The organism is Microbacterium wangyouchuni (assembly GCF_054072595.1).
This window is the reverse complement of sequence record NZ_JBSVRM010000002.1, coordinates 1-56480: the sequence shown is the minus strand read 5'-3', so window position 1 is coordinate 56480 and position 56480 is coordinate 1. Positions and strand designations below refer to the sequence as shown.

General features: G+C 63.6%; 55 protein-coding genes and 1 pseudogene (1 of these 56 running past the window's edge). 36 read left to right on the top strand and 20 right to left on the bottom strand.

The window, feature by feature from the left end; genetic code table 11:
• From ACW5CM_RS03000 to ACW5CM_RS02975, 6 genes are all read left to right on the top strand, one after another.
• Positions 1-854, top strand: partial view of a MurR/RpiR family transcriptional regulator gene (locus tag ACW5CM_RS03000; RefSeq protein WP_438253286.1) — the 3' portion only. 4 nt of this gene lie to the left of the window's left edge; only the last 854 of its 858 coding nucleotides appear in the window; its start codon lies beyond the left edge, outside the window; it ends in the stop codon at positions 852-854.
• A 122-nt stretch (positions 855-976) separates the two neighbouring features.
• Positions 977-1969, top strand: coding sequence for a GNAT family N-acetyltransferase (locus ACW5CM_RS02995; protein WP_438253285.1), 993 nt, complete (start codon positions 977-979; stop codon positions 1967-1969).
• On the top strand, positions 1962-2654 hold the full coding sequence (locus ACW5CM_RS02990) for a PIG-L deacetylase family protein (RefSeq protein WP_438253284.1): 693 nt from the start codon (positions 1962-1964) through the stop codon (positions 2652-2654). Before ACW5CM_RS02995 ends, ACW5CM_RS02990 begins: the two co-directional genes overlap by 8 nt.
• A gap of 45 nt (positions 2655-2699) precedes the next feature.
• Complete coding sequence (locus ACW5CM_RS02985) at positions 2700-4016, top strand: ABC transporter substrate-binding protein (protein ID WP_438253283.1); 1317 nt, start codon at positions 2700-2702, stop codon at positions 4014-4016.
• Positions 4017-4079: 63 nt separating this feature from the next.
• A complete protein-coding gene (locus tag ACW5CM_RS02980; protein WP_438253282.1) occupies positions 4080-5015 on the top strand; it encodes a carbohydrate ABC transporter permease in 936 nt (311 codons plus the stop codon).
• The gene (locus ACW5CM_RS02975; RefSeq protein WP_438253281.1) at positions 5012-5863 is read left to right on the top strand and encodes a carbohydrate ABC transporter permease; all 852 of its coding nucleotides are present in this window, start codon (positions 5012-5014) and stop codon (positions 5861-5863) included. Before ACW5CM_RS02980 ends, ACW5CM_RS02975 begins: the two co-directional genes overlap by 4 nt.
• Before the next feature lie 52 nt (positions 5864-5915).
• Here the strand turns inward: ACW5CM_RS02975 and ACW5CM_RS02970 are convergent, their stop codons facing one another.
• Complete coding sequence (locus tag ACW5CM_RS02970) at positions 5916-6419, bottom strand: phosphoribosyltransferase (protein WP_457124150.1); 504 nt, start codon at positions 6417-6419, stop codon at positions 5916-5918.
• Between the two features lie 152 nt (positions 6420-6571).
• Between ACW5CM_RS02970 and ACW5CM_RS02965 the strand changes: the two genes are divergently transcribed.
• On the top strand, positions 6572-8278 hold the full coding sequence (locus ACW5CM_RS02965; RefSeq protein ID WP_457124149.1) for a thiamine pyrophosphate-binding protein: 1707 nt from the start codon (positions 6572-6574) through the stop codon (positions 8276-8278).
• Positions 8279-8304: 26 nt separating this feature from the next.
• On the opposite strand, the gene ACW5CM_RS02960 is transcribed toward ACW5CM_RS02965, so the two are convergent.
• From ACW5CM_RS02960 to ACW5CM_RS02940, 5 genes are all read right to left on the bottom strand, one after another.
• Positions 8305-8679, bottom strand: coding sequence for a VOC family protein (locus ACW5CM_RS02960; protein ID WP_438253691.1), 375 nt, complete (start codon positions 8677-8679; stop codon positions 8305-8307).
• A gap of 82 nt (positions 8680-8761) precedes the next feature.
• Complete coding sequence (locus ACW5CM_RS02955; RefSeq protein WP_438253690.1) at positions 8762-9367, bottom strand: response regulator; 606 nt, start codon at positions 9365-9367, stop codon at positions 8762-8764.
• An 11-nt stretch (positions 9368-9378) separates the two neighbouring features.
• A complete protein-coding gene (locus ACW5CM_RS02950; RefSeq protein ID WP_457124148.1) occupies positions 9379-10560 on the bottom strand; it encodes a sensor histidine kinase in 1182 nt (393 codons plus the stop codon).
• 10 nt (positions 10561-10570) lie between these two features.
• The gene (locus tag ACW5CM_RS02945; protein ID WP_457124147.1) at positions 10571-11332 is read right to left on the bottom strand and encodes an ABC transporter permease; all 762 of its coding nucleotides are present in this window, start codon (positions 11330-11332) and stop codon (positions 10571-10573) included.
• 2 nt (positions 11333-11334) lie between these two features.
• On the bottom strand, positions 11335-12291 hold the full coding sequence (locus tag ACW5CM_RS02940) for an ABC transporter ATP-binding protein (protein ID WP_457124146.1): 957 nt from the start codon (positions 12289-12291) through the stop codon (positions 11335-11337).
• A 355-nt stretch (positions 12292-12646) separates the two neighbouring features.
• Here ACW5CM_RS02940 and ACW5CM_RS02935 point away from each other — a divergent pair, with 355 nt between their 5' ends.
• Positions 12647-13033 (top strand): META domain-containing protein, encoded by a 387-nt coding sequence (locus ACW5CM_RS02935; RefSeq protein ID WP_457124145.1) that lies wholly within the window; start codon positions 12647-12649, stop codon positions 13031-13033.
• Between the two features lie 42 nt (positions 13034-13075).
• On the opposite strand, the gene ACW5CM_RS02930 is transcribed toward ACW5CM_RS02935, so the two are convergent.
• Positions 13076-13846: a class E sortase gene (locus ACW5CM_RS02930; protein ID WP_457124144.1), complete on the bottom strand. Its 771-nt coding sequence runs from the start codon at positions 13844-13846 to the stop codon at positions 13076-13078.
• Between the two features lie 330 nt (positions 13847-14176).
• Positions 14177-14365, bottom strand: coding sequence for a hypothetical protein (locus ACW5CM_RS02925; protein WP_438253266.1), 189 nt, complete (start codon positions 14363-14365; stop codon positions 14177-14179).
• Positions 14366-14993: 628 nt separating this feature from the next.
• Between ACW5CM_RS02925 and ACW5CM_RS02920 the strand changes: the two genes are divergently transcribed.
• Complete coding sequence (locus ACW5CM_RS02920) at positions 14994-15725, top strand: hypothetical protein (RefSeq protein WP_457124143.1); 732 nt, start codon at positions 14994-14996, stop codon at positions 15723-15725.
• A gap of 1066 nt (positions 15726-16791) precedes the next feature.
• Here ACW5CM_RS02920 and ACW5CM_RS02915 read toward each other — a convergent pair.
• Positions 16792-17172, bottom strand: a complete 381-nt coding sequence (locus ACW5CM_RS02915) for a hypothetical protein (RefSeq protein WP_457124142.1) — start codon at positions 17170-17172, stop codon at positions 16792-16794.
• Between the two features lie 338 nt (positions 17173-17510).
• Between ACW5CM_RS02915 and ACW5CM_RS02910 the strand changes: the two genes are divergently transcribed.
• On the top strand, positions 17511-17756 hold the full coding sequence (locus ACW5CM_RS02910; RefSeq protein ID WP_438253271.1) for a hypothetical protein: 246 nt from the start codon (positions 17511-17513) through the stop codon (positions 17754-17756).
• Positions 17757-17910: 154 nt separating this feature from the next.
• On the opposite strand, the gene ACW5CM_RS02905 is transcribed toward ACW5CM_RS02910, so the two are convergent.
• Both ACW5CM_RS02905 and ACW5CM_RS02900 read right to left on the bottom strand, forming a co-directional pair.
• Entirely contained in the window at positions 17911-18657 is a 747-nt protein-coding gene (locus tag ACW5CM_RS02905; protein ID WP_457124141.1) for a hypothetical protein, read from the bottom strand.
• A gap of 88 nt (positions 18658-18745) precedes the next feature.
• Positions 18746-19207 (bottom strand): NUDIX domain-containing protein, encoded by a 462-nt coding sequence (locus ACW5CM_RS02900; RefSeq protein ID WP_457124140.1) that lies wholly within the window; start codon positions 19205-19207, stop codon positions 18746-18748.
• A gap of 449 nt (positions 19208-19656) precedes the next feature.
• Between ACW5CM_RS02900 and ACW5CM_RS02895 the strand changes: the two genes are divergently transcribed.
• The 3 genes from ACW5CM_RS02895 (at position 19657) to ACW5CM_RS02885 (ending at position 21787) form a co-directional block, all read left to right on the top strand.
• Entirely contained in the window at positions 19657-20043 is a 387-nt protein-coding gene (locus ACW5CM_RS02895; protein ID WP_457124139.1) for a PadR family transcriptional regulator, read from the top strand.
• Positions 20040-20759: a hypothetical protein gene (locus ACW5CM_RS02890; RefSeq protein ID WP_457124138.1), complete on the top strand. Its 720-nt coding sequence runs from the start codon at positions 20040-20042 to the stop codon at positions 20757-20759. The genes ACW5CM_RS02895 and ACW5CM_RS02890 overlap by 4 nt, the downstream gene beginning before the upstream one ends.
• Positions 20760-21241: 482 nt before the next feature.
• Positions 21242-21787 carry a hypothetical protein gene (locus ACW5CM_RS02885; RefSeq protein ID WP_439256082.1) on the top strand — a complete coding sequence of 182 codons (546 nt, stop codon included), beginning with the start codon at positions 21242-21244 and terminating at the stop codon, positions 21785-21787.
• A 210-nt stretch (positions 21788-21997) separates the two neighbouring features.
• Here ACW5CM_RS02885 and ACW5CM_RS02880 read toward each other — a convergent pair whose 3' ends face one another.
• The 3 genes from ACW5CM_RS02880 to ACW5CM_RS02870 all read right to left on the bottom strand — a co-directional run bounded on the left by ACW5CM_RS02880 (position 21998) and on the right by ACW5CM_RS02870 (position 25715).
• On the bottom strand, positions 21998-23068 hold the full coding sequence (locus tag ACW5CM_RS02880) for an alkene reductase (RefSeq protein WP_438253689.1): 1071 nt from the start codon (positions 23066-23068) through the stop codon (positions 21998-22000).
• Between the two features lie 1114 nt (positions 23069-24182).
• The gene (locus ACW5CM_RS02875) at positions 24183-24689 is read right to left on the bottom strand and encodes a GNAT family N-acetyltransferase (protein ID WP_457124137.1); all 507 of its coding nucleotides are present in this window, start codon (positions 24687-24689) and stop codon (positions 24183-24185) included.
• Positions 24690-24944: 255 nt separating this feature from the next.
• Positions 24945-25715 carry a helix-turn-helix domain-containing protein gene (locus ACW5CM_RS02870; protein ID WP_438253246.1) on the bottom strand — a complete coding sequence of 257 codons (771 nt, stop codon included), beginning with the start codon at positions 25713-25715 and terminating at the stop codon, positions 24945-24947.
• 89 nt (positions 25716-25804) lie between these two features.
• Between ACW5CM_RS02870 and ACW5CM_RS02865 the strand changes: the two genes are divergently transcribed.
• The 5 genes from ACW5CM_RS02865 (at position 25805) to ACW5CM_RS02845 (ending at position 29498) form a co-directional block, all read left to right on the top strand.
• Complete coding sequence (locus tag ACW5CM_RS02865) at positions 25805-26311, top strand: VOC family protein (RefSeq protein ID WP_438253245.1); 507 nt, start codon at positions 25805-25807, stop codon at positions 26309-26311.
• 52 nt (positions 26312-26363) lie between these two features.
• On the top strand, positions 26364-27326 hold the full coding sequence (locus ACW5CM_RS02860) for an ABC transporter ATP-binding protein (protein WP_457124136.1): 963 nt from the start codon (positions 26364-26366) through the stop codon (positions 27324-27326).
• Positions 27323-28204 (top strand): DUF2705 family protein, encoded by an 882-nt coding sequence (locus ACW5CM_RS02855; protein WP_438253243.1) that lies wholly within the window; start codon positions 27323-27325, stop codon positions 28202-28204. Before ACW5CM_RS02860 ends, ACW5CM_RS02855 begins: the two co-directional genes overlap by 4 nt.
• Before the next feature lie 257 nt (positions 28205-28461).
• A complete protein-coding gene (locus ACW5CM_RS02850; protein ID WP_457124135.1) occupies positions 28462-29073 on the top strand; it encodes a LysE family translocator in 612 nt (203 codons plus the stop codon).
• Positions 29074-29288: 215 nt separating this feature from the next.
• The gene (locus tag ACW5CM_RS02845) at positions 29289-29498 is read left to right on the top strand and encodes a hypothetical protein (RefSeq protein ID WP_438253241.1); all 210 of its coding nucleotides are present in this window, start codon (positions 29289-29291) and stop codon (positions 29496-29498) included.
• A gap of 155 nt (positions 29499-29653) precedes the next feature.
• Here ACW5CM_RS02845 and ACW5CM_RS02840 read toward each other — a convergent pair whose 3' ends face one another.
• Entirely contained in the window at positions 29654-30526 is an 873-nt protein-coding gene (locus tag ACW5CM_RS02840) for a DMT family transporter (protein WP_457124134.1), read from the bottom strand.
• A gap of 72 nt (positions 30527-30598) precedes the next feature.
• Between ACW5CM_RS02840 and ACW5CM_RS02835 the strand changes: the two genes are divergently transcribed.
• From ACW5CM_RS02835 to ACW5CM_RS02825, 3 genes are all read left to right on the top strand, one after another.
• On the top strand, positions 30599-31078 hold the full coding sequence (locus tag ACW5CM_RS02835; RefSeq protein WP_457124133.1) for a MarR family winged helix-turn-helix transcriptional regulator: 480 nt from the start codon (positions 30599-30601) through the stop codon (positions 31076-31078).
• Between the two features lie 71 nt (positions 31079-31149).
• Complete coding sequence (locus tag ACW5CM_RS02830) at positions 31150-31644, top strand: VOC family protein (protein WP_457124132.1); 495 nt, start codon at positions 31150-31152, stop codon at positions 31642-31644.
• A 12-nt stretch (positions 31645-31656) separates the two neighbouring features.
• A complete protein-coding gene (locus ACW5CM_RS02825; RefSeq protein ID WP_438253237.1) occupies positions 31657-32406 on the top strand; it encodes a MerR family transcriptional regulator in 750 nt (249 codons plus the stop codon).
• Positions 32407-32457: 51 nt separating this feature from the next.
• Here ACW5CM_RS02825 and ACW5CM_RS02820 read toward each other — a convergent pair whose 3' ends face one another.
• Positions 32458-34323, bottom strand: a complete 1866-nt coding sequence (locus ACW5CM_RS02820; RefSeq protein WP_457124131.1) for an FAD-dependent monooxygenase — start codon at positions 34321-34323, stop codon at positions 32458-32460.
• Between the two features lie 129 nt (positions 34324-34452).
• Between ACW5CM_RS02820 and ACW5CM_RS02815 the strand changes: the two genes are divergently transcribed.
• From ACW5CM_RS02815 to ACW5CM_RS02780, 8 genes are all read left to right on the top strand, one after another.
• Positions 34453-35904, top strand: coding sequence for a fumarylacetoacetate hydrolase family protein (locus ACW5CM_RS02815; RefSeq protein WP_457124130.1), 1452 nt, complete (start codon positions 34453-34455; stop codon positions 35902-35904).
• The gene (locus ACW5CM_RS02810; RefSeq protein WP_457124129.1) at positions 35901-36578 is read left to right on the top strand and encodes a GntR family transcriptional regulator; all 678 of its coding nucleotides are present in this window, start codon (positions 35901-35903) and stop codon (positions 36576-36578) included. The genes ACW5CM_RS02815 and ACW5CM_RS02810 overlap by 4 nt, the downstream gene beginning before the upstream one ends.
• Positions 36579-36591: 13 nt before the next feature.
• Entirely contained in the window at positions 36592-38088 is a 1497-nt protein-coding gene (hpaE, locus tag ACW5CM_RS02805) for a 5-carboxymethyl-2-hydroxymuconate semialdehyde dehydrogenase (RefSeq protein WP_457124128.1), read from the top strand.
• 120 nt (positions 38089-38208) lie between these two features.
• Entirely contained in the window at positions 38209-39375 is a 1167-nt protein-coding gene (gene hpaD / locus ACW5CM_RS02800; protein ID WP_457124127.1) for a 3,4-dihydroxyphenylacetate 2,3-dioxygenase, read from the top strand.
• Positions 39376-39391: 16 nt separating this feature from the next.
• Positions 39392-40177 carry a 2-keto-4-pentenoate hydratase gene (locus ACW5CM_RS02795; RefSeq protein WP_457124126.1) on the top strand — a complete coding sequence of 262 codons (786 nt, stop codon included), beginning with the start codon at positions 39392-39394 and terminating at the stop codon, positions 40175-40177.
• The gene (locus tag ACW5CM_RS02790) at positions 40162-40971 is read left to right on the top strand and encodes an HpcH/HpaI aldolase family protein (RefSeq protein WP_457124125.1); all 810 of its coding nucleotides are present in this window, start codon (positions 40162-40164) and stop codon (positions 40969-40971) included. Before ACW5CM_RS02795 ends, ACW5CM_RS02790 begins: the two co-directional genes overlap by 16 nt.
• Positions 40972-41127: 156 nt before the next feature.
• Positions 41128-42210 carry a M24 family metallopeptidase gene (locus tag ACW5CM_RS02785; RefSeq protein WP_457124124.1) on the top strand — a complete coding sequence of 361 codons (1083 nt, stop codon included), beginning with the start codon at positions 41128-41130 and terminating at the stop codon, positions 42208-42210.
• A complete protein-coding gene (locus ACW5CM_RS02780) occupies positions 42207-43109 on the top strand; it encodes a glycoside hydrolase family 43 protein (RefSeq protein ID WP_457124123.1) in 903 nt (300 codons plus the stop codon). The genes ACW5CM_RS02785 and ACW5CM_RS02780 overlap by 4 nt, the downstream gene beginning before the upstream one ends.
• On the opposite strand, the gene ACW5CM_RS02775 is transcribed toward ACW5CM_RS02780, so the two are convergent.
• The 4 genes and pseudogenes from ACW5CM_RS02775 to ACW5CM_RS02760 form a co-directional block, all read right to left on the bottom strand.
• Positions 43090-44727, bottom strand: coding sequence for an MGH1-like glycoside hydrolase domain-containing protein (locus tag ACW5CM_RS02775; protein WP_457124122.1), 1638 nt, complete (start codon positions 44725-44727; stop codon positions 43090-43092). The genes ACW5CM_RS02780 and ACW5CM_RS02775 overlap by 20 nt on opposite strands.
• 67 nt (positions 44728-44794) lie before the next feature.
• Positions 44795-46114 (bottom strand): ABC transporter substrate-binding protein, encoded by a 1320-nt coding sequence (locus tag ACW5CM_RS02770; RefSeq protein ID WP_457124121.1) that lies wholly within the window; start codon positions 46112-46114, stop codon positions 44795-44797.
• 174 nt (positions 46115-46288) lie between these two features.
• A pseudogene (locus ACW5CM_RS02765) lies at positions 46289-47338 on the bottom strand (ABC transporter substrate-binding protein); the annotation flags it as partial.
• Between the two features lie 148 nt (positions 47339-47486).
• Positions 47487-48488 carry a LacI family DNA-binding transcriptional regulator gene (locus ACW5CM_RS02760; RefSeq protein ID WP_457124120.1) on the bottom strand — a complete coding sequence of 334 codons (1002 nt, stop codon included), beginning with the start codon at positions 48486-48488 and terminating at the stop codon, positions 47487-47489.
• 165 nt (positions 48489-48653) lie between these two features.
• Here ACW5CM_RS02760 and ACW5CM_RS02755 point away from each other — a divergent pair, with 165 nt between their 5' ends.
• Genes ACW5CM_RS02755 through ACW5CM_RS02725 form a run of 7 tightly spaced genes read left to right on the top strand, consistent with a single transcriptional unit; the run spans position 48654 to position 56287 of the window.
• Positions 48654-49595, top strand: a complete 942-nt coding sequence (locus ACW5CM_RS02755; RefSeq protein ID WP_438253223.1) for a carbohydrate ABC transporter permease — start codon at positions 48654-48656, stop codon at positions 49593-49595.
• Complete coding sequence (locus ACW5CM_RS02750; RefSeq protein WP_438253222.1) at positions 49585-50496, top strand: carbohydrate ABC transporter permease; 912 nt, start codon at positions 49585-49587, stop codon at positions 50494-50496. Before ACW5CM_RS02755 ends, ACW5CM_RS02750 begins: the two co-directional genes overlap by 11 nt.
• 16 nt (positions 50497-50512) lie before the next feature.
• Positions 50513-51862 carry a Gfo/Idh/MocA family protein gene (locus tag ACW5CM_RS02745; RefSeq protein ID WP_457124119.1) on the top strand — a complete coding sequence of 450 codons (1350 nt, stop codon included), beginning with the start codon at positions 50513-50515 and terminating at the stop codon, positions 51860-51862.
• An 8-nt stretch (positions 51863-51870) separates the two neighbouring features.
• Positions 51871-52845: an NAD-dependent epimerase/dehydratase family protein gene (locus tag ACW5CM_RS02740; RefSeq protein WP_457124352.1), complete on the top strand. Its 975-nt coding sequence runs from the start codon at positions 51871-51873 to the stop codon at positions 52843-52845.
• On the top strand, positions 52838-53749 hold the full coding sequence (locus ACW5CM_RS02735) for a 5-dehydro-4-deoxyglucarate dehydratase (protein ID WP_457124118.1): 912 nt from the start codon (positions 52838-52840) through the stop codon (positions 53747-53749). Before ACW5CM_RS02740 ends, ACW5CM_RS02735 begins: the two co-directional genes overlap by 8 nt.
• Positions 53746-54819, top strand: coding sequence for a mandelate racemase/muconate lactonizing enzyme family protein (locus ACW5CM_RS02730; protein ID WP_457124117.1), 1074 nt, complete (start codon positions 53746-53748; stop codon positions 54817-54819). The genes ACW5CM_RS02735 and ACW5CM_RS02730 overlap by 4 nt, the downstream gene beginning before the upstream one ends.
• 13 nt (positions 54820-54832) lie before the next feature.
• Entirely contained in the window at positions 54833-56287 is a 1455-nt protein-coding gene (locus ACW5CM_RS02725; protein ID WP_457124351.1) for an aldehyde dehydrogenase (NADP(+)), read from the top strand.
• Positions 56288-56480: the final 193 nt, after the last annotated feature.

Below are 56480 nucleotides of genomic sequence, written 5' to 3'. Positions count from 1 at the left end.
GCATTCAGTCCACGATCGAAGCCGCCGCTTCGACGCTGCCGCCATCCCTGGCCCGCATTGCGACAGTCGTGAGGGAGAACCCATCCATCGTCATTGACATGACGATCAATGAGCTCGCCCAGGAATGCAGCACCTCGGTGGCCTCCGTCGTACGTTTCTGTCGCGCGATCGGCTTCAGCGGCTACGCCACCCTGCGCATGGCCCTGGCCACGGAACTCGGCAAGGAAGCCGCCCAGTTCCCCACTCGCGGCGCCTCGGGCTCGGAGATCTCTGACGATGACTCCCTGCGCGAAGCCGTTTCCAAACTGGCAGCCCTCGAACTTCTCGCCATCGAGGAGACCATCGGGCAGCTGGACTTCGACGTTCTGGAGGCAGCGATCGATGACATCGATCGCGCGGAACGCATCCTCCTGTACGGTATCGGCGCCAGCCAATTCGTCGCTGAAGATCTCACCCACAAGCTCCTTCGTGTCGGCCGAAACGCCCACGTACTCACCGACCCGCACGAGGCGGTCGCTGCAACCGTCCTCAATGCGGGTCGCACCGTCGCCATCGGATTTTCCCACTCTGGGGAGACCAACGAGACTGTACGGTTTCTCCGCACCGCAAGCGACAACGGCGCCTCCACCGTCGCGGTCACCTCGGCAAAAGGCTCTCGCCTTGCCCTCGCCTCCGACCACGCGCTGTTTACGGAAGTGCGAGAGTCCTCGTTTCGCGCCGGAGCCATGGTGAGCCGCATCGCCCAGCTCGCACTGATCGACTCTCTCTTCGTGGGCGTCGCCAAACGCCGCTTCGCTGACACCGTCGACGCCCTGCAACGCACTCGTGAGGCCACCCGCGCCCTGCGTGACTGAAATCACATCTTCGGACGCGTCGGACAGATCGTCATGTTTCCGTGATGTAAATCATCTTCACGTCTCTCGACATTTATGAACATTCTCGCCATACTGGGGTGATCCACAACGGCGAGAGGACGATGACGTTGATGCAGATCCCCGGCACTATCACGGTGCGAAGCTTCCGATCAGGTGATGGCACCGAGCTCGCCGAAGCCTGGACGAGAGCGGCTCCACAGGATGGGATCACCGCTCGCCGACTGCGTGATCTGATCCTCCTGGATCGCAACTTCGATGCCGATGGCCTGTTCATCGCCGAGGATCAGGGAACGATCGTTGGCGCCGCCTATGCCGTGCGCCGTCGAATCGCCCATGACGGCGACGACCTCGAACCGACCATCGGATGGATCCCGTTCTTCTTCGTCGTACCCGGACACCGCAGCCAGGGCCTGGGCCGCGCGTTGATCACCCAGGCGTTCGATTGGTTGCGCGCTCAGGGGATCCGCGAAGTCATCTTTTCGGCCTACACGCCGAACTACGTACTTCCCGGTCTTGATGCCCAGCGTTACCCCGCGGCGTCGGCCCTGCTCGCCTCGATGGGCTTCACCCGATTCGAGCATCCGAGCGCGATGGACCGCTCACTGATCGGCTACGAGATGCCCGTCGAGGTGCGTGAGCGCGTCGACGCTCTGCGCGACGACGGCTGGTACCTGGGCACTCCCAGCGACGATGACCTCGTACCTCTCATCCGTATCGCCGGAGAATCATTCAACTCCGATTGGGCGCGCGCGATCCGCGAAGGAATCGTCGGCGGCATGCCGACCGAGCGCATCATCATCGCCAAGGACCCCACAGGCACAGTGCTCGGTTGGGGTATGCACGGCACCTACGAGTCAGTCATCGAACGGTTCGGCCCGTTCGGTGTGCTCCCGGAAAGCCGCGGCACCGGGCTCGGCAAGGTATTGCTGCATCTCACCCTCGAGCGGATGACCGCACTCGGCGCGCACAGTGCCTGGTTCCTCTGGGCTGACGAGGGCTCGACAGCCTCTGCGCTCTACGCGAAGACCGGCTTCACGGCCACCCGTTCATTCGACATCCTGCGTGCTGAGATCGGAGAAACCAAGAATGTCTAAGACCGTCATCGCCGTCGGCGGCCACATCGGCGATATGGAACTGACCGCTGGGCCGACACTCGCGAAGGTCGTGCTCGAGGGCGGCCGCGCCATCATCATCGACTGCACCTACGGCGAGCGCGGGCATCCGACGCTCCTGCCGAGCGTGTACCGCGAGCAGAAGCTACACGAAGCGAAGTTTTTCGCGGAGACCATCGGTGCCGAGCTGATCACCCTCGACTACTCTGACGGCTTCTTGCCGGATGATGAGGCGGTGGCTGAGCAGATCGCGGCGGTGATCCGCGAGGCGAAGCCCGACATCCTCATCACCCATTGGTTGCACTCGATGCATCGGGACCACGAGCGGGCTGCGCGGGCCACCGAGCGCGCAGCGTTCCTGGCTTCCATACCGATCGAGGAGATCGATGCGGAGCGTCACTCGGTGCCCACCATCCTCTACGCCGAGAACTGGGAAGACATGGAGGGTTTCGCAGCAGACACCTTCTTCGACATCCCCGAAGAGGCGTACGAACGATGGCGCACCGGTATCCAGGAGCACGCTTTCGCCCGAGGAGAAACCTACGGCTTCCGCTTCATCGACTATTACTCGGCCCTCATGCAGGTCAAGGGATGCCTCGTCGGCGCGCAGCGCGCCGCAGCGTTCAAGAGTGCGGGCACGGAGAAGTTCGCGCTCGCCGGCCCCTGACCCACCCTGATTCACATTCACAACATCCCAAAGCAAAGGAAAGCCATGAAGAAGACAGTCCTCACGGCGACAGGCCTCGGCATCGTCGCCGCTCTGACCCTGTCCGGCTGCGCCGGCACTCCCGATTCCGGGGCCTCCGGCGACGGCACGCAGGAGATCACGTTCCTCACCCACTGGGGTCCGGATCAGGTCGCCATGCTCGAAGCCGCAGGTGACGCGTTCACCGCAGACAACCCCGACATCACCCTGACGGTGCAGTCAGTGCCGTTCGGCAACCTTCTTTCGACTCTGCGCACCCAGGGCACTTCGGCCAACGGACCGACCATCGTCGGCGCCTATGACGCGTGGCTTCCTGAACTCGTGCGCGACGGCCTCGCCGCACAGGCTCCGGCCGATGTCACCGACGATGTGACGGCAAACTGGCCGAGCGGAGTCGTCACGGCGGCCAGCAGTGCGGGTGACCTGTACGGCATCCCCAATGAGATCGACCTGTACGCACTGAACTACAACACCGCACTGTTCGAGGCGGCGGGCATCACCGAGGCACCAGCGGACTGGGACGCGCTCGTCGAGGATGCCGCCGCGCTGACCACCGGTGACCAGCAGGGCATCGGCTTCATCACGGGCTGGAACAGCGGTGCGGTGCATCCCTTCCTCTCACTGCTCGCCTCGAACGGCGGCACCTTCCTCAACGAGGACGGCACGGCGTCGAATCTCACCAGTGATGAGGCGTTGGAGACGGCCGAGCTGTACGAGACGCTTGTGAAGGCCGGATCGACGGACACCTCGAAGTCGACGGCCAACGCGAACACGACCGGCCCGTACCTCGACAACTTCGTCAACGCCAAGACCGGCATGCTCGTCATGGCGAACTGGTGGGAGAGCTCGCTCAAGGATGCTATGGGCGATTCCTTCTCCGACGTGGCGACTGCACCGATTCCCGTGGGCCCCAGCGGCACGGAGTCGAGCTCGATCTCGTACTCGTGGATGACGATCGTGAACAGCAAGGCAGACGAGGCCAAACAGGATGCTGCTTGGAAGTTCCTCAGCTATCTGAACGGGTCTGATTCGGGCGAGAACGGTTCTTCGGCGATGGGTGACATTCTCATCTCGATGGGTATCATGCCGACTCGCAATTCGGATATCGAGGCGCACGCTGACACACTCGGCACCCCCTTCCTGTCTACCTACGCCGAGGCCCTGGATGCTGCGACTCCGTTCCCGACCGTGCTCGGCGGACCTGCGGCAACCGATGCTCTGCAGGTCCAGATCGAAGCACTGCTGAACGGACAGATCGATGCGAAGACGGCTATGGAGAATGCCGCCCGCGACGTCGACGCCGCACTCGAGGCGGCCCAGTAGTAACACCGACAGTGAAGCGGGACTCCGCATAGGAGTCCCGCTTCCGTCCGAAAGGCACCACCCGTGACGACCGCCACGACATTGCGCGCACTCCCCGACGCCGCTCCTCCGACGCACCGCCGACGACGGAACAAGACCGCGAGATGGTCAGCGCTGTTCCTTAGCCCGGCGATGATCGTCATCGGCGTCTTCACTGTCGTCCCGATGCTGATGACGATCTGGATCAGTCTGAACAAGTGGTCGATGTTCACCTCGATCACAGACATGACTTTCGTCGGCTTCGACAACTACGCACGGCTTCTCGGCGACCACTCGCGGATGCAGGCGATTGCGAACACCGGCGTCTACGTCGGGCTTTCAGTGCTGATCACGATCCCGCTCGCGCTGCTGATCGCACTCCTGCTGTACTTCCCGAAGCTCAAGGGAAAGGGCGTGGTGCGAACGCTTCTGTTCGCGACCTATGTCATCCCGACGATTGCGATCGTGATCATCTGGGGGAACATCTACTCCCCCGGGTACGGACCTCTCAGTGCGATGGTCTCCGCCGTCGGCCTGACGCCGCCGGGATGGCTGAGCGATCCCCAATGGGCGCTCGTGTCGCTCGTGATCTTCAACGTCTGGCAGATGCTCGGTTATTACGTCATCCTGCTCATCGCCGGTCTCACCCAGATCAACGAAGAGCTGTATGAAGCGGCCCGCATCGATGGCGCCGGCCTCATCCGCCAGACGTGGTCGATCACGATCCCGCTGCTGCGACCGTCGCTGGTCTTCGTCGTGCTGATGACGTTCGTTAACTCGATCCAGGTGTTCGACCCGATCTACCTGCTCACCCAGGGAGGTCCGGCCAACTCCACCAACGTCGTCGGCTTCGAGATTCAGCGCTCGGCGTTCCAATACGGCATGGCCGGTGATTCCTCTGCCCTGGCTGTCTCGCTCTTCCTGATGATCGTCGCTGTCGGTGGCGTGCTCGGGATCATCATGAAGGGACGCACACGATGAGCGCCGATGTCTCTGTCACGGTCCGTCGTCGGGTCGGCAAGACCGTCCAGTACGTTCTGCTCGCGATCGTCGCTCTGATCCCGCTCTTTCCGCTGTACTGGTTGCTCATATCGGCGCTGAAGACCCCGGCGGAGTTCTCGTCGATTCCACCGACGTGGTTCCCTGCGATGCCGACGCTGGATCCGACGATCACCGCACTGACGGCGGTGCCGTTCTTCCAGTCGATGGTGAATAGCATCATCATCGCCGGCGGGGCGACGATCTCGGTTCTGATCACGAGCATCCTCGCCGGATACGTGTTCGCCAAACATCAGTTCCGCGGTCGCGATCTGCTGTTCTGGGGCATCATCGCGACGATGTTCCTGCCGCCGATCGTGACGATCGTGCCGTTGTACTACCTCGTCTCCAGCATGGGACTGTCGGACACGTATCTGGGTGTGCTGCTGCCATGGCTGGCGAACGCTTTCGGCATCTTCTTGATGCGGCAGTTCATCCAGGACATCCCGGACGAACTGATCGAAGCGGCACGCGTCGACGGCGCGGGAGAGTTCCGCATCGTCTGGCAGTTCGTCGTCCCGCTGCTGAAGCCCGCGATCGTGACGCTCGCGGTGTTCATGTTCGTCTACGCCTGGAACAACTTCCTCTGGCCGCTGTCGATACTGAAGTCGGAGGCGCTGTATCCGGTCGTGCTGACGCTCAACCGGCTGATGTCCTACACGATGAGCTTCGAGTATCAGAACGTCGTGCTGGCCGGAGCAGTTATCGCGTCGCTGCCGACCCTACTCGTATTCCTGGTGACGCAGCGCGTCTTTGTCGCGGGTATCGCCGCGAGCGGAGTGAAGGGCTGAGTCCGCGTCCGGATGAAGTGGCGGCACGGTTGCTCCATGCCGCCACCGAAGTTCAAGCGGTCGGCGGCAGCCCGAGGTCTTCTTCGCGCACGGTGCCCTGGAACGACCAGGGGAAGTCGATCCACAGATCGGTGTCCTTCCACGCAAAGTCCGGCTGGATGATCGTCGAAGGCTTCGTGTAGATCGTCACCGACCGCACGTCAGCGCCCTTGTCTTCGAGCAGCTTCACGGCGAGAGCGAGCGTACGGCCCGAGTCGGCGACATCGTCAACGAGCAGCACTCGACGACCGTCGAGGTAGGCCATGTCGAGTTCGGGCGGCAGCACCTCGGGGGCATCCAACACGGTTCCGATGCCGGTGTAGAACTCGACGTTGATCGCACCGCAGTTCTTGGCGCCGAGACCGTAAGCGATCGCGCCAGCAGGCAGCAGTCCGCCGCGAGCGATGGCTACGACCACTTCAGTCTGGAAACTGCTTTCGAGGATCCTGCGCGCCAGGTCTCGCGTTGCCGATCCGAATCCGTCCCAGGTGAGCGTCTCGCGCTCGATAGCTGTCATTGCTCCATTCTCTCCCCTTTCGCGCGCTACCATCGACATGTCCGGTTCAATCACCGGTGCTCGAAAAAAGGGCACAAAGCCGACGGTGCAGTGATGCACCGCGCGAGACACATACGGAATCTCTCATCGATGCCGTCTCGAAAGGCTTTAGCATGCCCACTGTCTCCGCCCACGTAGCTCTCACCCTCGCTCAGCACATTGACGCCGTCTTCGGTGTGATGGGTAACGGAAACGCGTACTTTCTGGATGCCATCGAGAAGCAGACCTCCGCGGTCTTCACGGCCGTCCGGCATGAACAGGGGGCGGTTGTCGCTGCTGACGCGCATCACCGCGCCTCCGGCCGGATCGCCGCGGCGACCGCGACGTACGGCGCCGGCTTCACCAACACACTGACAGCACTTGCCGAGTCCGTTCAGGCGCATGTGCCGCTTGTGCTCGTCGTCGGCGACGAGCCGACTTCCGGACGCCGCCCCTGGGACGTCGATCAGATCGCTTTGGCGTCAGCCGTCGGTGCGCGCACATATACGGTCGGTCGAGCGGATGCTGCGGCGACCACAGTCATCGCCATCGAGCATGCTCTGACCTACCACGTACCGGTGGTGCTCGCGATTCCCTACGATGTCGCGGCACTGGATGCTGGCCAGGTTCCCCCTGCACCAACCCCGCGAGTGCCCGCCCCGCTCTCCCCCAGCGGTGAGTTCGGTGCGGGGATGCTGGATGAGATCGCCACCGCCCTTCGCGGGGCACAGCGCCCATTCCTGCTCGCCGGCCGCGGCGCCTGGCTCGCCGGCGCCAGCGAAGCGCTGGGAGCCTTGGCCGATGCCAGCGGTGCACTAACTGCGTCGACGGCTCTCGGGCGCGGGGTCTTCCCCGCGACGCAGTACGACCTCGGCGTCACCGGAGGCTTTGGCGCCGAAGGCGCGATGGACCTCATCCACCAGGCCGATGTCGCCGTGGTCTTCGGCGCATCGCTTAACCAGTTCACGATGCGCTTCGGCGAGCTGTTCGCGCCGGGAACCCGAGTTTTCCAAGTGGATACGGCGCCGGCCGCAACTCATGCGCATGTCGGCGGCTTTGTTCGCGGTGATGCGCGACTGGTGGCCGAGGCGCTTGTCGGTCGACTCAACACCAATACCTCACCCGCCTCGCAGACCGTGCGCGCTGAACCGGCCGATATCGGCGAGCCGCAGGCCGCTGCTGCCACCTGGCGGGAAAGCGTCGACGTTTCTGCAGCCCGCACCTATGATGCCGGCGATCCTCTCGCCGCCAATGGCCGCTTGGACCCGCGTTCGGCAGCGCGCCGTATCGGTGAGCTGTTGCCCGAAGATCGCGTCGTCGTCTCCGACGGCGGACACTTCATCGGCTGGGCGAACATGTACTGGCCCGTGGCATCTCCTGATCGCATGATGATGATCGGTACCGCGTTCCAAGCGATCGGACAGGGCTGGCCGAGCGTTGTCGGGGCTGCTCGAGCGCGGCCCGAGTCGACGATCGTGCTCACCAGCGGCGACGGTGGTGGCCTGATGGCGATCGCCGACCTCGAGTCCGCCATGCGCGCTGCTGGCGGTCGCGGCTGCGCCGTGATCTGGAACGACGCCGCTTACGGCGCCGAGGTCAACCTCTACGGACTCAAAGGCCTGGCTGAAGCACCGATGCGCATTCCCGAAGTGGACTTCGCAGCTTTCGCCGCAGCCGTCGGCGCGGAAGGCGTCGTTGTGCGCACACTCGCAGACCTCGACCGGCTCGGCACCTGGACTTCAGAGGACGCCAGCGCGCGGCGCTTCCTTCTTCTCGACCTGCGCATCTCCGGCGACGTCATCGCGCCCTATCAACAGGAGATCATCCGCGTGAACTCCTGAACGGGCAAGACCGGTGCAGGCTCCGCTCAGCCGGCGTAGTCGGGCAACTCCTGGAGCGTCCAGCTGTTGCCGTCCGGATCGTCGAAGGTGACGAAGCGTCCCCATGATTGCTCGTCGACGCCGCCTGCCTCGACCCCGGCATCCTGCAATTGCTGCAGCGCAGCATCGGCATCCGGCACCACGACCTGGATCGTGTCTTGCTGCCCCGGCGCGAGCTTTCCGCCCAGTCCGACGCCGAATGCGATCGAGCATGCCGATCCTGGGGGCGTCATCTGCACGAAGCGGAGACCTTCGTACGGGACTTGATCATGATCGGCGTTGAAGCCGATCTTGAGGTAGAAGTCCTTCGCCCGGTCGACATCAGTAACCGGCACGAAGATGAGTTCGATTTTCCAATCCATCATGCACTCCTCCTGACGGGCATCGGCGCCCGACCAGTGTCAAAGATACGCCCGGGGTCAGACATTGCGCATCCGAGTCTTTTCAGATCCAGCCCTTGTCCTGCGCGATGCGCACAGCCTGCGCCCTGTTGCTCGCGCCGACCTTGCCGATGGCGGCAGACAGATTGTTTCGCACCGTACCCGCAGACAGGAAGACCTCCGCGGCGATCGCTGCGGCGCTGCGCCCGTCTGCGGCCAGTCGCAGCACCTGCTGTTCTCGATCGCTCAGCGGATTGGCCCCGTCGAAGAGGCTGGCTTCGGCGAGCGCAGCATCCACAACGCGAAGCCCCGCGTGCACCCGCCGCACCGCGTCCGCGAGCTGCTCGGCCGGAGCGTCCTTCACCACGAATCCGCTGGCACCAGCATCCAAGGCGGCCCGCAGGTATCCGGGTCGCGCGAATGTCGTCACGATGAGCACCCGCGTACCCGGATTCGCCGCGCGCACGGCACGAGTGGCGGCGATTCCGTCCATCCCGGGCATCTGGATATCCATGAGACATACGTCCGGTGTGGTCTGCGCCACCAACTCCACGGCCGCCTCTCCATCTCCGGCGACACCGACAACGCTCAGGTCGCCTTCCAGCTCGAGAAGAGCCGCCAGCGCACCCCGCAGCATCGCTTGATCGTCCGCGATCACCAGCCGAATCATTCGAGCGTCGCTCACCACGTCACTTCCACCTGCGTGCCTCCCGCTTTACCCGGGCGCACGGCAAACACGGCGCCACTTGTCGTCGCTCTCTCACGCATACCGTGCAGGCCGTTGCCCTCGGTACCGGCGAAACCACGACCGTCGTCAAGGACAGTAAAACTGCCCGGCGCGATACCCACCGTCACAGTGGCGGCGGCGGCATGTCGCAATACGTTCGTCGTCGCTTCGCGGAGTATCCAACTCGCCGTCAATGACTGCGCAGGCGACAAAGCTCCAGCATCGCCATCGACGACCATCGCTACATCCGCCGCTCTCAAGGCATCTCGACACGATTCGAGTTGCTCGATCAGTGCCGCGCTCCGAACACCCGCTACCGTCGCCCGCACCCCGGCGATAGCCTCGACCGCGAGGGCTTCGATATCGGCGAGCTCGGCCTTGGCCCGTTCCGGATCACTGTCGATCAGCCGGCGCACGAGCTGTGCTTTCAAGCTCACGACAGTCAGGGAGTGGCCCACCAGGTCGTGCACGTCTCGCGCAACGGCTTCGCGTCCCTCACTCGTGGCGAGCTCGAGTCCGAGCGTCTCTGCCTGGGCCGAACGGATGATCAGGGTCGTCGAAACCGTGTTGACCACCGCGAGCAGGATGATGATCGCCAGCACGGAGAGGTACGTCGTACCTCCCGGCGCGAAAAAGACTGCAGCTGCTGTGATTGTGATGGTTGCGATCAGCGTGCCCCAGTGCGCGAGCCGCGTGAGTCCATATGACGCGAACGACATGATGAACGGCAGGAAGCTCAGTGCGCCGCCGCCGCTGGCCGGCACTGTCAGCGCTGCGCACAGGATCATCCCGGCGAACGCCATCCACTGGCTCGGCTTGGGTGGTGTTGTGAGTCCGCCGCCGCCGAAGCTCATCCCGTAAACGAATCCGGCGACATAGATCACGACGAACGCACTGAGGGCGACCCAGCCCGTGATGATCCAACCGGAGGCGGCATCCGATCGCAAAAGCGCCATCACCGGGTAGAAGAGGAAGACCAGCCAGACAGCAGCCATCACCCAGCCGAATCGCTCCCACGGAGAACCGGCGCCGACTCGGCCCTGTCGGCTTCCTGGTGCGGCCCAGGCCGCGGGAACGGCACCGGCGGCTGCTGCCACCGATGCGTCCCGGGCGCCTCTGGTCACGTCATCCGTCATGCCTTCGACCCTATCGACGCGAACGCGAGCGCTTGACACCGACGGCCACGAGAATGGCGAACAAGACGAGCCACACCACGATATTCAGCAACACCATCCACAGCGAGTCGGTCTGCCCGGTCGTGAGCGTGCCGTCAGTCAACGGCCAACGGCTGAGCGCTACGAAACCGTAGAGCGGCGTGAAGCGTGCGATGTCGAGCATCACACCGTCCAGAGGCATGAAGACGTTCCCGAAGAACGCGAAGAATGTCATCGAGATCGAAGCGAGCGCAGCGGCGGTATCGGAGTTGAAGAACAATCCGACGCCCAGACCGTACAGCCCGAAGATGAGGCCGAGTCCGAGGATGATTCCTGCGCACGCCCACCAGCGCCATACGTCGGTTGTTTCTGCCCCGGTGGCCAGCCCGGCTGCGAACACCGCGAGCATGGCGAGTGCTGCGAAGATGACAGCGGTCACGAGCTTGGTAGCCGCGTATCCCGCAGTACTGAGCGGTGTCATCGCCAGCTGACGGCCCCACCCTTGCTTCGCTTCCGAGGCGGCAAGCGAGGTGATCGAGCTCATGGCAACGGCGGTGCCGTAGGCGGCCATCGACACCATCACGTAGAACTTGACGTTGCCATGCCCCGCAGAGATATCGCCGTAGCCCATGCTCGCACCGAACAGCAGGTACATCGCCACGGGCATCCCGAGCGTGAAGGCGAGTGTGTAGGGGTTGCGGATCTGGCGCATCGATTCGACGCGCAGCATCGTGGGTGAGATTGAGATGGTCATGGTCAGTTCTCCGTCAGGGCTGTAAAGGCGGTCTCGAGGGTGGGGGCGGCGATCTCCAGATCGTGCGCTCCGGCGTTCAAAAGGACGGATGCCACGACATCCGAATCCTCCGCCCGCAGGCTGACGCGATCACCGTCGACGCGGACGTCGGTGACGCCGTTGGTCGTGCTCAGGATGCTGAGGAGTTGATCCGCACCCGTGGCGGGAAGGTTCGCGGCGAGCGTGCGGCCACCGAGGTTGGCCCGCAACTGCGCAGTCGGCGCGTCCGCGACGATCCGGCCACGGTGCATGACAACGGTGCGGCGAGCGAACTGCTCTGCCTCTTCGAGGTAATGCGTGGCGAAGATAATGGTGCGCCCGGCGTCGGCGTCGGCGCGCATGACGTCCCAGAAGTGGCGGCGCGCGGTGACATCCATGCCGGCGGTTGGTTCGTCGAGCACGAGGATGTCGGGGTCGGCGACCAGTGCCAGCGCGAATTTCACGCGCTGTTGCTCACCGCCCGAGCACTTGGCGATCCGGCGGCTGGCGAGCGGCTCCAGGTCTGTGCGAGCGAGCACGTCGGGCACTCGCGAAAGCGCCTCCCGACCGTGCAGGGATGCGATGATCTCAACGGTCTCACGGACGGTGAGGTCCGAGAGCAGCCCACCGGTCTGCAGAACGCCGGCGATCGTGCCGGCCTTCGCCGCTTTTGCGGGCTTCTCACCGAACACCGTGACCGTGCCGCCGCTGCCGTCGGTGAGGCCGAGCAACATGTCGAGCGTCGTGGTCTTTCCGGCACCGTTCGGGCCGAGGAGGGCGACGACTTCGCCCCGTCGGATGCTGAGATCCAAGCCGTCGACCGCTTTGACTGCGCGGTCGCCGAAGCCGAAATGCTTGTTCAGTCCCTCGAACGAAACGGCGGTGTCGGATGCCGTGACGGAGGGCCTCGGAGAAGTAGATGTGCTCGCTGCTGTGCTCATGGATCCAGTCTGGCCACGCGGCGCCACGGAATCCGGAGTCTGCTGTCACCTCATTCGCGTGACATGTGTCACGCCGCCGAAACGGGTGTCTCGCAACTAACGGTGTATGCCGAGAAAACAGCGATTGGTTGTGACACATAGTTGTGAGACTCGACGCCACCGCGTTGTTTCCTGAATTAGCTTCTCATCAGTGATTTGGCGCCGAGACGTCTCGTAACCGTAGGGTTTCGAGACCCTTTGTCAGGACGTTCTGATTCTCGGGCGAGGTAGAGCTGGTTTGGATCTTGGAGATGCTGCATTATTTCAGTAACGCGAGAAACAATGGAGAAATCGCTGGCTCGAGGGAGATGGCACTATGCGAAAAATACTGATCGGTGCGGTGTTGGTGGCTGCGGCCCTGCTCAGCGGATGCACGAGCACACCTGAACCAGAGCCATCCACGCCGCCCTCTGTCGATCTCACGGGCAAGTGGCAGGACTCGGATACGAGTGTCTTTCTTGAGCTGAACGAAGACGAAACCTTCCTCGCTTTCGATGGCTGCAACACTCTCCAAGGATCATGGTGGATGGATGGAAGCCGCGTGATCCTGAGATTCGACGGTGGCACCGAACGCGGATGCGAGGACATCCCTGACGTATGGCTCTCGCTAGCGGAGACAGCTGACCACGATGACGATGTCCTCACGTTCTCCGACGCAGACGGCGATCAGATTGGTACGCTCTCGGCCACCGGAAAAGAGTAAAACGCATGGGATACCGGTCACGCGGTCAGATGCTCATTCGTGTTAGGAAGCGCCCTCTGTCAGAGACGTAGGCGGACCCTCGGTTCTTGGTTGGAATGCGTCGAAGACGCCGTACGCGACGATGCGCTCGGCGAGCGACCCCAACGGAGAGCATGCGGTGAGGGTGATGTAGCGATCGTCGGTTTGCATCTCGGGCATTTGGGGTACGTCAAGGAGTACGTCAACCTCGGACGGTTTGACGTACTCAAGGTTGCGGAAGCGGTATGTATACCAGCCGCCTGGCGTCTCGACAACGATCGCGTCATTCAACTTCAATTGGTCGATATATCTGAATGGCATGCCCCAAGTTGTGCGGTGTCCGGCCAGGGAGAAGTTGCCGATCTCTCCCGGCATCTTTGACTGTGTGTACACGCCGATGCCGATGTGGTCGAGGGTTCGCGAACGCGACGTGCCGCCAGCAATCTCCACGTTGTACTCCGGACCGAACCGAGGAATGCGCATTTGTGCGAACTTTTCAGCGTCGGCAGGGTGAGGGAGGATCGAAGGCTCGTAGTACGTCTCGCCATCATCGGACTTGATGAGAGGAGGCGGTTCTGGGGCCGGTGCTTGCTCCCAACCTTGGGAGATCTCTGCACCTTCCCGATTGTGCTGGGCGCTGATGATGATGTCGCCGATCCACATCTGCCAGGAAACGAACAGCAGAACGAGCACGCCCGCCGTCAGTAGCAATTCTCCGAGCACGCTGGTGAATGTCGCACGAGGGCGTCTATGACGGCGCTGGCGTCTTGTCTCGGACACAGCACGCGCGGTCATGGGGAGATCCTATCCACCCACCTGCCACGCATGCGGTGCCTCATAACCTCAGTGCCTCAAAACCCATGGGATGTGAGACGGCCGTCTTGGTTACGTCGGCGTCGAATGGCTTATCGGCGGGCGGCGTGCCGCTTGCGTTGACTGGGCAGGAACCCGAGAAGCACTGGAATGAGGACACCGAGTGCACAGACGATCGCTACAGTCGCAGTGCTCATGCTCTCGATGGTCGCATCGGAGATGCGACACCCAACATTAAGCAGCGCGACGATTGTCCTGAATTTGAACGAGCCAGGTCAGACACCACGTATGTCAAACTCCCTCTACGTCCCGTTACCACTCCGGTCGAACCTTCCACGCGACGAACGCGCTGGCTGCGAAGAGCGCACCGAGCACCCCCGGTATCCAGGGGTGGATGGAGACTTCCGGATCAAAAGCGGTCGGCACGATCAGAATCAAAGCCGCGCCTGACGCGACTACGACGGCGAAGAAGACGAGGAACCACAGGACAGATCGTTTCATGGCGTATCGACCTCCGTTGAAAGTAGCCACAAGTGAGCGGTTTAGCGCGACCGTAGCACGTCGCCCGCTCGTGATCAGGAGATGTCCACAAGGAAGCAGTTATGAGCAATCCCGGAAGCTCCGGGAGAGGCAATGCGAATCTGTCTCGCAACCTCCCTGTCGCACAACCCATTGGATGCGAGACGGCCGACTGCACCAAAGGCATACCTGCCAAGTTCCGTGATGATGCAGGCCGCGGGGCACACAACTTGCAGAAGCACCAACCCTGGACGGCCGGACAGAGGTGGTGCAGAGTTAGATGACATCGCATCAAGGAGGCTTGCTAAGGCTGACCAAGAACGTCCCTCACTTTGGACCCGAGTGAAGTGGATGTTTATCGGCCAGCCGATGAGCGAGGAAGAGATCCGCGCCGCACGGGCCGCTGGCGACCCAGATCCCACTACAAGGAAACGCTTCGACATCCCTTGGGCCCGCAACATTGGAGGCATTTCCTAGCGGTTGAGCAAGTCAACGGCACTGCGACAACGCAGCACACCTACGCGACCGCGATCGGCCCAACCTGTCAGGACAATAACTCGCTTCGATAGAGGGGGTAATCATGAAACAACGAGGAATCGTCACCGTCGCGATGTTCCTGGCTCTCGGCACAATCACTGGATGCGCTCAGGACACCGGTGAGGGGACAGCAAGGGCCGTTGGCTCGGATGAGTTCTCCTCCGCGCAGTCGCAGGTACCTGACCTTTTCGTCGCTGACACAGGCGTGGAGACCACGTCCCGATCGGAGTCTCACGCGGACTGGAGCGTCAACGTCAACGATCCGGCAGCGTTGTTCGAGTTTTCGTCGGCAGTCATTTCCGGCAAGGTGATTGGCATCGAACGATCGTACGTGGACGCGAATGCAGTCATCGTAACCGCATATTCCGTGCAGGTGGAGAAGGTCTACAAGGGCGAGAACATCGCAGAAGTTATATCCGTGACCCTTCCCGGTGGCTCGGTGAATTTGGGAAATTACATCTTGTCTCTCGACAAGCTGGGTCTCTACGAGATGAAGCTCGGCCAGAAAAATCCAGAGCTACTCAGCGATGCTGGCAATGATCCGAACCAAGAGAAGGATCCGCGCACAATGGACCCTACGTTCGTCGTGACGGAAAACTGGGGGACGAATCCCGCGAGCGAATCGACGCTCATTGAACTGCAACCAGATTCCTGGGTGTTCTACCTCGGTGTCGCTGAGGGCGACACATATTACGGTGCGGCATTCGACCATGCGCTGAGCTATCTGAAAGATGGCCTGGTCTACAGCCTCCATCCCGAAGCGGAACGGTCGTCCCTCCCCGAGAGCGAACTCATCGGAATGTAAGCAGCCAGTCACGCGAAACACTCACCACTCGCGCGGCCCGTCCTCGGGTTCGTCTAACGATGGACTGCGCGATCCTGTCAACGGCCCTGTCGCAACAGGTCCGGCTCGCGGGGCATGTCACCGGACGCGTGAGCGATTCACATATATCGCTTCCCCAAGCATGAAGATCAAGTTGCTAAGTTTCATCTCGACCCCGAAATGAAACGGCAGCCTGACAGCAGGAGACGAACCATGACGGTAGTAACTCGACTTGTGAGCGTTGCCGACGTTGGCAATCCCGCTAGCGGCCAAGGAATCTCGGTGTCAGTACGGTACGCGGCTGAACGCGACAACGGGATGTTGGTCTTGTTATTGGACGACCGTGGTTGGAGTAGTAACCAGTCTTGGTCGCAGGTGCAACTGCGGGAGATCGAGGAGACGACTCGCGTCGTAGTCGGGCCGGATGAGCCTTTTAGGGACCAGAGCGTTGAAGACGCGGTAAACAGTTACTGGGAATTCATTCGGAAAATTCTGGCTCGGCATGGCGTCAAGATCGAAGCAGTTGAGCTACGAAATCTCCGACATGACGTAGTGCTCAGCAAACGATTGTTGGATCGCATAGGCAAACACGACAACGCATCAGCCTGAGCCATCGCTGCCCAGCGGATAGCTAGCAGGAGCGTCGCTTGAGGTTCCTCTTGCGGGAACCGCGGGAGGGGCATCGGTGGTTTGAACGAACTGTGCAGACGAGTACGAAAAATGACACAAGACTACGCAAGCCGATTGGTCATTAAACGACGAGACGTGTCTCGCAACCTCGGTGTCTCGTATCCCATGGGATACGAGACAGTCGCCCCAATCCCGTGGCGATCGAGTTGTTCAAACACTGCTACGAAGCCAAATCAGCGGCGAAAGATCTGCTGCTCGAGGCCGTCGAACGCAACGCTGACGACCTGCGTTCATCGCTCCGGATGCTCGAGGCAGGCACCTCCGCCGGCGAAAGGCCGGCGCCTAGCTGGCGGTGGTGGCAGCGGCGCGTTTAAGCCCCGCCTGAGCTCCGTTTAAGCCCCGCCTGAGCTCCGGTCGGTCATTGGTTGAGCTTGTCGACGTCCGCGATGATGTCGAGGCGTGTGAGCAGCAGTTCGCCAGCGTTGGCCATGTTCGAAATCGCAGCGATTGTGACGATTGCCACGATAAGGACGAATGCCGCGATTGCGGGGAGTGCGTATCGACGCTTGACGGTGAGAATGAGGGCGGTGACTGCGCTGAGGATTGCGATGGTCTGACCAGCCACCGTGGCAAAAGCCATTCGAAGCGCGCCATCCACGGTAAGCGCGTCGTAACTGTTCAGCGCGATGCTGAGCGCAACTGGGATCAAGATAATCCCCACGATGAGAATGGCGGCGCGACTGACACGCCAAGACCTCTTCGCTCCGAGAGGCTGCTTCGTCAGCGCTTGCGCGGTCATGACTCGACGATACCGGCAGGTACTCCGGTCCGCTACAGGATTGCGCCCCTCCACCGATCCTCAGGTGTGATGGGTGTCTCGTAACCTCGGTGTCTCACAACTCATGCGGTATTCACGCTCAGGCAACGGTGGTGAGACGTCTCGTATCCGTAGGGATACGAGACAGCCGCCGTGTCGCGTATGAGGCACCCGCGCGGGCATCTTCGTCGGGTGGGCATCCGGACACCGTCGTTGACGACTGTGCGCTGCGCGATCGGTGAATTGCCACGGGACGCTGACCGACCCTCAGCGCTCACCACAGCGAGGTCGGCCACGAAATCGGCGGCTACAGTTAGGCGATGAGTCTGAAAGTGCAGGGCATAGTCTTCGCGACCGGCGCGTTGGTCGCGGTGGTCGGAGTGGTCGTGACGGTCATCTACCTGTTCCAGCCGTGGCGAACGTGTCCCTATGATGACGTCCCCGCAGGCTGTGCGATGCTCCCCGCTGACGCGACGGTGCTCGTCATTGCTGTCCTCGCGACGCTTGTTGGAGTGGCCGCTGTTGGCTGGGCGCTCGTCAGCGGGCGCAATCGCGCCGACCGGTGAGGGATCCGCTTACGGAATCATGCGGATTACCGCGCGCGCGGGCGGGCGTTGCGCGGGTTCCTTGCGCTGATCGTGAATTTGGCCTGCTCGAGCAGTCGCCGGACGTGTCTCGAAACCCATGGGTTATGCGACACCGCGGTTACGAGACACTCGACTAAGACCGGGGCGACCCGACGACGCCGTTCTGATCCGCGTTCGACGTGGCTGTCGGCCGTCTATCGTAGGTTGTCAGGGACAGGTCAAGGCACGGCAGGCTCTCGCGCGGAAGAACGCTCGTGCAAACGACATGTTCATCGATGCGGAACCCGACAGCGTAGACAAAGGGATCGGTGTCGATCTGCACGGCGGGACGGTCGCGACCGTCGACATTGACGGAGGTCTCCGTCACGGCGGTGACCGTGGCGTTCCAATCATTGCGTGTGCTGAACCCGGCGGGAAGGCCAAGCTCTTCACGGAAGCTGTTGCGCAGAACGTGGTTGGTATGGTCAACGAGCTGCTGCGGAAGTGAGTGCCGCTCACGATCCGGCGAAGCAAGCCAGGCGGTGCAGACCGCTTCCCAGAGCATCGGGTAACGGAAGATCTGTGCTTGCTCGATCAGCCATGCCGGACGGCCCCACGGGGGCTCTTCATCGATGGACCGACGTGCTCGCTCGTCCATCTCGATCTCGTTGCGTGGATCGGAATGGTCGTCGGGATACTTCCACAACGTATAAGTGAAAGATACGGCAAGCTCCTCCAGACCGGCTGCGCCATAGCTCTCCGCGAAACCGGCGATCGGTGCGCGCGTCAGCGACGGCTGCGGTTTGAGTTGGAACACCGGAAAGTCAAGGCTCCGCAACCGCGCCTCGGACTCAATGCTCGGGTCGGGGGCATCCGTGGGAACTACTCCGCCGTACTCCATTCACACAGTCTGAACCAGACCGCCGCAAATTCCCAAGGTGTCTTGAAACCCATGGGTTACGAGGCAGGGAGGTTATGAGACACCAGTCTCACTTTGCGATCGTCTGGCAGCCATTGCCGATTGTCACCGCATCGCCGATGAGAGCGCCGAACCCCACAGACAGGACGTGCGCGTTCTCGAGGGGCAACCACCAACATGTCCAGGGGATGGATTCCTCGCCGGCGGGAACAGCATTCTCTTGCGCAGACCATCTCTCAGCGACATTGGTGCGCGGCAGTCGCAGTAGGAAGAAGTGACGAATCGCAATCTCATCGCGGGCCGGGCGTAGATCGTAACGTTCGACCCCCACTTTGCGAACCACTTCGCCGAGTCGGCCGGTCTCTTCGTAGAGCTCACGGATGGCGGCCTGCTCCGGCGTCTCGCCCTCTTCGATGGAGCCCGCAGGAACCTGTACACCCGTCACCTCCATTGGGACAGCGTCGTGCGTGAACACTAGGAGGTGATCGTCTTGCACGACGTAGCAAACTACCTTTTCGACTTCGCGAGGCACACCAGCAAGCTTACGGAAACCGCATGCCAGCGCGCGGCCCACATTCGACACGGCAACTGTCTAAAACCTCAGAGATGTGAGACGTCTCGCCTCCGCCGCTAGAGCGGGAACACCATCCGAGTCGCGCAGAGGTGTCTCGTTTCCCATGGGATGCGAGACACGCGTTGCGCGCTACTAACCGAGTGGGGTCGATGAGACGTCTCGTAACCGTAGGGATAAGAGACAGCTTCAATGCGCCCGTTTGACACTTGGTCGGATATTTCTTTGGCGGGGCCCGGCGGGAATCGAGGGCCCAACGATTAGGTCGGTGGCGAAGCAGCCTAAGTGTGTCTCGTGAACAACCCTCAAAGGAGGCAACGCGGCTCCTGGCAACATGTGTTTGGCTCGACATTTGGAGGCTTTCCTCCGTCGAAATTGACACTCTAACTACTTAGAGAGACAATATAGTCATGAGCGCGACAATTCAAGACGGTTTTCAACCGGCAGGCGGTGAGTGGCCGAGCGATTGGCTGCGGGCGACACTTGGACTTTTCGTGTTGCGCGCGCTGGAAGCAGGCCCGTCTTATGGTTACGCGATCATTGGGCAACTTGAGCAGCATGGTCTCGGCACGATCAAAGGCGGCACACTTTACCCGCTGCTCTCCCGATACGAAACGGCAGGGATGGTCGTCACGGAATGGCGTCCTGGCGAAGCTGGCCCGGGCCGAAAGTACTTTGCTCTCACCAAGCTCGGTGGCGCTGAACTTGAGCGGCTGCGCCACGAGTGGACGCGCTTCACCGAAGTAAGTAACAACTACCTGGGAGCCACACGTCCCCGCAAGGAGAGCATCGCATGACTACCACTACTGCAGACAAGAAATGGATCGATGAGTTCATTGTGGAGCTTCGTTTGCGCGATGTGCTCGGAAGTTCGATTGGCGACGCGGTAGCGAGTGCCCGTGAACTTCTCGCGGACTCAGGTCAGAGCGCAACGGAAGCGTTCGGCCCTGCGCGGGTCTACGCCGCTTCACTCGAGCTACCTCGAGAGCCAGGAAGAGGCTGGGCGTCTAGGGGGCTCTGGCCATCGCTACTCGGACTCGCTGCCTTCTTGCTGTTCATTCAAGCAGGGACTGCTTGGGCGCAAGGTGAAGCCATTCTGATCTCTCCCGCTCAGCTAGCCCTCAAGGCCGCTCCGGTGCTCTTAATCTCCTTCTTGCCGCTTTACTTTCGGGCCGCGATCCGGCGGCTATGGCTGCTCGTTCTCCTGGTCGTTACCGGTGGAGTACTCGGGTTTCTCGCAGCTGCCGTGGCACCGGCGACACCATCCGAAGCTTGGCTCGCCTTCGACCCGCTCCCCTGGCTCATGGGCAGCGGGGCGGCAATGATCCTCTTGTCGACCTTGAACACGATTCGAACGCTTCGACGCGGCACAATCGATGACATCACAGAACCCATGGCCGCGCTACCAACAGGTCCCGCGCACGGTCTGCGAGTGTTCGTGATGGTAACCAACTGGCTCTTCCCCATCTCCGCGATCATCATGGGCCTGGTGATTCTTCTCCTCACAAGGTGAACGCGTCGACTTGTTTGTGTCTCATAACCTCGGTGTCTCAGAACCCATGCGATACGAGACATGTCGGTGCACGTGTTTGGAGCGCTCGTGCACTCGTCGAGAGCGCACCTGCGTAGACGCTCTGGACGTCGGCGTGGGGGAATGGCATCGTGGACGGATGCGAACGTCTGAACGCGGAATTAAGATTGCCTGGGGCGGATTGATCTTCGCAAGCATCTTTGCCATTGTCTGTTTGGCGTTGCTCCTTCTCGGTGCAGTCGGGGGTGGTGTCTGGTTCACCTTCGCTGCCATGGTCTTGCTCGCTTTGTCTCACGCGACCACCCTCCTTCGGGATCGTCGTCAGCGACTGCGCGACTGACTGCCGCTTCGAGCACGCATGTCGCACTGATCACTCTCGTTGGTGGTCATCGTTCCCCGCTTCTTCGAGCAGATCCCGATAGATCCGCCAGTACGTGAGCGGAACCGACATGTATCGTGCTGCCATGGACGAAATGACGGACGCGACCTTGGTACCCAGTCCGGAATCGGTTATCGCGTTGATCGAACTGGTAACAACGTTGGGGTGGCCGGACAGGGATGCTGATCAGGGCAGCTACTTTCGTCAGCTGGGCTTCCATCAGGGAGAAGGGCAAGAAGGCTTTCACCGGGGATACGGGGGCGAGCTCGTCAGTACTGGCTTGCCCGTCCTTCATGCCTCTTGGGCGTCACACAAAGGTGAGCTGTTTTCGATAAATTTCTTCCTGTACGAGGGAATCAATGGCCAGGACAAGAGTGCGGCCCTCGGATACCGCTCCATCTTCTCCCGGCTTCGATCTGTGTATGGTCCACCCGCCGACATCACTGCCAGCGAATTCGACGAGGCATCTTCGGTCTGGGAAATCAACGGAACCACGATCGAGATGTATTGCTTCACTCGGCCCTCGCCTGTGCTGCAGCTCGGATTCAGCCATAAATCGCGGAACGCTGCCTTCGAAGCAAGTCTGACGAGTTTGAACCTTCCCCTGCCCGGTGCCCGGGACCGCTCATAACCCATGGGATGCGAGACGCTGGCTGTGATTCGGCTGACGTCACGGTCCACGCGTCGTCGAGGACTCCAGCGAAATCCTCGTCGTATGAACCCGCGGACCACGCCGTGGCGCTAGGACAGACCTCGGGCGTAACTCCGTCTGGCCTCCTGGCTGCGCATTCAGACTGCCTATGCTGGCACCGTAACCGTGTGGCTTCTGAGCGAGAATGTTTCAGTTAGTCACTGACATGTCAGACATCGTGGGGTAGTCGGTGTAGCCGACGGCGGGGTCTTTAGCACTGTCCGGGTAGAACGTCGAGGGAATCGGCGTGTTCAGAGCAGCGCCCACGGCGATACGCTCTGCGAGGTCTGGAGTGGCGATGTAGTCACGGCCGAATGCCACCGCGTCAGCACTCCCGCTCTCGATGTGGCGCGCGCCATCGTCGGCGGTCATCTCCTCGTTAGTGATCACCGGCCCGTCGAACAGTCGGCGAAGATCACCCACGAGGCTGTCCGAGCCTTCGGTCTCGCGGACGAACAGGAAGGCGATCCGGCGCTTTCCCAGTTCCTCAGCGACGTAACCGAACAGAGCACGGGGATCGCTGTCACCCATATCGTGCTCTTCACCGCGCGGACGCAAATGCACACCCACGCGATCCGGCCCCCAGACCTCCTTCACAGCATCGGTGATCTCCAGCAGGAACCGGGCGCGGTTCTCGACCGTGCCCCCGTACCTGTCGGAGCGGTGGTTCGTGCTGTCCTGCAGAAACTGGTCGATCAAATACCCGTTGGCCGCGTGGATCTCCACACCGTCGAAGCCGGCGCGCTTAGCGTTGTCCGCCCCGCGGCGGAAATCCTCAACGATGCCGGGGATCTCTCTGAGCTCAAGTGCGCGAGGCTGAGTGTACGCCCGCTTGGGACGCAAGCGACTAACCCGTCCCGCCGCGGCAACAGCGCTAGGAGCAACGGGGAGTTCGCCGCCTAGGAGTTCCGGATCAGAGATCCGCCCAACGTGCCACAGCTGGAGGACTATGCGCCCACCGGCCGCATGCACCGCCTGCGTGACCTTCTGCCACCCGGCGACCTGCTCGTCGTTCCAGATACCCGGCGTGCCGTAGTAGCCGACTGCCTGCGGGCTGACGGAGGTCGCTTCACTGATAATCAGACCCGCTCCGGCTCGCTGCGTGTAGTACTCGGCCGTGAGGTCGTCGGGGACACGCTGGTCACCGGCCCGCGCCCGGGTCAGGGGTGCCATTACGATCCGGTTAGGGATCGTAATGGAGCCAAGATCGAGCGGACTCATCAGTAGGGACACGCGGGTACTCCTTCACTCACGGCATGCATCAGACAGCACAGGACACTCTCAACCCGATCAGCAGACGACTCACGGCGAGCACCCCCGGAACCCAACCGGAAGAGGGGCGCGCGTATTCCACCAACGGGGTCAAGGTCACAGCCTCAGGCCGCAGTCCGCCGGTGGATCTCCGCCGCGCATGACCACGAACGAAGCGCCTAGAAGCGCCAGCCAAACCAGCAGACCGAAAACCCCAAAGGCAACCCCGATCCCGCTCTCCGACTCATCCCAGTAGATCCTCTTGAAGAAGCCACCTGACCAACCGAGGCCGGTCAGATTTAACCACCCTGCGCCGAACACCCCGCCTACCGTCGCCACGGCCCATAGCAGGATCCCGGTTATCTGACGCATGCAGCAGAGATGATCTGATCAGCGGCATCGTTGTGCGGCCGCGGATTTCGGAGCGAAGGGCCACCACATCTTGGTAAGCGTGGGCGATAGCTCTCGTGATTGAAGGCAAATTCCGGGCAGCCTGCTCGCAATCCAAACGATCGTCCCGGCGATGGTGACGGCAGCGACTAGTCCGGCAATGTGGCCGACAAGCGAGCCGATACCGCGTTCTGGGAGAAGGAATCCATAGGGCACCCAGCCATCTGTCACACCGCGAACAAGAACAACCGCGAGCCACACAGTCGGATACGGCAAGAGCAACCAGAGCCAGCGCCAACTCAGATGCGCTCGGCGAGCGAGCCCAATGGAGAACACGCAGTGAGGGTGATGTGACGATCATCGGTCTGCATCTCGGGCATTTGGGGTACATCGAGGAGTACGCCGATTTCGCTGGGTTTGACGTACTCAAGGTTGGGAAGCGGTAGGTGTACCAGCCGTCTGGAGTCTCGACAACGATCGCGTCATTCAACTTCAACTGGTCGATATACCTGAATGGCATGCACACCCGCCGTCAGCAGCAATTCTCCGAGCACGCTGGCGAACGTCGCACGAGGGTGTCTATGACTGCGCTGACGTCTTGTCTCGGACACAGCACGCAGCGAGCCCGATCCGCAATGCAGTGCTGTTGCGTTCGACGTACGGCTAACGGGACGGGCCAAACGCAAGCAAATGACTACCCGGCATCAATCGACTCGTGGAGTCGCAGAAGCATGGTCAGTGACCCGCCCACCTCGTCCACCTTCCGGAAGCCCACGCGCTCGTACAGGTGCCTCGCGTAGTTGTCCGGCTCCACGCTCAGGCTTAACGCCGTCAGCCCTTGCTCGCGTGCGGCATCAATTAGCGCGTCGAGCAAGCGGAATCCGATCCCGCGTCCCCGCCAGGCCCGCACGACACCCATCGATAGCTCGGGTGTGGCGGCGTCCACGAAGCCGTAGCCACGGTCACTCTCGGACAACAATCGAACCCAGGCGGCTCCTATGGGCTGCTGTTCGTCCAGCGCGATGACACCAAGATCATCCGGGCGTTGCCAGCCCGTGATGTAGTGCGCGAGCTCCGGCTGGCTCAGAACCTCTGCGACGCTGCCGTTCGGCCCGTCAGGTCGCCAGAAGGCCGCTGCAACGAGCATCTCGGCGAGAAAGGGGCCATCCGAAGCATCAGCACGGCGAATGATTAGAGACACCACACCATTGTGGCTGCTCACCGATCCATTGCGGACACCCCGAGCGGTCCCGCAAGGGTTCCGGTCAACGGAACGGTTTGTCTGGTCGGCTTGGGACCTGTGCAAATTTGCGGCCCTCTTCGGGGATGCGGGATGGCAGCACGTGGCGGGCTCGCGCGAGAGCGGCGCCCAGTACTTGGCATCGTTCTCGGGCGGTGCCAATGCCGGCATCTTCTCGGACCGGGCGTCGAAGGCCCAGCGCTATGTCATCCTCTCTCATTGCGAACGACTAGCGGTGCGATACTCCGATGCGGTCAGTCCAAGCACCGCGCGGAAGTCGTTTGCGAGGTGCGCCTGATCGGCGTAGCCGAGCTCGGCGGCGACATTCGCGAGCGACGCGTCGGCGTCATCGCGCATGCGCTGCGCCGCCTCCTGCAGTCGTCGGCGGCGAATGACAGCGGCCGGCGATACTCCCACGGTCCGGTGGGCGAGCCGCTGGAGGGTGCGTACTGAGACGTGCAGCCGCTCGGCCGCGTCTTCCACGCGCAGCATGGCGGCATCCGTTAGGAGCAGATCTGCCATCTCGTTCGCAAGGCGGGATTCGTGGGTCGGCGGTCCCACCCGATCGACGAGCCATGCCGCCATAGCGGCGACCGCGGCGTCGGCGTCGGGCATCGCGGCTACGACGAGGCAGTGAACCTCGGGCGCATCGAGCGTCGTGAACGTGTCGACGAGCGTGCTGGGCGTGTCATAGAGCCGCGCGAATGCCGCTGGTCGCAGCAGGGCACCCACAGCCCACCCGCTTCCGCGGAGAACGCGTTCCGACACCCGCGTGGTGGCGCCCCATAGCGTCACACCGGTCGGCTCGACGACCAGATTCGCGGCGGGGTACGAGAGGATCGGCTGGCGCGACTCGACTCCTGCGGGCAGGTTCCACTGCGGGATCCAGAACCACGCCACGAGATCGGATGCCGCATCCGGTGGCGGCATCCGCGTGAACCGTGGAAGTCGATCCCGGTACAGCACCCCGCGGGTCGGGTCGGTCACGCACTCCAGTGTAGAACGTGGGGCCGACATCGCGCGGGTTGTCGCGAATCTCCAAGCCGCAGGCGCCCTTCACCCCACACGATGGGGTCATGACAACGACCAACCGCACCGGGGTGACCGGTGCCCACACCATTGACGGCCGCCCAAATGTCGCGACGACGCTCACCCCGTTCCTCGCGATCGCCGGGGCGAAGGTGGCTCTGGACTTCTACCGTGACGTCTTCGGGGCTCGGGTGACTGATATTACCGAGTTCGACGGGCTCGTCGTGCACGCCGGCCTCGACTTCGGACTGGGGCTGCTGCAGATCGGAGAGCCGAGTCCGGCCTACGGGACCGTGCGCGCGCCGGAGGGTGATGAGAACTGCTACTCGATCGGGATCTACGTTTCCGACGTCGACGCAGTCACCGCCCGCGCTGTGGCGGCCGGTGCCGCTGTGCGCGAGGAGCCGTCGACGTTCGTGTCGGGCGATCGGTTCGCCAGCATCCGAGATCCGTTCGGCGTCCGCTGGTCGGTGATGACACGCGTCGAGGACCTCTCCGAAGAGGAGAGTGCCGCGCACATCGCCGAGTGGGCGGCGTCGGTCGCCGCGGAGTGACGCGGGCGAGTCGACCGGCTTGTATGTGTTGAAGCTCTGGGAAGGAGACAACATGAACCCTTGGGCGATCGAAGCAGATGCGATCACCAAGACCTACCCGCGCGGGATCCGGGCCGTTGACGGCGTGACACTGCGGGTGCGCCCCGGCGAGGTCTACGGTCTGGTCGGACCGAACGGCGCGGGAAAGACGACGCTCCTGCGGATGCTCACCGGGCTAGTATCCCCCACAAGCGGGAGCTTCCGTGTCCACGGCAGCACACTCGGTTCGCTCATCGAAGGACCGGCGTTTTACCCGTCGATGTCGGGGCACAGCAACCTCACCCTGCTCTGCGAGTACTGGGGGATGCCGCGCTCCGATGCCGACCATGCACTCGACCGGGTCGGGCTGAACACGTCGGATCGGCACCGCCCCTACCGGCAGTACTCGCTCGGCATGAAGCAGCGGCTCGGAGTCGCGGCCACACTACTGGGTGACCCCCGCATCGTCGTGCTCGACGAGCCGACCAATGGCCTGGATCCGGAGTCGATCGTGGGTATGCGTGAGATCGTGCAGGAGTTGCGTGCAGACGGATGCGCGGTGATGCTGTCTAGCCACCTGCTCAGCGAGGTCGAGCTCGTCGCTGATCGGGTCGGTGTGCTTGCGGAGGGCCGACTGATCGCGGAGGGAGATGTGGACGACTTGAGGCGTCGACTTTCCGGGGGACGCTGGGTCAAGGTCGAGGTGGACTCACCCGACCGCGCTGTGGCCGTCGCCGAAGAGCTCGGGCTGACCTCATCCGAGGAGACGGCGATGCGTATCCAGGTTCGGCTCGACGACCGGGTCGAGCCCCACCTACTGAACAAGGCGTTGGTCGCCGCGGGTGTGGAGGTCAGTGCGCTCGTCGAGGTTCGGGAGTCGCTGGAGACAGCGTTCCTCGGACTCATCTCCGAACCGACCCGGGGCGAACTCGCTGAACAGGCTGGGCCCGACGCCCGCATCCAGACTCAGACCCAGTCCGCGAGGAGTCGGTCATGACCACAGGGCCTGTCACGCTCGTCGCAGTACCCCCGCGAGCGCCCCACTTCGGCAGCGCGCTTCGCGGTGAAGTCGTACTCACCGGGCGCCGCGTGGCGGTGTGGGTGTCGCTGGGCGTGTGGGCGGCATGCATTGTGGTGTTCGCCTACCTGGCGAGCTACCTCACCACGGTGGGTGCCGAGTGGTATACCGCCCAGCAACAGGAGCAGATCCTGCAGACGATGCTTCCGCGGGGTACCGCCTACTACCCGCTGGCATCTTTGCCGCTGTATGGTGCGCCCCAGTTCGCGATTCTCGGCGCGGTCCTGGGCGCTTCGGACTACGCACGTGGCACGATCCGCACGATCGTGTCCCGATTCCCGCGCCGTGCATCGCTTCTGGTGGCGCGACTGGTCAACGTGGCGCTCATCGCGGCGCTGGCCGCGGCCGTGACGTTGCTGACCAGCGTGCTCAGCAGCGTCGGAGTCGCCGTCGTCGCCGATCGCGGCATGGAGTTTCCGCCCGTCGGCGATCTCATCGTCGCGTTGCTTATGGTCTGGCTCACAGCCACCGCGTTCATCGCGCTGGGCTTCGCGATCGGCAGTCTCACCCGAAGCGTTCTGGCAGCCGTGGCGATCGCGGTCGGTTGGGTGCTGGGCGTGGAATCCCTGGCGATCGGCCTACTCGCGCCGGTCGTGCCTTTCTTGGAAACCGTGCAAGGGCTGTTGCCGGTCGGGGCAACGTCATCGCTGGCCGCCGGTCTCGTTCCGGACGGACAAATGGTCGCGGGCGTCACGGCGGTGACCACGCCAGGCGCCGCCATCGCGGTGCTCATCGGCTGGACCGTGATCGCCGGCGCCACCAGCTGGATCCTTTTCGCGCGCCGCGACCTCGGCTGACGTGTCATGTTCCGCCGGATCCCATAATGGCCCCGCATGCCGGGGGACTATCCCCGGCCAAGAGGATGGCTGACCCGGTGTCGTCGGGGAACGCGGGCGTCGAAGCGATCGGCGATTTGACGCCGCCGTTGACCTTGAGAGGAGGCTCACAATGGTAATTTCGCCGATCATCCTGCGTGGCTGTCATACATCGCCTCCCCATTCGCTCTGGCGCTGGTCGTCGTGGCCGCCACACTCAACGACTGAACGGACGATTGATGAGCATTGCATTCCTGCTGACCACGCTCGTGGTGGTCGCCACCCCCGGCACCGGTGCCGTGTACTCCATCGCCGCAGGCCTCTCCCGCGGCACCAAGGCCGGCATCGTCGCCGCGTTCGGCTGCACCCTCGGTGTCATCCCGCACATGGTCGCCGCAATCACCGGGCTCGCCACGATCCTGAACGCTTCCGCGATCGCGTTCCAAACCATCAAATGGCTCGGTGTGGCCTACCTGCTCTACCTGGCCTGGCAGACCCTTCGCGACAAGTCAATGGTCGACGTCGACGCCTCCACCACTCCGGTATCGTTCTGGCGGGTCATCCGCACCGCGGTGCTCATCAACCTCCTCAACCCCAAACTGACGATCTTCTTCTTCGCATTCCTGCCCCAGTTCGTCCCCGCGCGCGCGGCCAACGGCACCTGGCACATGGTGTGGCTCAGCCTCGTATTCATGACCCTGACGTTCATCGTGTTCGCCCTGTACGGGGTGTTCGCGGCCACGATGCGCACCCACGTCATCACCCGTCCGAAGGTCATGGCGTGGTTGCGCCGCACCTTCGCCGCAACCTACGTCCTGCTCGCTGGCCGCCTCGCCCTCGAAACCCGATAGCCCGCCACGATCCAGCTACGGCCCGAAGCCGCTCGACGAATCCCCCCGGCTCGCCGTCACCACCACGGCGGCACCATTTCTCGAACGGGCATCCGCCCTGCTCGCGCAACGTCGGCTTCGTTCGGACTCCCCTCCCCGACGGCCGTACTGACAGAGTTCTGTCAGTACGGACACGGTCCTGTCATCATCGATGACCGTATGGAATGCTGACTGGGATGGCAGGCGCAGCAGAGGGGTTCGAGTTCACCGTCGTTGGTCCCCAGGTGGAGATTCGTCACCACGGGCGACACGCGGCAACGCTCCGCAATGCTGCCGCGCGAAAGTTCCTCGCCGACGTTGAGCGCCGTGACCCCCAGCAACTGATGGCACGAGTAACCGGGAACTACAAGCACGGCAACGAGCGATCCAATCACCATCGCCCGTAGTCAGCGCGTGCTGCCCACGAAAGGGATGCGAGATGGTCGTCACGCTCGCGATCGGCATCGATCGTCGAATGAGCTCACAGCCTCGGCTATCTCGCATCCATCGCGCTCCGCACTTGACCCGTTTTTCATATCTCAGCTTGGCTGCGCAAAGACGATCAGGGACTTTTCCCGACGAGTTCTTCGTGCGGGACGGGACGGTTCGACTTCTTGGTGATGATCACGGAAGCGATCGACCCCAACACGAGAAATATTCCGAGCGCCTGCAGCGGAGTGAAGCTCTCCCCGGCTACTGCCCATCCAAGCGTTATGGCCATTACCGGGCTGAGCAGACCGAGGAATGCAGTGGTGCTCGCGGGAAGCCTGGAGATGCCTCGAAACCACATGACATATGCAAATGCAGTACCCACAAGGGAAAGGTAGACGTAACCACCCAGGTTTGACGGCGTTAGCGCGACGTTGGGGAGCCCCTCGGCCAAGATCATGACCACGAGGAGAGTGAGTCCGCCAGTAACTAGCTGCCAAGCGGTCGTTGTCAACGGTGGCGCGGGCTGCCCCCACTTCTTGGAAAGCACGATCCCTGTGGCCATGGAGAGCGTGCCGCCGAGGGCTGCCAGAACACCAATAACATCAAGGCGAGCTTGAGCTTGAAGCGTAATCATGCCAACTCCGAAAACGCCCATGAGGCCCGCCGTTACGACGCGGGCTGTCAACCGTTCGTGAAGAAGTCTGCTGGCCAGAAGCGCGACGACAAGCGGTTGGATACCGCCAACGATCGCGGCAACGCCACCAGGCAATCGGTATGCCGCGATGAAGAGCAACGCGAAAAACGCCCCGATATTGAGAACCCCGAGCACCCAGGACTTCCACCACCATGCACCCCTCGGCAACTCGCGACAGACGGCCAGGAGTAACAGGCCAGCGGGAAGTGCGCGCAGCGTTGCTGCAAGTAGCGGGCGGCCCTCGGGCAGAAACGTGGTTGTCGTCAGGTAAGTAGTCCCCCACAGGATTGGCGCAAGGGCAGTGGTCAAGACCAGGAAACCTCGATTGCTAAGCACTTAGCTAGTGTAGCTAAGCACTTAGCAAAAGCCTAGGCTCAACTCATGACAGATCAGGTAGAGCGCATTCTTGAACAGTGGCGAACGGAAAAGCCCGAGCTCGATGCCTCACCGATGGCCGTCATTGGCCGCTTGAGCCGCGCGGCTCTGGCTATCGAATCCCGGCTGGCCGACACCTTCGCCCAACACGGCCTAGATGCGTCGTCCTTCGATGTGCTGGCCACGCTGCTGCGCAACGGCGCCCCCTACAGGCTTACCCCAGCAGAACTCGCGCGGGAATCAATGATCTCCACGAGCGCGGTAGCGCAGCGATTGAACAAGCTGGAGACCCGCGGACTCGTGGCGCGCGAGGCAAACCCAGACGACGGCCGCGGCACGCTCGTTGCACTTACCGGCTCGGGGAAGGAAGTCATCGAGAAGGCGCTGCCGGACCACATTAGAACCGAACGAGCCATCCTGTCGTCGCTGAGCCGACAAGAGCAAACCACCTTGGCACTGCTTCTGAGCCGAATCGGCAATGCATAAGATTCCCACACTGCATCGGTTCGCCCGTCCGGCTTGACTCTGCCGTAACGTCAACTGGAATGGTTGTGAATATGACAGAGAAAACAGGACCGATCATCGACCGGTCGATCTACCCCATGCCCATGTTCATCAACCTTGTAGTCAGCGACCTTGCTGCGGCGGAAGCGCTATACGCCCAAGCGGGGTTCGTGACTCTCGCGACGATCCCCGGGCCCGGCGGCATCCCCTCGCTGGTTCACCTGCGACGCCAGAAGTATCAGGACATCTTGATGACACAAGGCGCTCCGGGAGGCGGCACAACGTCGGCGTCATTTGCTGCCGGTGACGTCGACCTAGACAGAGTTGCCGACAGCCTGCGAACGGCGGGCGCTGGGGTCTCCGGTCCGCTCAACACACCCTGGTTCACGACAGATGTGTCTTTCTCTGACGCAGATGGCAACACCGTGACCCTGACCGCGCCACGTGCGGCCGATCAGGCTCAGGCGCAGGTTTGGGCGAGTGATCAGATTTCCGGCGACTTCGACCTTCCCGACGGCTTTTCGTTCGGCTCAACGCCCCGGCAATAGGAGGGAATAGCTGTGCAGGAATGGCCGATCAAGGAAGTGGCCCGGGCAACTGGGCTCACCAGCCGAACCCTTCGACACTATGAGCAGATCGGCTTGCTCCACCCTTCACGGGTGGCGAGCAACGGCTATCGGTTCTACGGCGAAGCAGAGCTGTCTCGGCTGTACAGGATCCTCTCTCTGCGGGCACTCGAATTGCCGCTTGCCACGATCCAAATCGCCCTCGACGACGACAAGTCGCTCGCTGAGACGATCCAATCGCACCTCGCGCTCCTCGAAGAGCGCAGAGAACGAACCAACCAACAGATCACCGTCGTGAGGCAGACACTGAACGCGGTCCAGAAAGGCCAACATATGAGCATCGAAGAGGTGTTTGCTGGCGTCGATCAGAGCCAGTACGAAACCGAAGTACGACAGCGCTGGGGCGATGACGCCTGGGAACGCAGTGCGAAGCGCCGCGACCAGATGACGGACGAAGCGCGTCGGGCTGACGATGAACGCAGCTTGGACGTGAACGCTGCGCTTCGCGAGGCGGCCGAGTCGAACGTGGACCCGACGTCGGATGTATTTCAGACTTTGGTCGGAGGCCACTACAAATGGGTCACGGAGTACTGGAACGGGCGAAAGCCCGACAGGGACGCGTACACCGGACTTTCTCACCTCTACGTCACTGACCCACGGTTCGCCGCCACCTACGGCGGTCAGGCCAACGCTGAACTCATCCGCACCGCAATCCAATCCTGGATCGAGACGAACCTCCCGTAGAGCCATCAGGCCCGGGAGCGATGCGCCAAGCAGCGCGTCGCGGCAGCACGATCAGGCTGGCAAGAACACACCATCAAAGAAGGCGCCGAGCTCCGATGTGGCTTCCAGCGGCAGCACGGCCGCGACGTACTGGTCGGGCCGCACGACCACCACAACGCCGTCCCGCGCGAGCTCGCGCTCGACGAAGATGTCGGTGTCCGTCCACACGTTGGGTGTGGCGGCGTAGACCTTCTCCCAATCCGTAAGACCCAGCGGTCCCGTCTTCGGTAGGAACAAGTCCGGCGCCTCCAGCAACGCGACATCCTCGAATGCCTCCTGATAGACGACCTTGGCATCGATGACGGCATCCTCATCAGCATCCGCCGAAGTCACCCGAGCGATCATCGGCGAGACCGCCGTTGCCCATTCCCGAAGGCGCACACCGCCCGCATCCGCGAACGCATAAACACGCCAGCGACCATCCGCCCTCGCATGGTGACCAAGATGCACGACGTTGCCGTCACACACCCGCACGACCTCGGCGGATTTGAACCGCTTCCCGATCGGGAACCCCGCCGCGAGCGCCTGACGGGCGGAACCGCCCGTGATCGCCGACGGCGGGTACTGCGTCATGAATCCCGAAGGGAACTCGGCGGTGGCGAGGTAGTAGTTCGCCAGCTCCTGCGGGTCGGAAATCTCCTCAGGTTTGCGTGCCATCAGACTTGACCACTCGCGGTCGAAATCGATCAGCTGCTGCGCAACCGGCTGCCGCTCTGCCGAATACGTCGCCAGGAGCGACTCGGGGCTGCGACCGGTGAGCACCGATCCGAGCTTCCAGCCCAGGTTGAATCCGTCCTGCATCGAAACGTTCATGCCTTGGCCAGCCTTCGCGCTGTGCGTGTGACAGGCATCTCCGGTCAAGAACACACGCGGAGCACGCGTGTCATCCAGAGCATCATCGAAACCGTCCGTGACGCGGTGGCCGACCTCGTAGACACTTGACCAGGCGACCTCCTTCACGTCGAGCGTGTACGGATGCAGAACCTCATTGGCCTTCTCGATGATCTGGTCAATCGGCGTCTGGCGCACCCGGTGGTTGTCGTCGGTCGCGACCGCGCCGAGGTCGACATACACGCGGCTGAGATATCCACCCTCGCGGGGAATGTGCAGAATGTTCCCGGCCTTCGCGTTGATCGCGCATTTCGTACGCCAATCGGGGAAATCGGTGTTCACGAGCACATCCATGACTCCCCAGGCATGGGCTGAGAATTCGCCCACATGCTGACGTCCGATCGCCTCGCGCACACCGCTTCGCGCCCCGTCGCATCCGACGACGTACTTCGCACGGATCGTGCGTCCCTCACCCGCGCGCTCCCCCGCCGTGTGCCGAATTTGCACCGCGACCGGATACTCGCCTTCGCCATCGCGGGAAAGATCGAGGAACTCGATGCCGTAGTCGGGGATGATCCGGCCGGGCGCGAAGGCTGCTGCCTCGGCGAAGTAGTCAAGCACGCGCGCTTGGTTGACAATCAGATGCGGGAACTCACTGATCTTCAGTCCGTAATCCTCCGTACGCGTGGTGCGGATGATGTTGTCGGGGTTGTCCGGGTCCGGCCCCCAGAAGTTCATATAGGCGATGTTGTATGCCTCGGCAGTGATCCGTTCGGCGAATCCGAAGGCTTGGAAAGTTTCGACGCTGCGCGGCTGGATGCCATCGGCCTGGCCGAGCACGAGACGACCGTCGCGGCGCTCGATGATCCGTGTCGTGACATCGGGAAACTGCGACATCTGCGCAGCCAGCAGCATGCCGGCGGGTCCAGAGCCGACGATCAGCACATCCGTCTCATCCGGCAGGTCGACCGGGCGTTCGACACCCCAGCCCGCAGCCGGGACGACCCGTGGGTTCTCAGAAACGTAACCGTGGTGATGAAACTGCATCTTGATGCTCCTTGGTGACGTCGTTGTCTCGGGCTGGATGCAGAATGCTTGCGGCCCGATCTCAGGATGATATACGATTTCAAATACATCGCACAAGAGCGAGACTCACGACGCAAGGAGGCGCCCACTGTGACGGACTCGATTGCCCGCCCCGGCAAGATCATCGCAATCCACCTCAGCTATGCGTCCCGTGCTGATCAGCGCGGACGGCGCCCAGCCCACCCCTCCTACTTCTTCAAGGTCGCCAGTTCTGTTGCAGCATCCGGCGACACCGTCGAACGCCCCGCCGGCACCGAGCTGCTCGCCTTCGAGGGTGAGATCGCGCTCGTCATCGGCACCCCTGCACGCCGCGTCAGTCTGGCGGATGCCTGGTCGCATGTGGCATCGGTCACCGCCGCCAACGACCTCGGCCTCTACGATCTACGAGCCAACGACAAGGGCTCGAACGTCCGCTCCAAGGGCGGAGACGGCTACACACCTCTCGGCCCGAATCTCATCGATGCTCGCACGATCGATCCATCCGGCATCCGGGTGCGCACCTGGGTCAATGGCGAGCTTCGTCAAGATGACACGTCTGCGGGACTGATCTTCCCGCTCGCGCAGTTCGTCGCCGATCTCTCGCAGCACTTCACGCTCGAGACCGGGGATGTCATCCTCACGGGGACGCCGGCCGGATCGTCCGTAATCGTTCCTGGCGACGTCGTCGAGGTGGAGGTGGATGCCCCGAACGCACCAGGCGCACCGTCATCTGGTCGGCTCGTCACCACCGTCACGCAGGGCTCGGCCGCGTTCGACGAATCGCTCGGGTCGCTCCCTGCTGTCGATGACAAGCAGCGTGCGGATGCCTGGGGAACGGCCCCGACCGAAGATCTTCCGTCTCGTTCAACGACCGGGTTGAGCGTCGAACTCCGCGCGAAGCTCGAAGCCGCTCCCACCGCTGGGCTCTCCGCCCAACTGCGCAAGCGCGGACACCACTCCTGCTTCATCGACGGCGTCGCCGTCAACATCGCCGGCACGAAGATCGTCGGCACCGCGCGAACGCTGCGCTTCATCCCCGCCCGCGAGGATCTATTCGCCAGTCACGGCGGAGGCTACAACGCTCAGAAGCGTCTGTTCGATGCCGTCAGCGAAGGAGAGATCATCGTCATCGAGGCGCGCGGGGATGCCACCACCGGCACTCTCGGCGACATCCTTGCCCTGCGCGCCCATGCCCGCGGTGCTGCCGGGGTCGTCACCGACGGCGGTGTGCGCGACTTCGATGAGGTCGCGCGTATCGGTCTGCCCGTGTTCTCGCAGGGCGCTCACCCGTCAGTACTCGGTCGCAAGCACGTGCCGTGGGACCTCGATGTGACCGTCGCCTGCGGCGGTGCCGCCGTCCAGCCGGGAGACATCATCGTCGGAGATGGAGACGGCGTTGTTGTGATCCCTCCGTCACTCGTCGAAGAGGTCGTCGAAGCAACACTGGCCCAGGAACAGGAGGACGCCTGGATCGCCGCACAGGTCGAGGCGGGGCATCCGGTCGATGGGTTGTTTCCGATGAATGCCCAGTGGCGTGCGAAGTACGAGGCGGAACGCGCATGACCAAGACCCTCAGCAAATCGCAACGCGCGTACGACTGGCTCAAGGAGCGCATCGCCGGGCAGACCTACACCCCCGGCTACCGACTCGTGCTCGGCACGATCGCCGGGGAACTCGACATGAGCGTGGTGCCGGTGCGCGAGGCGATCCGGCAGCTCGAAGCCGAAGGACTCGTCCACTTCGAGCACAACGTGGGCGCGAGAGTGGCGATGGTCGATGATGCCCAATATCGGCACAGCATGGAGACCCTCAGCATCCTCGAGGGCAGCGCGACAGCGCTTGCGGCGCGGCACCTCACCGCTGATGATCTGAAGCTCGCGCGGGCAATCAATGCACAGATGATCGAAACGCTGGAAAATTTCAATCCTTCCGCCTTCACGCAGCTAAACCAGCGCTTCCACGCGGCGCTCATCGCACCGTGCCCGAACCCGCGCCTGCACGAACTCGTCACGCTGGAGATGTCGCGACTCAATCGCCTGCGCGACTCGACCTTCAGCTTCGTGCCCGGTCGCGCGCACGACTCGGTGCGCGAACACGAGCAGATCGTGGCGCTGATCGAGAGCAGTGCACCGATCACAGAGATCGAGCGTGCAGCCCGGCTCCACCATGCATCCACTCTTGACGCCTATCTGACCCAGACGCAGCCCGACGAGGCCGTCGGCACGCACGTGCACTGACACCGGAGGAACTATGACTGATTCACGTATCCCCGCAGATCTCCCCGCTCGCATCCAGCATTACATCGATGGCTCCTTCGTCGATTCGGTCGACGGCGACACCTTCGACGTACTCGATCCGGTGACGAACGAGAACTACACCACTGCCGCGGCCGGCAAGAAGGCAGACATCGATCTCGCTGTCGCCGCTGCCAAACGTGCTTTCGAGGACGGGCCGTGGCCGAAGATGCTTCCGCGCGAGCGCTCGCGCGTGCTGCACAAGATCGCCGATCTCGTCGAGTCTCGCGATCAGCGCCTCGCGGAACTGGAGTCATTCGACTCCGGCCTACCCATCACGCAGGCGCTCGGTCAGGCCCGGCGCGCTGCGGAGAACTTCCGTTTCTTCGCCGATCTGATCGTCGCGCAGGCGGATGACACGTACAAGGTACCGGGGCGTCAGATCAACTACGTCAATCGCAAGCCGATCGGGGTCGCAGGCCTGATCACCCCGTGGAATACGCCGTTCATGCTCGAGTCCTGGAAGCTGGGCCCCGCCCTCGCCACCGGCAACACGGTCGTTCTCAAGCCCGCCGAGTTCACTCCGCTTTCGGCATCTCTGTGGGCTGACATCTTCGAGGAGGCTGGGCTCCCGCAGGGCGTGTTCAACCTCGTCAACGGTCTCGGAGAGGATGCCGGTGACGCGCTTGTGAAGCATCCCGATGTTCCGCTGATCTCGTTCACCGGCGAGAGCTCCACCGGCCAGCTGATCTTCGCCAACGCGGCCCCGTACCTGAAGGGTCTGTCGATGGAGCTCGGCGGAAAGTCCCCCGCGATCGTCTTCGCCGACGCCGACCTCGAAGCCGCCGTCAACGCGACGATCTTCGGGGTGTTCTCCCTCAATGGCGAACGCTGCACGGCAGGCAGTCGCATCCTCGTCGAAGACTCGATCTACGACGAGTTCGTGGAGAAGTATGCAGCTCAGGCGAAGCGCGTGAAGGTCGGTCTGCCCAATGACCCGACTACCGAGGTCGGTGCGCTCGTGCACCCGGAGCACTACGACAAGGTGATGAGCTACGTGGAGATCGGCAAGAGCGAGGCGCGCCTGGTCGCCGGAGGCGGACGCCCCGAAGGTTTCGACACCGGCAACTACGTCGCACCGACGGTGTTCGCCGACGTCTACCCCGACGCCCGGATCTTCCAGGAGGAGATCTTCGGCCCGGTTGTCGCGATCACCCCGTTCACGGGCGATGAAGAGGCCCTCGCACTGGCGAACAACACCAAATACGGCCTCGCCGCGTACATCTGGACGAACGACCTCAAACGCGCACACAACTTCGCTGGCGACCTCGAGGCTGGCATGGTGTGGCTGAACAGCAACAACGTGCGGGACCTGCGCACCCCGTTCGGTGGAGTGAAGGCATCCGGTCTCGGGCACGAGGGCGGCTACCGCTCGATCGACTTCTACACCGATCAGCAGGCCGTGCACATCAACCTCGGCGAAGTCCACAATCCCGTCTTCGGAAAGAACTGACCCTTCCCGCCTTCCCGCACTCCCGCCTTCCCGCTCAGGTCGCATTTCCTGCTGTTAAAACCGCCGCAAAGCGACACGAAGTGCGACCGGAGCACGAGAATCTCAAGCAAGGACGCTGATATGACCAATCGTGAAGACATGACCCTGACTTCCTCGGGGTACTACGTGAGCGCGGAAGCTCCGATCCACTCGGACAACGCCGTCGCGACCCCGGTCGCCACTCCCCCGGATATCCTCCGCTGCGCATATATGGACCTCGTCGTCACCGACCTCGCGGCATCCCGTCAGTTCTATGTAGACGTGCTCGGGCTCTACGTGACCGAGGAAGACGACGATGCGATCTACCTGCGCTCGACCGAGGAGTTCATCCACCACAACCTGGTGCTGCGGAAGGGACCGATCGCTGCGGTCGCGGCATTCTCGTACCGGGTGCGCAGCGCGGAGGACCTTGACCGTGCCGTCGAGTTCTACACCGAACTCGGATGCCGCGTCGAACGACGCCCGGATGGCTTCGTTAGAGGCATCGGAGACTCGGTGCGTGTCGAGGACCCCCTCGGCTTCCCCTATGAGTTCTTCTTCGAGACGACCCATGTCGAGCGACTGTCCTGGCGCTATGACCTGCACACTCCGGGCGAGCTGGTTCGTCTCGATCACTTCAACCAGGTCACCCCGGACGTGCCCCGCGCCGTGCGCCACTACCAAGACCTTGGATTCCGCGTCACCGAAGATATCCAAGATGAGCACGGCACCGTCTATGCCGCATGGATGCGCCGCAAGCCCACGGTGCACGACACCGCTGCCACCGGCGGTGACGGCCCACGCATGCATCACGTCGCATTCGCTACGCATGAGAAGCACAACATCCTGGCCATCTGCGACAAGCTCGGAGCGCTGCGCCGGTCGGATGCGATCGAACGCGGCCCCGGCCGCCACGGTGTCTCGAACGCCTTCTACCTGTACCTGCGCGACCCCGATGGGCACCGCGTCGAGATCTACACCCAGGACTACTACACCGGCGACCCGGACAACCCGGTCATCACCTGGGACGTGCACGACAATCAGCGGCGTGACTGGTGGGGCAACCCGGTGGTGCCGAGCTGGTACACCGACGCCTCGCTCGTGCTCGACCTCGACGGCAACCCGCAACCGGTCATCACGCGTACTGACGACAGCGAGATGGCTGTCACCATCGGAGCGGACGGTTTCTCGTACACGCGTAAAAACGAGGGCGAGGACTCGATGCCCGAATATAAGCAGGGCGAGTACAAGCTCGGCCACCAGCTCTAGAAGAAAGGCGCACCGGATGCTGACTCCTGAGGTGATCGAGCAGATTGCAGATGAACTCGCTGAGGCCGACCGCACGCACGGCGTGATCCCCCGCATCACCGCGCGGTTCCCGGATGCCACGATCGACGACGCCTATGCCATTCAAGGCATATGGCGGGACAAGAACCTCGCTTCCGGGCGTACGCTGGTCGGCCGCAAGATCGGTCTGACCTCGAAAGCGATGCAACAGGCGACCGGGATCACGGAGCCCGACTACGGCGTGATGTTCGACGACACCGTGTACCGCTCTGGTGCCGACATCCCCTTCGATGACTTCTCGAATGTGCGGATCGAGGTCGAGCTCGCTTTTGTCCTCAAGCATCCGCTCGAGGGCCCGAACTGCACTCTCGAGGATGCTCTCGCCGCAATCGACTACGCCGTCCCTGCTCTCGAAGTGCTGAACTCACATATCGAGGTCGAAGGCCGAACGATCGTCGACACCATCAGCGATAATGCCGCGTACGGAGCGATGGTTCTCGGCGACGTACATCTGCGTCCGGATGAGATCGACCTGCGCTGGGTTCCCGGCGTACTCTCGCGCAACGGCGAGATCGAGGAGACCGGCGTCGCAGCAGGAGTCCTCGGCCACCCCGCCACAGGGGTGGCGTGGCTGGCGAACAAGTTCCATCAGCATGGTGCACGGCTCGAAGCCGGCGAGATCATCCTCGCCGGATCCTTCACCCGACCGATGTGGGTGCACAAGGGAGACGAGGTACGGTGCGACTACCGAGAGATGGGAACCATCACATGTCGTTTCGTTTAGAGCCTGCGCCGTCGTTCCGGGAGCGTCTGGCGAGCGCCGACCGCCCACTGATCGGAGCCTGGATCTGCTCCGGCAGCCCGATCGCGGCGGAGATCGTGGCGGGTTCCGGACTGGATTGGACACTGATCGACGGCGAGCACAGTCCGATCGGCCTCGAATCCACGCTTGCGCTGCTGCAGGCGGTCGCGCCGTATCCGATCGCCCCGATGGTGCGGGTGCCGAGCAACAACGCGGTGCTGATCAAGCAGTTCCTCGACGTCGGCGCGCAGAACCTTCTGGTGCCGATGGTCAACAGCGTGTCGGATGCCGAAGCCGCCGTCGCTGCGACCCGCTACCCGCCGCGCGGCATCCGGGGCGTCGGCAGCGCGCTTGCTCGCGCCGGACAGTGGGGCCGCACCGAGAAATACCTGCAGCGAGCGCACGAGATCACCTCGCTCTCGGTGCAGATCGAGACGGATGCTGCGGTGCAGAGCGCCCGCGCAATCGCTGCGGTCGATGGTGTGGACAGCGTCTTTATCGGGCCGAGCGATCTGGCGGCATCCATGGGGCTGCTCGGTCAGCAGGAGCATCCGGATGTCATCGCTGCCGTCGAGCACACGATCACCGAAGTGCTCGCTGCTGGCAAGCCGGTCGGTGTGAACGCCTTCGTGCCGGCAACCGCGCGTCGCTACCTCGACGCCGGGGCCTCCTTCGCCCTTGTCGCCGCCGACGTGTCGATTCTCGCGCGGGCCACCGAGAAGCTCGCCGCGGACTGGATCCCCACTGCCGACACCGCCGAGCGCGAAAGTTACTGAGAGCTGCTCCGTCGCGTCGCGGCTCCTGCGGTTGTTACCACCCCCGTTCCGGTCGCAATTGGTGCTGCTCTGAAGCCGCCGTTTTAACAGCATCAATTGCGACCGGAGCGGGATCGAGTGCCCTCGTGAAAGCGGTTTCTCCGATAGTCTTCGTGCATGCCCCGCGTCAGCACAGACCGCCCGCACAAGCACGCCCGCGTCAGCACAGACCGCCCGCACAAGCACGCCCGCGTCAGCGCGATCCTCGATGCGCACGGCGCCGATGAGCTGCTGCTGACCACGCCGGAGAATCTCGCATGGTACTTCGACGGAGCCCGCGTGCAGGTGCCTTTCGGGGGCGCAGCCGTGTGCTCGGCCCTCATCCACCGCGACGGAACGGCGGTTGTCACCGCACTGGAGAACGAGGCGGACCGGCTCGCCACAGAAGAGATCGCTGGCGCCGAGTTCCGCAGCATCCCGTGGTTCGCCTCCCTCACCGAAGCAGCCCCGGACACGCTTGTCGACACGGCCGTCGCCGATGAGCTGCGCGCTGCGCGCGCGGCACTGCTGCCCCAGGAGCGCCAGCGATACGCAGCACTGGGCGCCGACTCGGCCGCCGTAGTGTCCGCGGTCCTGCGCCATGCCCGTCCAGATATGACCGAGCATGCTCTCGCCGCCGAGCTCGGCCGTGCCGTGCTGTCTATCGGCGCGACACCGAACGTCATCCTCGTCGCCGGCTCGTCACGCGGAGGCGTCCAGCATCCGCTACCCACCGATGCGGTGCTCGGCGATCGGTTCCTCGCGGTCGTCACGGCGGTCCGTCACGGCCTGCACGCCAGTTTCAGTCGCTGGGTGCGCTTCCGCGGCAGCGAAACGACCGATGAACGGGCCCTCCGCCTCGTCGAGGCAGATATCTTCGCCGCAACCCGGCCGGACCGCGCACTGAGCGAAATACTCAGCGATATCGGCTCCGCCTACGTCCGCCACGGCTTCGGCAACGAGGGCTCCCCCGCCTGGCGCGCACACCACCAGGGCGGCCCCACCGGCTACGTCGGCCGTGATCCCAAGGCTTCGCCGACCAGCACCCAGCGGGTGGTCGCCGGTGGAGCATTCGCGTGGAACCCCTGGGTTCCGGGCGCGAAGCTCGAAGACACCGTGATCGCAGACCATACCGGCGTCACCACACTCACCACCGATCCCCTGTGGCCGACGGTGAACGTCAACGGCCTGGCCCGCCCCGACACATTGGACCTGTCATGACTTCAGACAACAGCGTGCGCCTCAACGAGATTCAGATCCGCGATCCTTTCGTGCTCCTCGACGAGAGCACCGGCCGATACTGGCTGTTCGGCAGCACCGACCAGAACATCTGGGACGGTCCCGCGACCGGCTTCGACACCTATCACAGTGACGATCTGCAGACCTGGCACGGACCGATCCCCGCCTTCCGCCCGGCCGCCGACTTCTGGTCGCACACCCAGTACTGGGCGCCCGAAGTGCACGCCTATGACAACGCCTTCTACCTTTTCGCGACGTTCACCGCGGAGGGGCATCGCCGCGGTACCCAGATCCTGCGTGCCGATCGGCCGGAGGGACCGTACGAGCCCTGGTCCGACGGCCCGCTCACACCCCGCGCCTGGGAGTGCCTCGACGGCACGTTGCACGTCGAGGATGGCATCCCCTACCTTGTGTTCTGCCACGAGTGGAAGGACGTCGGCGACGGTGAGATCCACGCAATAGAGCTCGCCGCAGACCTTCGCAGCACGATCGGCGAGCCTCGACTGCTGTTTCGGGCATCCGAAGCGCCGTGGGCACGCAGCATCCCGCGTCCTGAGTTTGCAGAGGTGTTCGTCACCGACGGTCCTTCGATGCACCGAACGGCGGATGGCCGGCTGCTGATGGTGTGGTCAAGCTTCGGAGATTCCGGCTATGCGATGGGCGTAGCCACATCAGCTTCCGGTGGGATCGCCGGCCCGTGGATCCAATCTGAAGCACCGCTGTGGCCGGCTGACGGCGGGCATGGGATGGTCTTCACCACCACCGAGGGGACGCTGCTGCTCACACTGCACAGCCCGAACCGCACGCCCGATGAGCGCGCGCACTTCTTCGAGTTGCAGGAGACTCCGGCGGGGCTGCAGCTCAGAACACCGGCGGGATGAATTCGACGGCCGCGCGATCGGCTTCGTGCTGATCGACGATCGTGACCCTCTCATTCGGCGCGATCGTCATAGCCAGCTCCGCACCGGCAAGCACGAGCACCCCGGCCACGGGCTGGGCGGCCAGTCCGACGACGGCGACGACCTCACCCGCCGCATCCGTCTCAACGCGCCACCCGCGCGGGAACGAGAACTCCGGCTGTCCGTCGCGGTACACCTGAACCAGTTCGTCATCCGCGACCAGCTCCCACGCGACCGAACCCACGGTTCGGGCGTGACCGATCGCCTCCGCGGCCGTTCCGCGCTCCAGCCGCGTCGGGGCGAGACCGGAGAACCACAGCGTGCCATCCGCGCGCTCGAGCACGCCGCTGTGCCGCTCGAGTGCGTCCAAGAACCACAGGATCGAGGGCGAGTACACCTCGGTGAACCCGGCATCTCCCGACCACGGGTCCATGCACTGCGGGAACCGGTCTGCTGCGGCGAGCGCGGCAAGCAGGGGCTGTGCGGTCAGCGCCAGCTCTGCGACGTGGCCGTGGCGTTCAAAGGCTTCCGGTGCGCGCAGTTGCGCAAGCATGTTCACCGGCCCGCCCCAGGAATTGCGTGAGGCGTCATGATCGAACCGCGGATCGTCCATCGCGATCGTCGTGAACCCGTAGTGCGCGAGGAACTTCCGGGTGTTCATCAGGTACTGCCTGAGTGCGTCGGCGAAGAACGGCTCATCCCCCACCTCACAGGCCAGCACTCGCAACAGCACGTCCGACGCGATCCGCACGGGCGTTCCTGACCGGTCCCGGTCGTAGAACAGCCCGTCGTCTTCATCGAAGCACTGCGCCCAGAGCGCATCGAGAGAGGCCACGGCCCGTTCTCGCCATGGTGCACCGTCCTCGCCCAACTCGTCGGCGATCGCCCCGAGGTAGACCCGCTGACATGCCACGTTCGCCGTCAGATCGGGTGCGATGTACGGCACGGCGGTGGCGGCGGGGTCGACGTATCGGGCATCCGCACCAAATGCGCGATCCGGCGCGAACCAGAACCGGGGCGAGAGATCATGCCCGGTGTCGAAGGCGCAGAATGCTTCGACCGCCCCCGTCTCGGCGGTGTCGCGATAGCGCGCGAGCCAGGCGTCGTAGCGGGCCATCGCGGCGTACATCACCTGCAGGAACTGCCGATCGCCGGTGCGCTGATAGTGCCGCCAGACGACCCGCGCCAAAGGTGTGACGATCTGAATCTGACTGAACCCGGGCCCTGCCGGAGTCACCTTGTACGGGATCATCCCGTCGACGCGCTGATGCGCGGCGAACTGCAGCAGCGTGTCTGTGCCGATGCCGGGTGCGAAGCGATCGAGGACCTCGACATTGATCGTTCCGGTGCTCTCCAGCCAGCATCCGTCATAGACGCCGCCTTCGTTCAGCACGGGCGGGCCATCGATGGAGCGGATGCACCGGTCAAGCTCGGCGAGCGCATCATGCCAGCGCTGCTCGAGCGGTCCCCCGACCGCGACGAAGCGGACCCCGGATGCTTCGAGCTCGGCGCCCAGCGGCGAGCCATCAAGTCCGGCACGCGGGATCGGCTTCGCCGCCCGCAGACGCTCCAGCGCCTCGGCACGAACGGTCGCAGTCATCTTCTGTCTCCCTCAGACGCCAGTGGGGCGCCGGCACCGACGGCGCCCACGCCCCACTGTTCGTGAATTACTGCAGAGCTGCGCCGAGCTCATCGATCCAACGCTGCGCGGCCTCCTCAGGTGTCGCACGCTCGAAGAGAACCTCCGACTCCATGCGCTGGGAGAGCTCGTTGAGAATCGACCCACCGGCAGGCTGCGGCGGAGCCACAACGCCTTCCTCCAGCACGACATTCACATAGTCTGCCGCGACCTGGCCGGGCCCGCTCAGCAGCGGGGAAACCACCGCGAGCGTGTCTGGGTTGAAGGGCACGCCTCGCGTGTCAAGGATGAGCTCGGCTGCCGCAGGCTCATTGAGGAACCAGTTCATGAGCAGGGCCGCGGCCTCGGGGTGAGCGCTGGCCGCGTTGATCGACCAGAACGCGGAGGGCAGCAGTGCCACACCGGAAATGTCGGTTGAGGTCGGTGGCAAGACCATCTGAACGTTCTCGCCGGCACCGGCGTACACGCCCATCAGGTTGCTGTAGCCGAAGGTGACTGCCGCTTGGCCGAGTGTGAACGGCTGCTGGTCCGGCGGCAGCGCCCAGTTCGCCGTGACGACGGATGGGTCTGGCAGTGCACCGCCTTCGAGTAGCTGCTTCTCGATCTCGTACCAGCTGGCGATGTCGTCGACGTCTACACCGAGCTGACCATCCCAGTCGTAGATGCCCACCTCGCTGAGCTGTCCGGCATATGTGCCCATGATGTCCTGCACGCGCAGATCGATGCCGTGGACAGGCTTTCCGTCCGCCGTGGTGAGACCGGCGCTACCGATCTCGTTCGTGACTGCGACCAGGTCATCCCACGTCCAGCCATCCGCTGGCACATCGACGCCAGCCTGGGCAAAGATGTCGGCGTTGATGAAGGCCGCTGTCGCGTTACCGCCGGTGGGCAGGCCATAGAGCTGGTCATCGACGAGGGCGCTGGTGAGCGAGAAGTCCGGATACTTGCTCGCGTCGAGCTGCTCAGAAACCGTCGACAGGTCCAGCAGCGCACCCAGCGCACCGTATTCCTGGGGCTTTGCCCCACCCAGAGCGAACACGTCCGGGGCCGTGTCGCCACCGGCAGCGAAGTCGGTCGCAAGACGATTGAACAGGTCATCGGGAGAGCCGACCGGCGTCTCGACCACAGTGATGTTCGGGTACTCGTCCTCGAACAGGTCGATGACTTCGCCGAACAGTGTCGCCCGGTTGTCATCTCCCCACCAGGAGATCTCCAGTTCGATTTCCTCTTCGGGATCGAACTCACCGCCGCCGTCTGCGGTTCCTGTTCCTGCGGAGCAGCTGGTCAAGACCAGCGCGCTGGCCACCATCGCGGAGCCGACGGCTATGCGAGAGCGTGTCGTACGCATCATTGCGCCTCTTTCGGGTTGGGGCCGCTGCCATGGCGGCCGAACGTCTGTCGGGTTTTTGGAGCGGATTTTCGCTTCGATGAACTCGGAGGAGAAACCGCTTTCTCGAGTGAAGCTAGCATCCACCGAGAGGGGTGTCAATCGATTCTGCGGAGTGGACAACAAATCGTTGCATCACTCCAGCGCGGCCGTCATCTCATCGACGAACGAGTCCGCGGCCTGCGCCGGCGTGAGCCTGCCGAACAGCACCTCAGCATCGAGTCTTTCGGACGTCGCCTTGAGCACAGAGCCACCCGGTGGCGTCGCAGGAGCAGGGTCTGCGCCCGCCTCCGTGACGTGCTGCACGTACGCTGCGGCCACCTTTGAGGACGGGTCCAACAGCGGTGTGATCGCCTCGAGCACGTCCGAGTTGAAGGGCAGACCCCGGTCGGCCAGGATGACTTCCCCCGCCTGGGTCGAGTTCACGAGGTAATCGATGAGCAGTGCCGCAGCCTCCGGATGCTCGCTCGTCGCCGCAACCCCGTAGTACTGCGATGCTTGGAGTGCAGAACCAGGGCTTTGGAACTCCGACTCCCCAGGAGGACTCAGCAGCACGAGGTCGTCACCGGAGGCATCCGCGTAGGTGCCGATCAGGTTGCTGAAGGCAAACGTCATTCCCGCCCGTCCCTGTCCCATCAGCGTCTCGGCGGGGCCGAGCGTGTACAGCTCTTGCGTCAGATCGGCTGGCGGCATCCCGCCACTATTGAGCAGCTCGAGCACAGTTTCCCAGTAGTCCTCGAGCGTGGAGGCGTCCGGTCCGAGCGTGCCATCGTCGGTGTACATCGGTGTGCCGCGCTGAGTGACGTACACACCGAGCGTGTCATTGATGCGATCTTCCATGCCGTACACACCGTCCGCTGTCCCGGCGGTGATGGCAGCCGCGATCTCAACGAACTCTGACCACGTCCAGTCATCGCCGTCTGGCAGGTCAACGCCGGCCTCAGCGAACACTCGGGGATTCACGACCACCCCGATCGCGTTGCCTCCGGTCGGGAGACCGTACGTAACGCCGTCGACTTGCGCCCCGGCGAGAGTCTGCGGCGCGAACGCCTCAGTCGAGAGCACGCCCGCGACATCATCGAGCGGAAGCAGCGCCCCACGATTTGCATACTCCAGGGTGTACGGGCTCGCGAGCGTGATCACGTCTGGCATGTTCCCACCAGCGGCATCCGTTGACAGCCGATCCCAGTCCTCCGAGAGTTCTACGCCATGCGTTCCCCATCACACTCTTCCCTTCATCGCGAAGCTCGGCGGCGACACCGATCGGTGAAACCGCTTTCTCCGCGAGAAGCTAGCATCGCCACGAACCGGCGTCAAGAGGCCGGCGGGAAGCTCAGGGTGCCATTCCCGAAGAGTCACGCACCTCGACGCGCGGCTGGAACACGACGTTCTGCCCCGGGCTCCCACCCTCGATGAGGTCGTGCATCCGCCCCCAGGCGAGCACGCCCAGATCGGCGTGAGACACCGACGCCGTCGTCAACGCGGGGGCGAGGTACTGCGCCAGCGGAATGTCGTCGAAGCCGGTCACCGAAATATCTTCAGGCACGCTCAGACCGAGCGTTCGCAGCCCACCAATCAGCCCGATCGCGACGAGATCGTTGAACGCCAGCGCAGCGGTGGCTCGACTGTCATGCACAGCGACGGCCGCCTCGCGACCGTCATCCGAGCTCGCACCGGCGGGGATCCGCGCGATGGTCACATCGGGGTGAGCACGCTGGAAATCGTCGAGCCCCAGCTCGCGGCGGGCGTTCGAGGCGCTGAGCTCTGGACCGAAAACATACGCGAAGGAGCGGTGCCCGAGCCCGTAGAGGTGCTGGGCAAGGTCAGCGATCCCGGCACGGTAATCGATTGACAGCGAAGGAGCAGAAACCCCCGAAACAGAACGGTTGATCAACACCAGCGGATGCAACTGCGCGGCCAGCGCTGTGAGCTCAGCCTCGGGCATCCGTGGCGCGCACAGCACGATCGCGTCCGTGCGCCGTCTGATCTCGAGCGCGAGCGCCGCTTCATCTTCAGGAGACTCGGCAGAGTCTGCCACCAGCACCCGATAGCCATCCAGCGCCGCCGTCTTGCTCAACCCGGCCAGCACCGACTGAAAAGCCGGGTTTGCAAGGTCAGGGACGACGAAAGCGACCGCGTGCGTCCGCCCGAGGGCGAGGCTTCGAGCCAGCGGACTCGGCGCATAGGCCAAGTCGCTCGCCGCCTGGCGAACCCGATCGGCAACACTGCTGTCACCGGCGAACCGGCCATTCATCACCCGAGAAACCGTGGCTGGAGAAACGCCGGCATGGCGCGCCACATCGGCGATCGTGACACTTCCACGCTGAGCGGTCATCGATTCCTCTTCCGTCCCGATCCGGCTTCGGACAGTGCCACTGTACTGTCTCGGCTTGACGAATCGACGTGGACACGTCAATAATCAGAACACTCGTGAAACCGCTTTCTCGAAGGTGAGCCCGTCGGCTGCCATCGACAGGCACGGATCAGACAAGGAGGTCACGTGAGCAGTCTCGGAGAACTACGCACGATAACGCGTTCACGTCGCGCCACGGGGGCGCGCGTCAAAGAGAAATACCCGGATGGCAAGGCGGCATGGGTCTTCATGCTGCCCTGGCTGATCGGCATGCTGTGCCTGACCATCGGTCCGATCGTTGCGTCACTGTACCTGTCGTTCACCGACTACAACCTGCTGCAGCCGCCCATCTGGTCAGGCCTGAACAACATCGTCGAGATGTTCAACGACCCGCGCTTCTGGAACTCGTTCCGCGTGACCGTCGTCTACGTCTTCGTCAGCGTTCCCCTGCTGCTCGCACTCGCACTGGGGCTGGCCGTTCTGCTCGATAAGGGCCTGCGAGGCCTGTCGTTCTACCGCTCGATCTTCTACCTTCCCTCGCTGCTGGGCGGCTCCGTCGCGGTCGCAATCCTGTGGCGTCAGGTGTTCGGCAAGGACGGCATCGTCAACGGGTTCCTCGCCTGGTTCGGCATCGACGGTCCCGGCTGGATCGGCCACCCCGACTTTGCTCTCGGCACGCTGATCGTGCTGAACATCTGGACGTTCGGCTCCCCCATGGTGATCTTCCTCGCCGGGCTCCGCCAGATTCCGGAGATGTACTACGAGGCGGCGTCGATGGACGGTGCCGGCAGAATCCGCCAGTTCTTCGCCATCACGTTCCCGCTGCTGACCCCGGTGATCTTCTTCAACCTGGTGTTGCAGATCATCTTCTCCTTCCAGTCCTTCACACAGGCCTATGTCGTCTCCGGCGGCACCGGTGGGCCGAGTGATTCGACGATGTTCTTCACGCTTCTGCTGTACAAGGAAGCCTTCACCGAGCTCAACATGGGATACGCCTCGGCGATGTCCTGGTTCCTGCTCGTGGTGATCGCCGCCTTCACAGCGTTCAACTTCTGGCTCTCGAAGTATTGGGTGTTCTATGACGACTGAAACCGAGACCCTGCTGCGCCCGCCCTCTTCGTCGCGCCGGCGACGCGAGACGGCAGGCCGACGCCGCGCCGGCGGCCGCTCACTTCGCGCGCTCGGCAAGCACGCGATGCTCATCATCATCTCGGTGGTGATGCTCTACCCGCTGATCTGGCTGGTGGTGTCGAGCCTCAAACCCAATGACCAAATCTTCCGTGATCTGAGCATCTTCACCGCCGATCTGACGTTCGAGAACTACCAGAACGGCTGGACCGACCTCCAGCATCCATTCGGGGTATTCCTGATCAACTCTTCGATCATCGCCTTCGGCGCGATCCTGGGAAACCTGCTGTCCTGCTCGATGGCCGCCTACGCCTTCGCGAGACTGCGCTTCCGCGGCCGAAACTTCGCCTTTGTGCTGATGCTCGGCTCGATCATGCTCCCGTTCCAGGTGCTGCTGGTGCCCCAGTTCGTGATCTTCAAAGAGCTCGGCTGGCTGAATACGTTCCTTCCGCTGATCGCGCCGAAGTTTCTGGCGACCGAGGCCTTCTTCATCTTCTTGATGGTGCAGTTCATCCGCGGACTTCCCAAGGAGCTGTTCGAAGCTGCCCGTGTCGACGGCGCCGGCCACTTCCGCAGCTATTTCCAGATCACGCTTCCCCTGATCGTGCCCTCGTTGGCGACCACCGCCATCTTCACGTTCATCTGGACGTGGGGCGACTTCTTCGGTCCGCTGATCTATGTGCGACTGCCAGAGCTATTCCCGGCTTCGCTCGCCCTGAAGGGCTTCCTCGATGCCCAATCAAGCTCGGACTACGGCTCGATGTTCGCCATGAGTGTCGTCTCACTGATCCCCCTGTTCCTCATCTTCCTGTTCGGCCAGCGGTTCCTCATCAAGGGCGCCGCGACCTCAGGCATCAAGTGATCGAAAGGATCAGAAGATGACCCGCCTCCGCTATGCGCTCGTCGGCTCCGGCTCACGCGCGCAGATGTACCTCGACGCGCTCGCAACCACACACGCGGACGTCGCCGAGCTCGTCGCTTGGACCGACACGAACCCCGGACGCCAGGACTGGTCGCTGGCGCAGCATCCGGAATTGGGCGCACCAGCGCGCTTTGCGCCGGATGCTCTCGCCGATGCCGTCCGCGAGCATCGCATCGACCGGGTGATCATCAGCTCCCCCGATTTCACGCACGCGGATCACATCGTGACAGCGCTGGATGCCGGTGCCGATGTCGTGGTTGAGAAGCCGCTCACGATCGATGAAGCGGGCGTGCGGCGTATCGCCGAGGCCGCAGAGCGGACAGGTCGTGAGGTGACAATCACCTTCAACTACCGCTATTCACCGCGCAACAGCGCACTGAAGGAGCTGATCGATTCCGGTGAGATCGGGGCGGTCACCAGCGTGCACTTCGAGTGGGTGCTGGACACCGCGCACGGCGCCGACTACTTCCGGCGCTGGCACCGCGACAAGGACCGCTCCGGCGGGCTTCTGATCCACAAGGCCAGCCACCACTTCGACCTGGTGAACTGGTGGATCAACGACACCCCCACGCGCGTGTTCGCCTCCGGCGGGCTACGGTTCTACGGCGCCGAGAACGCCCAGAAACGCGGGCTGGGTCCGCGTCCTGAGCGAGGGACGACCGATTCGCCATTGCGCGATCAGTTCAGCCTCGACCTGCGCACGGACCCCACGTGGAGCGGGCTCTACCTCGAGCAAGAGCAGCACGACGGCTACCTGCGCGATCGCGACGTCTTCGACGCCGGCATCACCATCGAGGACAACCTCTCACTCGTCGTCGACTACGCCGGCGGCAGCACGATGTCGTACTCCCTGAACGCCCACGCCCCCTGGGAGGGGTACACGGTCGCCGTCAATGGAACCCGTGGCCGTGCGGAGCTGACCGTCATCGAACGCGGCTCCGTGCTCGTCGACGAGCAGGGCCGCACCGTCGTTGACCCGAGTGCACGTCCCGACCTCGTGCGCGACGATTCGGCGCGCCCGGTATCGGAACGGCTCGTCGTGCAGCGGCACTTCGAGACCGCTCGCGAAGTGCCTATCGCGGAGGCCGAGGGCGGACACGGTGGTGGCGATGCGATGCTGCTGCGCGATGTGTTCCTCGGCGCGCAGCCGGACCCGCTCGGACGCACCGCGGATTGGACTGACGGGGTACGCAGCATGGTCGTGGGTCTTGCCGGTAATCGGTCCCTCGCTGACGAGCGCGCTGTGCGCATCAGCGACCTGGAACTGGGCAGCGCCGGTGCCGCTGCCGCAGGCATCCAAGAATGAACTTGGCCATGAATACGGAGCCGCATCCCGGCCTGCATCCTGGCGCGCGCGTGCTCGTCACCGGCGGCGCCGGACGACTCGGCCGCAGCGTTGTCCGCGAACTCGCCGCAGCGGGGTACGACGTGGTGAGCGTCGACCGCACGCGCAGTGATGCGCTGGAGACGCCCCAGGTCGCCATCGATCTGCTGGACGCGGTGGCCACGCACGATACGTTCGTCGAGATCGCGCCGGATGCTGTGGTGCATCTTGCCGCGATCGCCGTTCCCGGCTCACTCCCGGACGCAGAGGTGTTCCAGATCAACACGCGCCTCGCCTGGAACGTGCTGGAAGCGACGATCGCCGCCCAGGCGAAGGCGCTGCTGGTCGCATCGAGTCCGACCGTGATCGGCTACGGATCCCCCGAGGGCTGGCGTCCGTCGTACCTTCCGCTCGACGAGGATCATCCGCTCGCCCCCTGGAACGGCTATGCCGTATCGAAGGTGGCCATCGAGCAGATCGTACAGATGGCGGTGCGCCGCTACGGCCGCAGTGTCCGCTTCGGCGTGTTCCGACCGTGCTATGTAATCGCCCCCGAGGAATGGCAGGGCGAGCGCACCCAGCAGGGCCACACCGTCGCCGAGCGACTGGCTGACCCGGAGCTGTCGGCCGTCGCCCTGTTCAACTACGTGGATGCCCGAGACGCCGGTGACTTCGTGGGCGCCTGGTTGCAGCACACCGACGGGGTGCCCAACGGGGAGGTGTTCTTCGTGACCGCTTCGGATGCCCTCGTGCAGAACCCGACAGCGCCATCGCTGGCGCAGTTAATTCCGGAGACAGCGGATGCCGCAGCATCCGTCTCCGGACGCGCCGGAGTCTTCTCCGGAGCCCGCGCAAAGCAGCTGCTCGGCTGGACCGCCCGCCGCACGTGGCGAAGCGAACTCCGCCAACCCGAACTATCCACGCCGCAATCTCTCCCCGACGACCAGGAGGCCTCTCATGTCTGAGCTGACCATTCCCGACCGCGTTCTTTTCTTCCCCGTCACCGCGTTCGACGACGCCGATCGAGTGGATGCCGATCTCGTCGAGCAGCATGTTTCCGAGCGGGTCGACCACATGCCCGGTGCGGTGTTCTCCGCGTGCGGGACGGGCGAATTCCACGCCCTCTCCGCATCTGAATATGCCCTTACGGTCGCGGCGGCCGTCCGAGGTGCTGCCGGCCGGGTTCCGGTGCTCGCCGGCAGTGGTGGTGCCCTCGGCCATGCCCTGGAGTGCGCGCGCAGCGCGCAGGAGGCCGGCGCTGAGGGGCTGCTCGTCATGCCGCCGTACCTCGTGCAGGGTCCACAGGCAGGACTGGTCGCCTACGTCGAGCGGATCGCCGCGGAAACCGACCTGCCGCTGATCGTCTACCACCGCGGTGCGGCGCAGTTCACTCCGGCATCCATCACCACCCTGCTGGGCAATGACCGGGTGATCGGCGTCAAGGATGGCGTCGGGGATCTGGCGCTCGCGCAGCGCTTCGTGCGCGATGCCGCATCCCTGGCCGATGAGCCGCTGTTCTTCAACGGACTGCTGACCGCGGAGATGACGCAGGCCGCCTACAGCGCGATCGGCGTTCCGCTGTACTCGTCTGCCGTATTCGCGATGGCACCTGATATCTCGGTCGCCTTCTTCCAGGCCCTGCGCGGCGATGATCTTCAGATGCAGCAGGCGCTGCTCGACGGGTTCTTCGCCCCGCTGATCGAACTGCGCGATGAGACGCCGGGCTTTGCGGTGGCGCTGGTCAAGGCCGGGGTCCGGTTGGGCGGTCTGCCGGTGGGATCGGTACGCGCTCCGCTCGTTGATCCGACGGCGGAGCAGGTCGGCCGGCTCGAGCGCCTACTCGAAACTGGGCGTGAGTTGATCGCATGATCGGCGGCGACACCACTGTCGAACGTGTCGAGACGCGTTCGCTACGCATCGCGTTGCAGCGACCGTGGGGATCAGACGTCACCCAGATCCGAGTGATCGTCGTCACGGTGCACACCATCGACGGGCGGACCGGTCACGGGTTCTCGTGGACTCCCTCCATCGGCAGCAGTGCGGTTCGCGCCATGATCGACGACGACCTCGCCCCGTTCCTTATCGGACGGCCCGCGTCACCTGCGGTGTGGGATCAGGCGTGGGCGCATCTGCATGAAGCGGGTGGTGGCGGAATCACCACGATCGCGCTGGCCGGGGTCGACCTTGCGCTGTGGGATCTGCAGGCTCGGAGCAGTGGATGCTCCGTCACCACGCTGCTCGGACGCCGGCATGACCGGCTCGCCGCGTACGGCAGCGGCGTGAATCTGCACTACCCGATCGACGAGCTCGTCGCCCAGGTGCGGCGCTGGGTTGACCGCGGCTATTCGGCGGTGAAGATCAAGGTCGGAAAGCCCGACCTTGCGGAAGACCTCGAGCGCGTAGCGGCAGTGCGCGAGGTACTCGGCCCCCAGCGCCAGTTGTTCGTCGATGCGAACCAGCGTTGGGATCTCGACAGCGCCAGTCGCGCGATCGTCGCCTTGCAGGCCCATGACATCGGCTGGATCGAAGAGCCCCTGCGCGCAGACGACCTCGCCGCGCACATCGAGCTACGCAAGCGAATCGACGTGCCCATCGCTGTCGGCGAGAATCTACACACCGTGCACCGGTTCCGTGATTTTCTGGATGCCGGTGTCGTGGACATCGCGCAGCCGAACATCATCCGCGTCGGAGGCATCACCCCGTTCCTGCGCATCGCTGAGCTCGTGCGCGAATACGATGCCCAGCTCGCTCCGCACCTGCTGCCGGAGCTGTCGGCACAGGTCGCGTTCACGCTCCCCGAGACGTGCTGGATCGAGGATGTCGAGGATGCCGGCTTCGCCGACCTCGGCGTCCTCACGGCTCCGAGCGGGATTCAGGTGCACGACGGGTGGGCCACGGGGGAAGCATCCGTCGGCCTGGGAATGAACTTCAAGAGATAGGGCGATCACGATGATGACGAATCCGCAGAACTTGACCGACGACACCACCCTCGACGAGGTGCAGCACGCCGCGGAAGCCGCGGCGAGCGCCTTCGCTGTCATGTCACGCTCTGACGAGCCGACCCGTGCCACATGGCTGCGGGCGATCGCGGACCGGCTCGATGCTGAAGCGGATGAACTCACGGCGATTGCGAACGAGGAAACGGCGCTCGGGCTCCCCCGTCTCACCGGAGAGTTCGCCCGCACCACCGCACAGCTGCGGCTGTTCGCGTCGGTCGTGGAAGAGGGGTCCTATCTCGAAGCGGCAATCGATCATCCGAATCCGACGGCGACGCCGCCCATTCCGGATCTCCGCCGAATCCTGCGCCCCATCGGGCCGGTCGCTGTGTTCGCAGCATCCAACTTCCCGTTTGCGTTCTCCGTCGCCGGCGGCGACACGGCATCGAGCCTCGCTGTCGGATGCCCGGTTCTCTTAAAAGCGCATCCGGGGCATCCGCGCACATCCGTCGCCACCGCGGCGGCCGTCGCCGATGCGCTCGCCACAGCGGGAGCACCTGCCGGGGCGTTCTCGCTGATCACCGGCTTCGATGCCGGTCTTGCACTCGCCAGTCACCCGGCCGTGCGCGCCGTCGCCTTCACTGGATCAGTGCGCGGCGGTCGTGCTCTGCTCGATCACGTGACCGCCCGGCCGGAGCCAATCCCGTTCTACGGTGAGCTCGGAGCGGTGAACCCGGTCGTCATCACCGCTGCGGCGGCCGCGGCCCGCAGCGATGAACTGGCAGCAGGGCTCGCTGATTCCTTCCAACTGGGAGTCGGGCAGTTCTGCACGAAACCCGGGCTGGTCTTCGTGCCGGCCGAGTCTTCCCTCCCCCAGCAGCTCGCGGAACTCCTGCGCGCACAGCCGCGCATGCTCACCCCCACGATTGCTGAGGGCTTCGCCCACCGGCTAAGCAGCGTCAGCGCTGTGCCCGGCGTGGACATCATCGCGTCGGACGCCAGCGGGCCGACCGTCGCGGTGACGGATGCGGCGACCCTTCTCGGGCACGCAGATCAACTGCTGGAAGAGGTCTTCGGCCCGTTCACCCTGCTGGTGCGCATCGACGAGAGTGATGACCTCACCGCGGTGCTGCGCGCATTGCCGGGAACACTTACGGCAACTGTGCATCACGAACCCGCCGAAGACGTCGAGGAGCTCGTCTCTGCACTGAGCGATATCGCCGGGCGAGTGCTGTTCAACGGCTGGCCCACCGGAGTGGCAGTGAGCTGGGCGCAGCACCACGGCGGGCCCTGGCCCTCGACGAACACTCAGTTCACGTCGGTCGGCGCAGCCGCGGTTCGTCGTTTTCAGCGACCGATCGTGTTCCAGAACGCTCCGGAGCAGGTACTGCCCCGTGCCCTGCACGAGCAGAATCCGCTGCGCATCCCCCGGCGCGTCGACGGTGTGCTCACGGTTCCCGACCCGGTGTAACTCGCGTTGGCCTCATCCACCCGCGGTGCTGCCTGACCGCACTCCCGACACTGACCCCCACCCTGCGCCCCAACCACGCGCCCCCACCCTGTTCCGGTCGCAATTGGTGCTGCTCTGAAGCCGGCAATGTCAAATGGTGGGAGCAACGCCGGGGGTTTAAGCGGCGAGTAGCAGCTCGTTCAGCCGGTTGGCT

Bases quoted from the DNA above. Each gene is read 5' to 3' on its own strand.
- ACW5CM_RS02995 (WP_438253285.1), top strand. From the start codon at position 977: ATGACGTTGATGCAGATCCCCGGCACTATCACGGTGCGAAGCTTCCGA.
- ACW5CM_RS02990 (WP_438253284.1), top strand. From the start codon at position 1,962: ATGTCTAAGACCGTCATCGCCGTCGGCGGCCACATCGGCGATATGGAA.
- ACW5CM_RS02985 (WP_438253283.1), top strand. From the start codon at position 2,700: ATGAAGAAGACAGTCCTCACGGCGACAGGCCTCGGCATCGTCGCCGCT.
- ACW5CM_RS02975 (WP_438253281.1), top strand. From the start codon at position 5,012: ATGAGCGCCGATGTCTCTGTCACGGTCCGTCGTCGGGTCGGCAAGACC.
- ACW5CM_RS02970 (WP_457124150.1), bottom strand. From the start codon at position 6,419: ATGACAGCTATCGAGCGCGAGACGCTCACCTGGGACGGATTCGGATCG.
- ACW5CM_RS02965 (WP_457124149.1), top strand. From the start codon at position 6,572: ATGCCCACTGTCTCCGCCCACGTAGCTCTCACCCTCGCTCAGCACATT.
- ACW5CM_RS02960 (WP_438253691.1), bottom strand. From the start codon at position 8,679: ATGGATTGGAAAATCGAACTCATCTTCGTGCCGGTTACTGATGTCGAC.
- ACW5CM_RS02955 (WP_438253690.1), bottom strand. From the start codon at position 9,367: ATGATTCGGCTGGTGATCGCGGACGATCAAGCGATGCTGCGGGGTGCG.
- ACW5CM_RS02950 (WP_457124148.1), bottom strand. From the start codon at position 10,560: ATGACGGATGACGTGACCAGAGGCGCCCGGGACGCATCGGTGGCAGCA.
- ACW5CM_RS02945 (WP_457124147.1), bottom strand. From the start codon at position 11,332: ATGACCATCTCAATCTCACCCACGATGCTGCGCGTCGAATCGATGCGC.
- ACW5CM_RS02940 (WP_457124146.1), bottom strand. From the start codon at position 12,291: ATGAGCACAGCAGCGAGCACATCTACTTCTCCGAGGCCCTCCGTCACG.
- ACW5CM_RS02935 (WP_457124145.1), top strand. From the start codon at position 12,647: ATGCGAAAAATACTGATCGGTGCGGTGTTGGTGGCTGCGGCCCTGCTC.
- ACW5CM_RS02930 (WP_457124144.1), bottom strand. From the start codon at position 13,846: ATGACCGCGCGTGCTGTGTCCGAGACAAGACGCCAGCGCCGTCATAGA.
- ACW5CM_RS02925 (WP_438253266.1), bottom strand. From the start codon at position 14,365: ATGAAACGATCTGTCCTGTGGTTCCTCGTCTTCTTCGCCGTCGTAGTC.
- ACW5CM_RS02920 (WP_457124143.1), top strand. From the start codon at position 14,994: ATGTTCCTGGCTCTCGGCACAATCACTGGATGCGCTCAGGACACCGGT.
- ACW5CM_RS02915 (WP_457124142.1), bottom strand. From the start codon at position 17,172: ATGACCGCGCAAGCGCTGACGAAGCAGCCTCTCGGAGCGAAGAGGTCT.
- ACW5CM_RS02910 (WP_438253271.1), top strand. From the start codon at position 17,511: ATGAGTCTGAAAGTGCAGGGCATAGTCTTCGCGACCGGCGCGTTGGTC.
- ACW5CM_RS02905 (WP_457124141.1), bottom strand. From the start codon at position 18,657: ATGGAGTACGGCGGAGTAGTTCCCACGGATGCCCCCGACCCGAGCATT.
- ACW5CM_RS02895 (WP_457124139.1), top strand. From the start codon at position 19,657: ATGAGCGCGACAATTCAAGACGGTTTTCAACCGGCAGGCGGTGAGTGG.
- ACW5CM_RS02890 (WP_457124138.1), top strand. From the start codon at position 20,040: ATGACTACCACTACTGCAGACAAGAAATGGATCGATGAGTTCATTGTG.
- ACW5CM_RS02885 (WP_439256082.1), top strand. From the start codon at position 21,242: ATGGACGAAATGACGGACGCGACCTTGGTACCCAGTCCGGAATCGGTT.
- ACW5CM_RS02880 (WP_438253689.1), bottom strand. From the start codon at position 23,068: ATGAGTCCGCTCGATCTTGGCTCCATTACGATCCCTAACCGGATCGTA.
- ACW5CM_RS02865 (WP_438253245.1), top strand. From the start codon at position 25,805: ATGACAACGACCAACCGCACCGGGGTGACCGGTGCCCACACCATTGAC.
- ACW5CM_RS02860 (WP_457124136.1), top strand. From the start codon at position 26,364: ATGAACCCTTGGGCGATCGAAGCAGATGCGATCACCAAGACCTACCCG.
- ACW5CM_RS02855 (WP_438253243.1), top strand. From the start codon at position 27,323: ATGACCACAGGGCCTGTCACGCTCGTCGCAGTACCCCCGCGAGCGCCC.
- ACW5CM_RS02850 (WP_457124135.1), top strand. From the start codon at position 28,462: ATGAGCATTGCATTCCTGCTGACCACGCTCGTGGTGGTCGCCACCCCC.
- ACW5CM_RS02845 (WP_438253241.1), top strand. From the start codon at position 29,289: ATGGCAGGCGCAGCAGAGGGGTTCGAGTTCACCGTCGTTGGTCCCCAG.
- ACW5CM_RS02835 (WP_457124133.1), top strand. From the start codon at position 30,599: ATGACAGATCAGGTAGAGCGCATTCTTGAACAGTGGCGAACGGAAAAG.
- ACW5CM_RS02830 (WP_457124132.1), top strand. From the start codon at position 31,150: ATGACAGAGAAAACAGGACCGATCATCGACCGGTCGATCTACCCCATG.
- ACW5CM_RS02820 (WP_457124131.1), bottom strand. From the start codon at position 34,323: ATGCAGTTTCATCACCACGGTTACGTTTCTGAGAACCCACGGGTCGTC.
- ACW5CM_RS02810 (WP_457124129.1), top strand. From the start codon at position 35,901: ATGACCAAGACCCTCAGCAAATCGCAACGCGCGTACGACTGGCTCAAG.
- hpaE (WP_457124128.1), top strand. From the start codon at position 36,592: ATGACTGATTCACGTATCCCCGCAGATCTCCCCGCTCGCATCCAGCAT.
- hpaD (WP_457124127.1), top strand. From the start codon at position 38,209: ATGACCAATCGTGAAGACATGACCCTGACTTCCTCGGGGTACTACGTG.
- ACW5CM_RS02795 (WP_457124126.1), top strand. From the start codon at position 39,392: ATGCTGACTCCTGAGGTGATCGAGCAGATTGCAGATGAACTCGCTGAG.
- ACW5CM_RS02790 (WP_457124125.1), top strand. From the start codon at position 40,162: ATGTCGTTTCGTTTAGAGCCTGCGCCGTCGTTCCGGGAGCGTCTGGCG.
- ACW5CM_RS02785 (WP_457124124.1), top strand. From the start codon at position 41,128: ATGCCCCGCGTCAGCACAGACCGCCCGCACAAGCACGCCCGCGTCAGC.
- ACW5CM_RS02780 (WP_457124123.1), top strand. From the start codon at position 42,207: ATGACTTCAGACAACAGCGTGCGCCTCAACGAGATTCAGATCCGCGAT.
- ACW5CM_RS02775 (WP_457124122.1), bottom strand. From the start codon at position 44,727: ATGACTGCGACCGTTCGTGCCGAGGCGCTGGAGCGTCTGCGGGCGGCG.
- ACW5CM_RS02770 (WP_457124121.1), bottom strand. From the start codon at position 46,114: ATGCGTACGACACGCTCTCGCATAGCCGTCGGCTCCGCGATGGTGGCC.
- ACW5CM_RS02760 (WP_457124120.1), bottom strand. From the start codon at position 48,488: ATGACCGCTCAGCGTGGAAGTGTCACGATCGCCGATGTGGCGCGCCAT.
- ACW5CM_RS02750 (WP_438253222.1), top strand. From the start codon at position 49,585: ATGACGACTGAAACCGAGACCCTGCTGCGCCCGCCCTCTTCGTCGCGC.
- ACW5CM_RS02745 (WP_457124119.1), top strand. From the start codon at position 50,513: ATGACCCGCCTCCGCTATGCGCTCGTCGGCTCCGGCTCACGCGCGCAG.
- ACW5CM_RS02740 (WP_457124352.1), top strand. From the start codon at position 51,871: ATGAATACGGAGCCGCATCCCGGCCTGCATCCTGGCGCGCGCGTGCTC.
- ACW5CM_RS02735 (WP_457124118.1), top strand. From the start codon at position 52,838: ATGTCTGAGCTGACCATTCCCGACCGCGTTCTTTTCTTCCCCGTCACC.
- ACW5CM_RS02730 (WP_457124117.1), top strand. From the start codon at position 53,746: ATGATCGGCGGCGACACCACTGTCGAACGTGTCGAGACGCGTTCGCTA.
- ACW5CM_RS02725 (WP_457124351.1), top strand. From the start codon at position 54,833: ATGACGAATCCGCAGAACTTGACCGACGACACCACCCTCGACGAGGTG.